Here is a 57,671-nt window from a genome sequence, read left to right on the forward strand (position 1 = left end):
GGAAAGCTGAAAGACCAACTAAAACAAGATAGAGAAACAGAGCAGGCCGCTACGATTAAGGAGCTCTGTTTCTCGGCTGTTTATCTGGCTATATCTGTTCCGGTAACGGTTATTCTGTTCAGGAAGAAAAGGTACCGTACGACGCTCCTGATAAACTTTATACTTATGATTGGCGCATATTTTTTATCCAAGTATATATATTTGTGGTTTCATTAACATACAGTTCTGCACGTGCTGTGCTTTTCTTCACGCGGAAAACTCAGTCGGAATGCCGTGACCGCATGCAATATACCGCGGAGCAATCGTTCTTATCCTTTCCTCCGAAGCTCTCATAAGCTCAAGAGACGTCGCGTGCATGGGAAGCGTAGGTTCACCGTTAAAGATAACATATGCGTCTCCGCAGTAAAGCGCATCACCTTTCAGTATTCCCATAGAACCCAGAGTATGTCCGGGAAGTTCGACTATGTCAAAGTCATATCCGTATTTACGCGGTGTCTCCGAATCATCACCGTTTATGATCACATCAGGCTGATAGCCCTTGCTCTTAACGATCGTACCGGCCCAAAAGGTTATTTTCTTTACTCTTTTAATAAAACGCTCATCAAGAGGATGCTGAGGCTGCGAAGAAAAGTTTCTTATCAAAGACACATCCTTCCGGTTAAGCCAGATCCTGGCACCGAACTGCTTTTTTAGTCTCGCCGCATTCCAGTCGTGATCGGGATGAGCATGGGTCAGGAAGATATCGGTTATGTTGAATCCGTTTTCCCTGATCCACCGGAGAAGCGGTTTATATGTGCCAGTAAAGCCGGTATCTACCAGCATGTCACCTTCCGTTCCCCGGATTATGTAATTGGAAACAGGTGCATCACCTGCAAGACCGGTCAGATATATAATGTCGCCTATCGGCTTATCCTTATAATCCTGGTATTTCATATCACTTCATCCCTGAACGCTGACGATAAATTCAATTATACGTCGGCATTATCTTCTTTCATCGAACTCCTGATCCGGCTTAAAGACTCCGGCGTTATTCCAAGATATGTTGCTATATAACGGAGCGGAACGCGCTCCGCGAGCTTCGGGTATCTTTTCCTGAATTCAACATATCTCTCGGTCGCAGTTTCTACCAGGAAACCGTTTTCCCTGTAGATCTTATATCTCATTCCGCCTTCCAGGGACGCAATCCAGAGATTCTTTAACTGTTCATCACCAAATATCAGTTCCTTCATGTCCTTTACATCAAAGAGCATGACCGTAGTATCTTCCAAAGCTTCCCAGTTTGTCTGCATCTCGTCAAAACCGACCATTCCGGAATCGATGCACCAGCTGCCCTCAGAAGCAAAATACTGTGTGATGTCATTGCCGTCTTTATCGACGTAGAAGCTCCTGATAACGCCGGTTAAGACTATCCCGGCCGTTATCGCCTTATCTCCGGTCCTTGCGATAACCTCGCTTTTTGAATAGACCTTGAATCTGGAGAAAGATATCGCCTTCTCTATGGCTTCCGCGGAAATGCCCAAACCAAACCCGTCAGAGAGTTCTTTAAGTTGTTTTATCAGATATGTCTTATCCATGTTCATTTAGCCACCACTATCCAATATATCAGCGAAATGATGTTTATGCCTCCGTGTGCGATCATGGGCGCGATAAGATGTCCTGACTTCTTATATGCCCAGATCCATATTAATCCGATTATGAACGAAAAACCGAAATTATACCAGTCGAGCATTGCGAACATCACATTGAACAGAAGCAGCGCGGTCATCTCACCCATGACTGAACCGCAGAACTTTTTGGCAAAGCCTCTGAAGAATATCTCTTTTACTATGCCGCTCACCAATCCGAGAGCAAGCACGCCCATGATGGTCAATCCCGTTGTCGGTTTCGCCGCTTTATATGCCATATCCGTCTGACATCCGTATATAAAAGTGGAAAGGACAGCAACTATTCCCGTTAATGCCAGCGCGATAACTCCTGTGAGGATATCCTTCCCAAGAGTTTTCTTTTCGAATATCTCATCCTTCAGGCTTATGCCGTTTTCCGTAAACAGCAGCACCGCACTTGGAAGCATCACCATGTTCGCAATTATGAGAATAAGATAATAAATGTACCTGTTCGCGGTCACATAACTTGCCAGATCAAAAAAGTTCATTCCGGGCATGTAATTTGTGTAAGCGATGAAGACCTCAAAGCCTGCCACAAACAGAGTAATCACCGTGGTTAATGTAAGTGCGCGCTTTGCGTTTTGTTTTGTCATATCCATGATATCACCTCCTGAATGAGAGCATACCAACAGCAAAAGGATCGCGCCTTGATGTATGTTAATTCAGCATCTTTTACCGGTGAAAAATCATACCATTACAAAATTCATATATCCGTTGATCGTGTGGATCACAAAGAACGGTACAGAAGATATGACTAAAAAACAGTTTTTCTTCCACAGACCATAAAACAGATAATATAAGGGGACAACGGCGAATTGAGTCAACACAATCAACCATCCGTATTGATACCCCATATAGTAAAATGCCCATCCGGCAAAGTTGATCAATATCATTGACGCAGTTAGAAAAAAGAACAGTTTATCCTTCGGTGCAGTTATCGAAAACACTTTGACGTCATCTCTTACGATCATCATCAGAAAGATCATGGACAGAATGCCGAATACGCCCTGAGTTATCTCAAGCCATTTGATCCCGTTCTGCACATTCATTATCGGATTTGAAGCAGGATCTATCAGCGGCATGACAATGTACGGAATCTCCTGTATTACAAAGGCGGCTATTCCGGCAAATGATATGCCCAAGTAATAACTCTTAAACAGTCTGAAGAACTTTAACATCCACGTTGCCCTTACCGATGATAGTTTAATCCGCATGCTAACCTGCAGATTTCATCCCCTATCAGGCCGTACTCAAACAGTGAACAAAATGCCCGCAATTCATGCAACAGTACAGAGCTTCCCCCTCAGGATATAACCTATCTTTTCATAACAGGCATTGGAAGCAACATAATCAGCATCCGTATACAACATCGGAAGGTATCCTGCTTCCTTTACCATAACCGTAACCTGATACACAAGATGTTCCGCATAATGCTTTCTGCGTTCTTCTTCACGTGTATAGACCAGGCCGATCGAAGCCATGTCATTTACCGGATGCCAGCTGCAGCTAGCTACTGATCTTCCGGCGGCATTTCTCCAAAAATACAACTCACCTTTCTTTACGCCTTCTTCGGCACTGAGACGGTACTGTTCCCTGCTCTCCTTATCTATTCCGACAGCATCGTGGAACATCTCGAAAAAATCGACCAGTTCATCTAAATCTTCAGCCGTACACTGATGAATTACACCGTCAGTCTCATCCGAAGGCATGACCGGATCGGGACAGTCATAAGCAAACAGGTTCGTCACTATCGACAATGTGGGGCCGTCTTCTTTCGCTCTTGCAATGAAATATTCCGCAAGTTCATACTTCACATTAAAACGGTGTTCACCGTCGAGGAAGCCGTGCTCACCGGCAAGTCTGTAGGCTCTCTCCATCTCTTCTTCCGAAGCATCATCAGGCATCCAAATCCAGACCGGATACGGCTGCCCCGTAAAGCAGACGATCATCCTCTCGTGATCTGACAGGAGCAATGTATTCTCACCGCCGATTATCCTGGACAAAACCGAGAATGTATATTTATCCCTACTAAGAAGTTCATAGTCTCTTTCATCAACGAAATTATCCATTTCCATCCTCCAGTTTTCTTATCTTTGCTGCAAACTCCGCTATCTTTTTCTCATTTTCTTCAGAAGGACGGTCCTTTGGATCGATAAGACTCATTTCCGCTGCAAGCCCTTCTGCTTTTGAAGCTTCCTTAAGTGCTGCTATGCACTTGGAAGTATCACCGCCCGCACATGTTACTATGACTGCTATCTTCTTTCCCGTCAGGTCATTGTCTTCAAGGAATGTACGCATGGGAGGTGTGAAACTGCTTGCCCACACCGGTGTGGCAAGAATGACCAGATCGTAATCTGCCGCGTCAAACTTATACGGCTCGAGTTCAGGCTTCTTCTTGAATGTTACGGCTGAACCTCCCCAGATAAATTTAATCATACCTTTGTCGGGATAGGCTTTTACCGGGACGAGTTCTATAAGATCCGCACCGGTTTCTTTGGAAACTTTTTCTGCCACGTAACGTATGTTGCCTTGAAGAGAATAATAAACTATCGCTGTTTTCATATTGCCTCCTTAACCGTTCTTAAGCATCTTCTTTGCCTTGCCGCACCACTTCAGATACGCTTCGTAAGTTTCGATCCCGAACATGACCGTCAGCAGAAAATACATATGATCCTCATTGCTCGTATCCTTTTCAAGATTACCCTTATACATCTTCAGAAGTTCAAGATCGGACCTTATCTTTGATTCAAATATCTCGATGTTATGAAGAGACATCTGTCTGTCGCCCGCGCCCCCGAAATACAGTTTGAGTAAAGTCTCATACTTCATATCATTTACCGCCTGCTCTTCATTCAGCCAGGCCTTAAGCGAATCTGTGCCATTATCGGTAATATGGTAGAAGATCTTCTCACGGGCGCCCGAATCTTCTGCTTTATATTTGCTTATCTGCCCCTCATTTTCCATCGCGCTGAGAGCCGGATAGATACTGCCGAAACTCCCTTTCCAGAAAAAGTTTATGGCGCCGTCGATATGTTTCTTGATGTCATAACCTGTCATGTCCTCGTGAGACAACAGACCTAATATCACCATATCGATCTTTCTGTCTTTTGCCATGCGGTATTCCCTCCCGAACGGATCACAAGTCTTATATCATTTTGATATATCGTTTTGATACATTATGAATCGTATTCGCAAAGATGTCAAGACCGCATTTGAAAGTTCCAAAAGGAATATCTGGCTGTGTTATTCAGCAGACTGCCGTCAATAAAGGATCTTAAGACTGTCGCCCTGCACGTTAACGCCTTCACTCCTGACGATCTTAAGTCTCTGTTCGTTTGTGAAACCTATAGTCTCGCCGTCATGCAGTATGACATCCTGGCCAATGACATACGCAGTGATATCCATCAGTAATCCCCTTATATCTCTCGGATCCTTATCACTATCCACGATCTCCAGTTCATCTTTTCCGAATCTGGTCAGACCAACAGTATAAGCACTGTACCCTTTCTGAGATCTTCCGAGACCAAACCAGATAAGGCTCAGCATCGGGAATTCATCCTGTTTTATAAGCTGAGAAACATCGACAAGGAATTCAGGCGATGCGACCACATCGTTATAGTAGACGCCGAGAGTATTATCGCAGCGGCAGACAGTGGTAAGCGCTTTTGCGAAAAGAACACCTGACTCCATAGGATCTGATGACCCCATTACCGTCAGTATCATGTGAGCGTTATGCGACTTCGTAACTTCAACGGCATCCTTCCACATATAGTTGAACTGAGCATAGTATTCAGCTTCTTTTTCAGGGACAGGTGCACCGATCAGACTTGTGGCTATAAAGATAGCGCTGTCACTGTCGCCAGGTGAATAAACGACAGTTGTCATGTCATCACCTTCTTTTGCCTCAGGTGCCTTTAACCTGATACCCCAGTCAGCTTCAAAGTCATTCTCAAACTTCCCGTGATCCCACTGTTCCTTCTTGAGAAGGACAAATGACAAAAACTTACCGGCGTTCTTTGCCCGTTCAGCCCTCTCGCTTTCTTCAGCGGCCTTGTTCTTCCAAAATTTCTTCAATGAAGCCAAAAGTTCTGCCGCATCCTGATCTGCAGTCTTGGGAACGTATTTTTCCATATGACTGAAGACACCCGCATCGCTTGCGATCGCCAAAAGCCAAGGTGACAACATGCTCTTCCTGTACTTGAAGATCATGCACCCGCAGCCTTCGTCGTCCTCAAAAGTCTTTACATATTCAATTGCCTGAGGTTCTTTGCCGAGTTCTTTCGGATGCTTGAGCCATTCTATAAGGTTACTCTTCTCAATATCTACAGATTCCATATTTCCTCCCCAAAATCACTCATCAGTTGCGCTGTAATTCCTACATAAAGCATATGATCAGATTATACCAAACCGAATCGACATTACATTCCACATTCTATGTTCATATAATCTTACCGGTGTAAAGTTCTGGCAACTTACCTACTGTAAAGAATCTGCAAGCAGTTACTGCAGGATAAGCTTTTCCTCTTCCTTTATCATTTCCATAAGCTCGCTTCTTCGCCTCAATTTATCATCGCGTTTTGGAAAATCTATTTGCAGTTTAAAGTAAAGTTCATGTGCTGAATTCTTGTTTAAACCCGAAGAGGCATTCTGCGTTATTTGCGGCTGACCCTGCTGCCTGTTACGCGGAAGCGCGTTAACTCCGTAATCGTGCTCACGCAAAGGCGCGTTCCTGTTAGCATCATAATATTCAGGATTGTTATCCTGATCGATCCGCGCTCCCAAAGTGAAAAGGTCAAGCAACAGATGTGCATTCGCAGATGCGATGCTCGAAGCATTTCTGTCAGGATTATCAATAGCGCTCTTGAACTTCACCCTTATATCATCAAGTTCCTCTATGACATCCATTTCATATGGTTCCTTCGCAGCCTCTATCGCTCTTGTCCTTTTGAAATTCGCAACATCTTCCCTATCTATTCCTTTAAAACCTGACGGATACATTCTGATAGAGGTGGGATCCAGATCAAACAACGGCAAAATGTCTTCTGCAGACCGTCCGGACAGCATCAGACTGAGGAAGCAGTACTGCACCATATGAGCCACAATATCATTGCCTGAATCCAACAGATCCGAAGCAAGTTTTTTCATCTCAGAGCGTGTGAAAAGCAGTTTTACGGAATAACCGCCGGTGCAGACTTTGTGCATCAGTGCTTCAGCATTTCCAACCCGATAACAACTCAGGATTCTAATAAGATCCGCTTCAGGATCTTTATCATTTCTGTCAAGCCGGCTCAGTTGCAAGCGGGTTTCTTTAAAACTTCCGCTCTTAAACGATTTCCTAATATTCTCCATGCTCACAGGAAGATCATCGGTTTCTTTTTCCCGCTTTCCGCCGAAAGCAAAACGCGGGAAATCGCTTTTCCCTGAATCGTTGTTTTTCTTTAACTCTTTTTCGATGATGATTATCGACTCATCGTGTTCTCCGATCATCTCCACGGATATCTTACCGACTGTAAACATAAATAAATCATCTATGGATTTGACACGTTCGTATGCGCTATTAAGCATCAGCTCTGAATCGAACTTTCCGACCGTCATATGAGGAACATATTCGTATCCGGGATCGAACGGTTTGAACTCATTTGCATACAGCAGATCATGTATGTTTTTCACCGCCTCTGCACCCACAGTCATATTGAGGAACAGATATTTTCCCGACTCTTCAGAATGTTTGGTAAACCCCTTAAGTTCAATATCGAACGGTTCAATGTCCTTGAGTCTTTCTTCAAGCACTTCGGATAATTCCTCATTGCTCATATCCGATTCGAACGGAAAGACAATAGTAATATGAGGCCTGATAAGTTCCGCCAGCGGATCGTACCATAACCTGATAGAATCGATTATCTCCATATTAGAAAACTCAGGAAATATCATTATGGTTCTGAACATAATATCCTCCCATCATCAGAGCAAAGTTAAACTTCCGATAACATCATCAATTGTTATTCTACCAAAAGAATAACCAGGAGATAAATTGCAGTTTTCCTTACATGAATCTTCTAAAACACAGCAAAACAGGAAATGTTTTCAAGTGGTTTATGAGCTATCATAAACTTGTTGCAGCTGCAAGAAATTGAGAAAGGAGGTACCCAAGTGTATAAGGACTGTATCCAGAAAATATTGGATAAGATCGAAGCAGGTCTTAAGGACGAGATCGACGCAAAGGCCCTGGCACAGGAAGCGGGATATTCAATGTTCCACTTCTACAGGATATTTCAGGATGCCGTGGGCTTCCCCGTAATGCAATATATCTTGAGAAGAAAACTTCTTAATGCGATCTACGAGATCGGAACAGGACGAAAGAAAAGCGATGTGACATACGAATATGGCTTTGAGACCTATTCGGGATTCTACAGATCCTTCGTCCGCGAGACCGGATATACACCGACGGAGTACCTTCGTAAGTTCAAGGCCAAAAAGCCTTACAGGATCAATCTCTTACAGGAGGAACACATTATGATTAATCATAAGTTGATCACGGAAGTTCTCTCTAACTGGGACATTCAGGATCAGAAAGTCTCTGATATCGTATTTCCTGAGACAGGAGAGATAAGCGACACGTCCAAGTTTGTCGGCGATGAATATGTGATCAAATATACTGCAAATCTCGGCAATACCAAGAAGGCGATCGAGATAGCCGGAGCACTCAACAACGTCGGACTGTCTGCACCAACGATCATTCCGACCAGGGACGGAAGAGAATGCGTTCAGGAAGGCGAGATTTACTTTACTCTCTATCGTAAGATCAACGGAGAAAGAGTAATGGCTGGCAAGCTATATCTTGATGATTATCAGAAGAAAGCCAGATTCACAGGTGAGATCATCGGATGGCTCGACAAAGCGCTTTCTGCGATAGATACGGCAGCAGACGAAGCTGATACCTACGATGCAGTTAAGTCATGGGCATTGCCGAAACTCTCATCGGGACTCGGTTTAGACGATACTTTCACAAACAGGTTTCTTGATGAATTCGGTAACCTATATAAGTCACTCCCCAGGCAAGTGATCCACAGAGATCCAAATCCAAGCAATATCATCGTAGCTGATGATAAATGGGGCTTTATCGACTTCGAGCTCAGCGAGAGAAACGTCAGGATCTTCGATCCCTGTTATGCTGCTACCGCCATACTGTCCGAGACTTTCGAAGACGGCAACAACGACAAGTTCATGAAATGGATAAGTATCATGAAAGAGATGATCGCAGGATATGATTCAATAGTAAAACTTACCGAAGAGGAAAAGAAGGCCGTGCCTTACATCATTCTTGCCAATCAATTCATCTCTACCGCTTACTTCGCTGATAAGGGTCGATACGAAGAACTCTATACAACAAACAGGAAAATGACGAGAAGCATCATCGATAATTTCGAAAAGATGAAGATAGAATAACAAGACTGTAGTATTGTTGCACACAACAAAAGGGGCTATCTCACTTGTTTTGAGACAGCCCCTGACAACTACATAATTATGTTGAATATTAGTCGTGGAAAAGCGCCAATATAATTATAAAAGGTTTATGCCGGTTTTTGCCATTTTATGTCTGGCTTGATTCCCTTTTTCACGCAATCATCGAGATACAGATCTATCAGATTCTGGTATGGAATGCCTGTCTCATCAGCAAGCTTTTTAAAGTAGTCTACAGTTGTTGATTTGAGATTAATAGTTACCTGACGCTTAAGCTTTCCTGCATATGGATTCTTTTTGGGATTGAGTTTTGAAATATCATAGTTATCTCTCATAATTATCCACCGCCTTGAATGTAGTAATTTGCTTCAGGTTTTGTTGCCTTTCGCGCTGAAATGATTTTGTTTTCATCCCATTCAAATAATTGATACGAGACTTTCTATACATAATTATAATGTAATTATATTTCATTATCAATTCGCAAAAGAGAATGCAAGAATTTTTAATGTTTCTACCGCAAATTTCTTATGTTTGCATACAACCGCAGGAACTTATTTATCCAGGTCTTTATATACCGGTTTAGTCAATCTGATCAGGCTTATTATCATTCCCGACAGGCCTGATATAAAGAAGATCAATGCAATCCCTGCACCATGCCCTGTTCCGAATATACCTGATAAGATGTTTTCGTTTTCCATGAACGGTTCGAAAACATTATCAGCCAATATTCCACCCAGAAACAAGCCTAGAGGGATCGTGAAGTTCTTCAGCGTATCCTGGGCAGAAGTGACTCTTCCCTGCATCTCCACCGGAACTTTTTCGCGCATTACGGTTGTAAGATTAACGTTCATGATAACTGCTGTTACATAAGTTCCGATGTTTGAAATACACCATATGACCGGTGATATGGTCAGACCATTTATTATGTTGCCCGTGAATATGAGTGCACATGTGATGAAAACAAACCGGCATTTCTTTTTCACAGGTTTCATGACAGTTGAAATTATGCTTCCGATAAGAAGCCCTGCTGAAACCGAGCTTTGAACAATGCCAAGTATCCTCTGATCGTTGCCTGTTCTGCCAAGTACGAACGGAGCCATCATTCCGTCACCTCCGAGCTTTGCGAAAAAGTTGATCACAGCGACAAAAAACGTCAGATGCAACAGTGCTTTGTGTTCTTTCAGAAAATGTATTCCATCGAGGCAGCTCCTGATAAACGGGACACTGTTTTCTTCATTCCCGACAGGCTCGGGGATCCTGATGAAGAACATCAATACCACAAAAGCAAAACCGAAACTGATAAGGTCGATTATCAGTACCGTTTTTATCCCGCCGAAAGCTATCAATACGCTTCCGAGAGCGGGTGCCAGAATGCTGACGACAGAACCGGATATTCCCTGCAATCCGCTTGCCTTCGTGTAGTATTTTTCCGGCACGAGCAGACTTGTTGCAACAAACGAAGCCGGCACCTGAAATGAATTCATCAGACTCATAAGAGTGTTGATGATATAAAGATGCCATACCGCCAGAGAAGAAACCGAATAAAGTGCGAATATGATCAAAGTCCCTAAAGCGGCAACCAGATCCGAAAGCAGCATGATCAGTTTCTTATTCTGGCGATCCGCAACTGTTCCCGCGATGAACCTGAAAAAGATCGTCGGCAGAAATATACACAGTGTTAGAAGAGTAACGCTTGAAGCAGTTCCCTTCTGTTCGTACACCCAAATGACCAGTGCATAATCAGTCATGGCTGTACCGAGTTCCGATACAATCTGTGAAAACCACAAGATCAGAAACGTCTTGAGGTCTTTAATAGTTTGAAAAGTAAACATAGCTTTGCTCCTTTATTGTTCTGAATTAGTGAACAAGTGCAAAGCCTATATCGGACGATAATCTCTATTGAATTACCGCTTCGTACAAGTATCGTCCTTTATCAGACCTTGCACGAAGCTATAGCATCTGCCGCAAGCGGTATTCCCCATCTGGTTAGTTTCATATTATCAAGTCTCCTGATAAGTCAATTCTGTATATGAGAATTATAGCATGTATCTTCAATCTACTTTATAGATGAGAGTCGGCTTAGAAGTTCTGCAACCAAACTCGGTTCCTGAAGTGGATCAAGTATTACCCCAGTCCTTCCACTCTCATTTTCTGCACAGGCAATGCAGGATCGTTCCGTCTTCCGGTCTGTATATTTTCCCCTTTTCGCAAAGGATTACTTCCATGCCTGCCTGGTCCGCGAACTGTATCAGATCATCTGATTCAAAAGCCTCCCAATAAATATCTGCATTGGCATACGGAAAGAATTTCCGGCCATCCAGGCAATTGGGATAATTCTCTTTCAGATAATTATAATCATGCGTCGAGAAACTGAGCAGACCGTCTGTCTTAAGGACCCTTTTGCATTCCGACAGATACCTGTTCTTTAACGCTTCTCCATAAAGCAGTCCGAGGGTCTGCGCCCAGATCAGCACGACATCGAAAGACTCGTTAGGGAAATCTAGATGCTCTCCGTCGTAATCAAAAAATGATATCTTATATTCTTTAGCAGCAGAGAGTTGCTTTACGCGTGTTATTACTTCTTTTGAGATGTCGATCCCGACAACTTCGAAGCCGAGATCGCATAATGCAAACGCTTCGCGACCCAAACCGCAGCCGATGTCCAATATTCTTGCGCCGGAAGGGAAGTGCCCCGCAACTGTTTTTTCCCATTCTTTTAATGCAGGATTCCAGTCCTGCATCTCATCAACGTTCTTGGTATCCTCATACCACTGTGAAACAATGTCATCCATATTTATAGCCGTTTGGAATCCTTATAAATGCGCGGATATGCTCATCCACAGGTCGCTCGATGATCACTGACCTGTTATTAACATTTCCTTCGACGGCGAGGATGGTATTCTCGCGCTTTTCGATTACTATACCGATGTGGTCGTGTTCCATGTTCTCGAAAACACGGTCATAAAGAACAATGTCTCCCGGCTCAGGAATAAAGTCCGCAACTCCTTTGTAATATCCAATCTGAGGATTGCCAAGAGCAAATTCTTCCCACGCGATGCAGCCTGCCAAATGACATGTCCTGCATTCGTTCGGACGGATCGGAATATCGAAGCCCGCTTCCGTTATGCAATAATAAACGAAAGCCGCGCACCACAGACCGTCAGCTTCTTCCAGCGTCCACTTAGGGAACAGCTGAATGATCGGACCCAGGTTAGACTCTTTGCTTTCTTCAAAACCATGGAAAGGAGTCCGCGCCTTTTCTTCGGCTATTTCTGCCAATAATAATCTTGTTGCTTTCATCATGATATTAAAAGATAATCGACAAAGGATTCCTTCTCTCCTAAGTCATCTAATACTTATGGCTATTTACCAGATTGTGACTGATATTTAAAAATCTCCGAAATGAATATATCATATCGGCTCTTTAATGGCACTAGCCTTATGCCTCTACCTGATCTAATTCAGGCTGCTTTTATCTTGATTATCTGTTCTCCTGTCTTGATGGGAATTGCTCTTGTGTCACCCAACTTCATCATCTGATATGCCGCATTTACGTCTGCGTTAATGAAGATCCCGCTGTTGCTCTTAAATAGTCCTCGTTCTATCCTTCGTGTCTTGTCATAGTAAGTTCTGGTTGGCTTTTCTCCGTCAAGATAACTCGTTCCGCTCGTGTAACTCTCGCGTACAGTTTTTACCTCTATGCCTTCAAGTCGTGCTTTGTATGTGATCATGTCCGTAAGTGTCTTATACGGTATGGATACAAAGTTCTGGTTTGTTATGTTTCCCATGTGTACTTTCTGTTTCCATCCGTGATTGGAACCTACCACTATGAGTCCGACACCTGAAGAGACGGCCAGGTTAACTATCTTCCTGCTGGCCTTGTGCATGTAGTCTTTTACCTTGCGGTTCCTTTTTGCCGTAAGTTTATTCAGCCTTTTGGTCCTGTTCTTTCCGTTATATACTTTTGCCTCCTTCTGCGTATGCGCTCTTGCCTTGTTGTAGTACTGGTTTATCGATTTCAGCGGTTTCCCGTTGATTATCACGGGCCTGTCTTCGGAATCCCACGCGGCTGCTATGAGATTGTTTACTCCCAGGTCTATTCCCATGACCTTTGTCCCTCTTGCAGTCTTTTCCTCTTTCTCATACATCAGACTGATCAGGACAGAATCCTTGAACGTCTTTATCCTTATCTGTCTGACTGAACTGTGCCTTGCACGTATGTGTATACCACTGAGGAATTTAGGCATGGTTACATTACCATTCTCATCCACCTTGAAGTTCTGACTGGTTATCACAAGAGAACCTCTTCCTGTCTTCGGGTCAAGATATCCCGGCACGTGTGGATGCTCCTTGAACTTCTTCGAATCTTTCCAGTATTCTGCTGTCGCCCTGTAGAACGACTTCCACTCTCTGCATTTCTCCTGTATGCATATCTGACTGCATGTCGCATATGGAACGTCCTTATATACTTCCGTTCCTTTCAGATACCAGCTGAGAAAATATGCATCGGCTATATATCCGTTATCGGAATCGATATAACGTAACCGCTTGCTTTCAGAGCGACCCGAGTTGTATTCCGTTATGCCGTTGTTTATCGCTCTGATGAGTTCATCTTCCCACTCTTCAAGTGCTTTACCGTTCACGATCTTCTTATGTATGCGGTAACACTGCTTTATCAGGTAGTTGACGCTGTTGGAAAGGTTCTTCACTTTATAGCAGTAACCGTCTATCTCGTGAAGAAGTTTCTTATTGTTATGTTTCTTTATCCTGTGTTCTTCCGAGAGTATCATGTTACATGCCCCTTATCTCTATGTGACGAATGAAAGCGGCGGTCTTGCCGATATATCGTTGTTATGTACTGTCAGCCTTCTGCTCATTATCTGTACGAACATCAGGCTTATGTTTTCCGTCTTGCTTCTTTTGGTGTTTGTTATCAGGTTATTCCAGATGATGTAATGCTCCAGATGTTTGGTCGATACTCCGTGAAACCTGTCGATAAAGCTTTTCAATGAACTGTGGTATGAATTGATGCGTTGGATACCGTAAGTAGTGCCATTCACAATGGTTATTCGTTTATTTGTATCTGTCTGTATCAGTCTGATAGCTTTATTTCTTGCCAAAAGCCGGTATGCTTTCTCGTTATCTGTACACAGCACTGCTGAAGGGGAGACAATACCGCTGAACACGTCTATCAGGCATTCCGTACTTACCTTACCAAGCTTAACGGGTTTTGCGAACGCGATCCCTTCAACATCAACGGAACAGGGAACACACACCTTTTCTGATGACAGACCTTTACTGTGTATGTCATTTCCTCTCTTATGTGCTTTCCTGGGCATTATGAACTGTCTGCTATTTTTATGGTTACCCTTGTAGGAAACGTTAAAGAATGTCTCATCGGCTTCAACTGTTCCGTCAAGACATACTCTGTCAGTTACTTCCTGCAGAGCATCCAGAATCTTATGCCGCCAGTAAAAGGCTGTTGTTACCGATATGGAACATTCTTCAGCAGTTTCCTTAAGCGTCTTTTTATCCGACATGCATTTCAGATACTGAGCCCAAACACTCAAGTTCTTTCTAGTACCAGAAGTAACGGAGCAGGAACTCGGTATAAATGACTTCTTGCAATCACGGCAGAGGAAACGCTGAATACCGTCTTTACGCTTACCGTTCTTAACAACATGAGAACCTTCACAATAGATGCATGTATTACCATCGGCAATACGTGTTTCGATAAGGAAATCCTGGAGGTTATCCTCGTGTACATTTACAGTATTGGAAAGAGTCGTATAGAACACGATACGGTCAGTGAAGGATAATTTCTTATATGCAGCAAAGACTTCCTTCAACTCTGACATTGTACGGGCTCCTTTCAAAAACAAACAAACGTTCTATGCATATAATAGAACTAGAACGAATGTTTGTCAACTGTGAAATTTAAAAGAGCCATATTTATTATATCATCTTCATTTTCTCGAAAAATAAAAATGCCCGCAAACGCAGTGTTTACAGGCATTTGTGGCGGAGACGGTGAGATTCGAACTCACGTGCCGGTTACCCGACAAACGCATTTCGAGTGCGCCCCGTTATGACCACTTCGATACGTCTCCAAACGCGCCTTATTGTAAATGATTCAGTCCAAATATTCAACTGAATATGGATGTAACAATGTTAAATCGCACCGAAACGTATGATTTTTCTTAATTCTTCTGCTTCTTCCTCACCGCAGAGATAAGCGACAAGAGCCAGACCGAAATCAACAGATGTGCCCATTGCCTGGCTTGTTATAACGTTGCCGTTGACAAAAACCTTACTGTCTTCGATCACATTGGCACCGTTCTTGCGGAGCTCACCCCAGCAGCCCGGGTTGCAGGTAGCATCCTTGCCGTTAAGAAGTCCGATGCCTGCGAAAACAGTGGGAGCCGCGCATATAGCTGCAATACCCTTACCCTGCTCATTAAACTTTACGAGATTCTCTTTAAGAAGCTCACAGGCATTAAGGTTATTGGTTCCCTTTACACCGCCGGGAAGGACCAGAAGGTCGTAATCATCGAAGTTTATATCACCTATCAGTTTGTCTGCCGTGATCTTTATGTTTCTTGAAGATACAATTTCAAGAGAAGGCATGATGGAAACAATATCCACCTCAACTTTTGCTCTTCTCAAAAGATCTATCGGTGTGAGCGCCTCAACTTCTTCGCTGCCGTCTGCGATGAAAACTGCTGCCTTTGCCATAATATCCCTCCGTTCTTTAAAGACCGAAAAAGCCTTTAACAAAAATCTCGATTCCGATAAGTATCAATATCACGCCTCCGATGATCGTGGCGGTGCTTACGAACTTGCCGCCGATCTTCTTGCCGAAGATCAACCCTAATAAGCATATCACAAGTGTGACGACTCCGATTATCAAAGATGCGGCAAATGCACGGAGTGCCGAATAATCAGCGATCGTAAATCCGACGGAGAGAGCATCTATGGACGTGGCTATGCCCTGAACTATAAGGGCTCCCCATGTAAGCTTCGCGGCATCTTTCTTTCCTTCTTTCTCTTTGCTTGCGCCCTGCTTTCTGTCCCGTATGCCTTCGAAGACCATCTTTCCACCTATGAAGAGTAAAAGGATCAGTGCTATCCAGGGTATGAACTTATGAAATGCGGTAAATATCTCGGCTACGGTCGTAACCAGGAGCCAGCCGATCAGAGGCATCAGGAACTGCGCAAATGCATAGACGCCGGCAACCTTGAACATCCTGCCCTTTTTCATGTCAGGCTCGATAATGCCGTTTGCCACGGAGATCGAGAAAGCATCCATTGCAAGACCTACGCCCAGGAGCAAAGAATTAACCAGGAATTGGATCATTAAGTTATCTCCTCCGTTTTCGTGAGCCCCGGACAAAATAAAAACCCAAGGCCCCTCGTAATCGCCTTGAGTCTCACACAGAAGAATAAGCCAGGTATTATACCAGTATGTTGACTTAGACAACGCTTTAACGCGTTTGCTACTCCCTCAATGAGCAAGATACTAACAATGAAGCCTCGAGTTAGTCAACACTAACATTATGGTAAAAGCCCTGTAATTCCGCGTTTCTGATTCAATATGCCGCAATATCCATACCGCATCCGGAGCACAAAGTATAACATTTGCACTATATATAATAAGTAGCACGCGCGCAAATAATGTTGTACAATAGTCAATCGCTAGTTGATCTTCAGATTACACCAGGAGGCCTATATGAACGAATACATCAAGCAGATATCCGACAGGATCAGAGAGCTCAGAGACATCCTTGACCTTACTGCAGAGGAAGTTGCAGCACAGACAGGCGTGAGCACGGAAGAGTATTTAGCATATGAGAACGGCGAGAAGGAGATCCCGATCAGCCTTCTTTACAAGGTCGCAGGCATATTCAAGGTGGATCCTACTGTCCTTATGACAGGCGATGTCCCGAGAATGGATGATTATACAGTGGTAAGAGGCGGCAACGGCGTAAAGGTCGAGCGTTATCCCGGCTATTCTTTCAGCGCACTCGCCTTCAATTATAAGCACAGACAGATGGACCCCATGATAGTTACACTGTCCAAGTCCGAGACGGCAGAGCTCGTTACACACGGCGGACAGGAGTTCAACTATGTCATTGAGGGTGCCATCAAGGTTGTTGTCGGTGACAGGGAGTTCACGCTCGAAGCCGGCGACTCCATTTACTTCAATCCCGAGAAGCCTCACGGACAGCGTGCCGTGACGGAGACTGCTAAGTTCCTCACTATCATCAATGAGTGATTTAGCAGTTCTACCCCAAGGCAAAAAAATTGAAGTAGAAAAGGAAATATATACCCATGGATTTATTAAGCAGATTTGTTAACAGAATTGAATTTGACAGTTACAAGGACTTTAAGGAGAATTTCAAGATAAATGTTCCGGAGGATTTCAACTTCGGTTTCGACGTTGTCGATGTATATGCAAATGAAGATCCCGAAAAGGAAGCGCTCATCTGGTGTGATGACGATGGCAATGAGAGACATTTCACATTCAAGGATGTAAGTGAGAAGAGCAACCGCGTAGCAAACATGTTCAAAGACCTGGGCATTAAGAAGGGCGACAGAGTCCTCATGATGCTCCGTCAGCGTCCTGAAGTATGGTTCACGATGGTAGGTCTTCACAAGCTCGGTGCGATCGTTATCCCGGCTACGTTCCAGCTTCTCTATCACGACATCGTTTACCGCTGCAATGCGGCAGACGTTAAGATGATCGTCTGCGCTGACGATCCGCAGATCATCGAACATGTCAACAAGGCGCGTCCTGACTGCAAAACGGTTCAGTACTGCAGTGTTATCGGCGAGGCCCCCGAAGGCTGGAGATCCCTGACAGACGATATCGACAACGCATCCCCTGTTTTCGAGCGTCCCACAGGTGACGAAGCCACACACGCATATGACCCTATGATGATCTACTTCTCATCTGGTACGACCGGTGAGCCTAAGATGATCCTGCACGACTACACTCTGCCTTTGGGCCACATCGTAACAGCCAAGTACTGGCAGCAGGTTTACGACGGATGCAGACACCTTACCCAGGCTGACTCCGGCTGGGCAAAATTCGCATGGGGCAAGATCTACGGCCAGTGGATCTGCGGTGCAGTTAACGTTACTTACGATACACAGAAGTTCAAGGCAGCTAGAATGCTCGAGATCATGGAAAAGCTCAAGCTCAACTCATTCTGCGGACCTTCAACGATCTACAGATATCTCATTCAGGAAGACCTCACAAAGTATGACTTCTCTTCCATCAAGCACTGCTCTATGGCAGGCGAGCCTTTGAACCCTGAAGTATTCTACAAATGGCAGAAATATACAGGTCTTGAGATCCGCGAAGGATTCGGCCAGACAGAAGGAAGCGTGCTCTTCGCTAACTTCCCATGGATCGATGTAAAGCCCGGTTCCACAGGCATGCCCACACCTATCTACGACATCCAGCTTCTTGACGACAACGGTGTACCGGTAGAAGACGGTATCGTAGGAAATATCGTTATCAAGAACGCATCCGCAAAACCTATCGGACTCTTCCGCGAATACTACAAGAACCCTGAGGCAATGGCTGAACAGTGGCCCGGCGCTGACTACAGCACAGGCGACACTGCATGGAGAGATCCTGAGGGTTACATCTGGTTCGTAGGAAGAAACGATGACGTTATCAAGTGCTCCGGTTACCGTATCGGACCTTTCGAAGTTGAGAGCGCCCTCATGACACACGACGCTGTTCTCGAGTGCGCGGTTACGGCTGTTCCTGATCCCATGAGAGGCCAGGTAGTCAAGGCTACCGTTGTCCTCACGAAGGCATATAAGGAGAAGGCTTCACCCGAACTCGTAAAAGAGCTCCAGAATCACGTTAAGAACGCCACGGCGCCTTATAAGTATCCGAGGGTCATCGAGTTCGTTGACGAGCTCCCAAAGACCACCAGCGGCAAAATAATGCGTACCGCGATAAGAAAGGCTGACGAGGCTAAGTACAGGGAAGCTCAGGAAGCTGCAGCCAAAGCTCAGGGTTAAAGGAAATCCTCCATAACCTGATTTGCAAGATCACGTCCGCTCCGGGTCAACCGGAGCGTTCTTTTTCCGCGCTCCAAAAGACCTTTTGCGATATTGCTCTCCACAGCCTGAGAGAAAACATCTTCGAACTCGACGCCGAATCTCCTTTTGAATTCATCCAAACGGATGCCCTCAGATGTCCTGAGCCTTAAGAAAGGTACCTCTTTCATCTTGTCCTCTTCCGTGAGCATCTCCTCGACATAGAGCGACTTGAAGTCAGTCCTCTTCCCTTCCAGGAATTCTTTATAGTCCTGCGTCGAAAGAAGTTTCATCTCATCTGTATAAGCTCTCACATCATCCCTGTGACCGTATCTCATGTCGCCGAGATATCCGTGCGCTCCGGCACCTATTGCGAAATACTCGCACGAATCCCAGTAAGAGGAATTATGTATGCTCTTATATCCGGGAAGACAGCTGTTTGATATCTCGTACACTTCAAACCCGAGGCTCTGAAGATATCTTCTGGTCTCATAGTACATCTCGCGTTCTGTATCGGGAGGCACAAGATCTTCCAGGGAATTCCTGTATCTGTCGTAGAACTGAGTGCCTTCCTCAAGGCTCAGCGAATATGTGCTGATGTGTTTTACTCCAAGTTCGTAAAATCTCTGAAGGTCCTTTTTTATCCCGTCCACGGTCTGTCCCGGAACACCGGTTATCAGATCAGCCGAGACATTGGTAAATCCGGCCTCGCGGATCATGAAGAGAGCATCGATCGCACCCTGTGAATCATGAAGCCGTCCTAAAGTCTTGAGGACCTCATCATCGAGCGACTGCACGCCCAAAGATATACGGTTAAAACCCGCTTCGCGGTAATCGGAAAGCTTATCCGGAGCAAGCGATGACGGGTTTGCTTCTATCGTCATCTCGCTGTCAGGAGATAGATCAAAGACCTCTCTTATCGTCCTCAGGAGCGAAGCAACATATCTGCTGTTCGGAAGAGAAGGCGTACCGCCTCCGAAATAGACAGTATCCCTGCCGTACCTGTCAGTACCGGGATTGGTTCCGGCATCCGTACCGGCAGCAGACCTGAGAAGTCTTACTTCCTTTTCGGCAGCTCTATAGAATCCTTCACAAAGTGATGAATCCGTTATCGAATAGAAATCACAGTACGGGCATTTACGCGCGCAAAACGGATTATGAACGTAGATATGTCTTGCCATCAGAAATCACGCCTGCGGTAGATCGGCACCGGGTTTTTCAGAGCAGTGATCAGCGCCATCCTGAACGTGTTGAAGCTCGGAGAGATATTCTTTTGCGGGAGCATGTATTTCGAGATGTTCTCGGCCCACAACGCCTTGTAATGGCCTATAGCGGGATAACCGATCTCGATGAGTTCTTCCGCGTTCTCGCTAATCACCCTGCAGAGGACTTCCCAGGTTCCGCAAACGGAATCCTGCACATAAGAATCGAGAATATCCTTCCTGCTGTCAGGATATGCATCGTAGACCGCGGACTTGTCGCCGAGCATCCAGGCTTCTATCTCCTCCGTGCTGAGACCGACTACGCTCCTGATGTCGGGTGCGAACTTCGAGGCGCAGGAATATATCTCCTGCCTTATGGTCTGCGGATCGTGGTCATCTGAATCCATGGCGATTATCAGGATAACATCCTTGCCGCCGTAAACTTTGTTGTAAGCGCGGAGTTTTGCGGGAAGAAGATCAAGCAGCGAACTTGCGAACTTCGGCGGAGCAGCCGTCATGTCTTTTGGCAGGCTCCCGCAGCCCCTGTGCGGATGGACGTTTACTTCAACATCCACACCTTCATTTTCCGCTATCCTCTCCGCCAGGCGCTGTACTACAACAGCTCCTGATTTATCTTCTGAAAGTATCTCGATCAGCATCAATATCTTCCCTTAATGTTCAGTCTTCAGGTCTCGTATCAAGATGTCCGCCGTACCAGATCGCGCCCATTCCGACGCCCTGATGGAACATCTCCATGACAAGCGGATCTTCTCCCGCGCAGCGTATCTTTACGTCACCGTCATCCTTTTCGAAAGACCTCTCGAAGATCCATATCTCCTTCGGAGAAAGAGTCTCAATGATGTACGGATTGTGCGTCGAAAAGACTATCTGGCAATAGTGGTTTCTCATCGTGTAATCGCGCATCTCATCACTTAAGACATCGACCATGTCGTGGTAGAGATCCTTATCAGGAGTCTCTATGAATATCGTCGAACGGGGATTCCTGTCACGCAGCAGGAGCAGATATAAGAAGAGCTTGTCCGGACTCTCCTTAAGAGCCAGCGGAAGATTCTTCTTTTTCTTCATCGCCGGGATCTTATCCTTTATCTCTGTCACTATGCGTTCGTATTCAGACTCATCGCTCATCTTTAAGTATTCGAGCACGTTTCCGACATTCGAGCCGGTGCTGTTAAGATGCTTATGTCCGCCCGGAGCACCGCCCTCGTAGAAATAAGAGCTCTGCTCTTCGGATGAGAACGCACAGAAGAACCACGCCGAGATCTCTTTATAGAGCAATACAAAATCCCTGAATCCGGTTATCTTTCCGTACAGGCTTAAAGCCGTCAGGTGCTCGTCCTCCACTCCGATCTCAGATTTGTCCGGTCCGTCCTCGAGATTTATTATCGAGCCGTTCCCGCCCTTCATGTCGAGTATCGTGAGAGCCTTCCTGCCGCCTTCAGCATCTGCTGCGAGGATGACCTTCTCCTCGTCGATAATAGGGCTCATGTATTTGCTCGTAACGATCCCCAGTTCATACTGGAGGAACTTCGGACCGCCGTTCTTTTTGTCCTCGAGTTTGAAGAAAACGCGGAACACCGAAGGCCTGGAAATATCAGGCGTCATGTTCGCAAAGCCCGGCCTGCCGTAACTTATGGAAGCGACCGCACACCCTTGCGTAATGCAGTCCTTTAGGAATGCCATGCATCCCATGAAAGAAGTCTTGCCGGTATTGTTGCGGCCGATAAGCGCATTCAATCCGCGAAGGCTGTCAGGCTTTTTGACGGACGCATCATCCGTCAAAAAATCATCTATAAGGATACCCGCTCTGTCCCTGTCGAAAACGTCAAAGTTCTCTATCTCGATTCCCAGGATCATGAAGGTCACCTCCCGTTTCTTTTAATCAATACTATCACTATCCGGGTCACTTTGTAAAAAAATAAAAGCTGCCTCAAAAGCGAAGTCATCCGCGTTTTGAGACAGCCATATCAGACTTTCAAAAAGTATCGTTCAGGAGATTACTCGCCCTCTTCGAGCGTGCTGTTGATCTCTGTGAGGTTTGTCTGGATCTTGGCCATGTTATCAGCGAGCGTCTCGTTAACGTTCTCAAGGAGAGACTTAACGTAGATGTGGGCATTCCTTCTGAGTTCCTCTGCCTGAGCTTCAGCGTTAGCGATGATCTGGGCAGCTTCTTCCCTTGCGCCTCTCGTGATCTCGTGATCGTTGACCTTCATGGCATACATGCGGTTAGCGTCATCGATGATCTTCTTATTCTTCTCTCTTGCCGTACTGATGATATCCTGGGCTCTTGCAACGATATCGTTTGACTGCGCGACTGCTGCAGGAAGATTGTTCTTAAGGATCTGAAGTGAATTAATGGTCTCTGTTCTCTCGATAGAGCACTTGTCTGAGAAAGGAACACTTGACGCGTCCTTGACCATATCGATCAGATAGTCGATATGCTTAATAGCGTCGTAACGCTGTCCACCCTGATTGAAATTGCTGTTATCCATTATTATGTCCTTCCTTTCAAAAGTTTTTCCTTAACTTTATCAATTATCTCGGCCGGCACCATCTTTGAGATGTCTCCGCCGTATGAACCGACTTCCTTGACCATCGATGAACTGATGAGCGACAGATCGTCCCTGCATGGCAGGAGCACCGCATCGTAACCTGCGAAAAGAAGACGGTTGGCAAGCGCGTGCTCTGACTCGTATCTGAAATCAGACTCGGACCTGATACCCCTTACGGAAGCGCAGCAGCCGAGCTGCTGATACAGGTCTACGAGAAGTCCGCCCCATGCCATGACCTCGACATTTTTCAGATCATCGTTCTTCAATGAGAGTTTTATGAGTTCGACTCTCTCTTCGGGGGAGAACAACGGTGTCTTCGCAGCATTCTCCATGACAGCGATTACGAGCTTGTCACAGAGCTTTGATGCCCTTCTCGCAATGTCTCTGTGTCCTCTTGTAAAGGGATCGAACGTCCCCGGGAAGAGCATTACCTTCAATCCATTATCCTCCGATATTCTTGTCCTTAAAAAATGTTATCACTGTAATCCCGTAACTACAAGAACGAACACGTTTCAGGCCGTTAAGTTCTTCGGGGATCTCACAGTCTTTATCGTGCTCTACTATGAGCATGCCGTCTTCCTTGAGCATTCCAAAGTCACTGATGATCTTTGTTGCTTCCTCAAGCCTTAACGGCACATCTTTGTATGGCGGATCCATGAATATGATATCAAACCGCTCACCGCCCTGTCCCATGAGTTCAAGCGCCTGTGCAACACTCTTCTTGTGAAGTCTTATCTCGTCCGAATCGTCCATCCTGATCTTGCTCAGGTTTTTCGCGATGACAGAAGCAGCCTGTCCGCTTCTTTCGACAAGGACGACGCGTTTCGCGCCGCGGCTCAGGGCTTCTATGCCGATCTGACCTGAACCCGCAAAAAGATCCAGAAATTCAGAATCAGGAACATAAGCCTGGATAATGGAAAACAACGCCTCCTTGACCTTATCGGTCGTGGGCCTCGTCTTATCTCCTTCAGGCGCCTGCAATACTGCGCCCCTGAATCTTCCGGTCACTACTCTCGGCATCAGATCTGCTCCATCTTCCTGGCGAATCTCAGCTCGAACATCTTCTTAATCGCATCATTCAGACGTTCGGCTTCCTCTCCGCCTTCTTCTATGACTTTATTTACCGCATCACAGGCCTCGCCGGCGATGTTCATATCAGTATACAGGTTTGCGGCCCTTAATGTCGGGATGCCGTGCTGCCTTGTGCCGTAAAAATCTCCGGGACCTCTTAATTCAAGGTCCTTCTCGGCCAAAGCGAATCCGTCGCTCGATTCGCACATCATCTTCATGCGCTGGAGCGCAAGTTCGGATTTGGACTCGGATACGAGAAGACAATAGGACTTCTTATCGCCTCTGCCGATCCTTCCCCTGAGCTGGTGAAGCGTTGATAATCCGAATCTGTCAGCATCCATTATGATCATGACGTTCGCATTCGGATTGTCGACGCCTACCTCTATTACAGTGGTGGATATCAGTATCTTTATATCGCCCGCGATAAACCTCTCCATCGTCTCGAGCTTATCCTTTTCCTTCATGGAACCGTATAACACGGCGCTTGAATATCTGGAAAGATTGCTCATCGAATCGATGATCTTCTTCATGTCCATGACACTCGTCACGGTATCGTCACCGTCCAAAGGTGCGCCTACAAAGTTATCCGCGCCCGATTCAGTCTCGTCCTCATCGATCTTGGCACAGACTATATAAACCTGCTCTCCGGCTGAAAGCTTTACGCTCAGGATCTCCTCTATCGCCTTGCTCTTTTTTGAGTTGACAAACCATGTGGTTATCTCCTGACGTCCGGACGGTTTTTGTTTTATCACCGAAGTGGCCATATCGCCGTAGATGACCATCGCAAGAGTCCTCGGTATGGGTGTGGCGGTCATTATCAGGTTGTGAACGCTCTTTACCGTTCCGTCCTTCACCGTATCCTTAAACAACAGTTTTTCCCTCTGCTTAACGCCGAAACGGTGCTGCTCATCAGCTATGACAAGAGCCAGATCGCTGAATCTGATGTCATCCGTAAGGAGAGCATGCGTTCCTATTATTACGCGTGCCGAACCGTCTGATATCTTTTCCTTTATCTCATTTTTCTCTGAAGGCTTCGTCTTGCCGAGCAGGAGCACCGGCTCCATGCCGCTGCCCTTCATCAGGTTCGAAATGGTCTTATAGTGCTGCGAAGCCAGAACTGATGTCGGCGCAAGGAGCACTGCCTGTTTTCCCATCAGTGCGGTTATTATCATGGAAAGGGCCGCGACCATTGTCTTGCCCGAACCTACGTCACCCTGGATAAGTCTGTTCATCGGAGTCGTGGACATGAGATCGGTCTCGACATCGCGGAAAGCCGCAGCCTGATCCGCCGTGAGAGCAAAACCCATATTTCCCTTTATCTGGCGCCATTTCATTGCAGACTCGCGGTCGATGCCTTCAGGACCTGAAGGTATTACCTGCTCGGCGATCTCCCTGACGCCGTGTCCGGAACTGTACAGTTTCATTCCGATGCCTAAAAGGATCAGCTCTTCATATGCCAGCTGTTCCCTGGCTCTTTTCGCCTCCTCCAATGAGGCGGGGAAATGCGCCATCTCATATACTTCCAGAGGAGATACAAAGCCCTTCTTCTCAGCTATCGAAGCGGGTATGACCGAAAGCAGTTCGTTGCCGCAGAGCTTCAGCGCGGTCCTTACCCACTTGGAAATGTTATTTGAAGTAATGCCGGCAGTAAGATGATAAACAGGTCTTACCAGCGCATCGTCGGCGATCTTCTCAGCCTTCTCGATATAGGGATTTACCATCTGCATCTGCCCGTTAAAGAGCGTGACATTGCCGTGGACAAAACACTCATCACCCAAAGTAAACTTTCCGGCAAGATAGGACGAATTAAAGAATGTGAGCTTTATCCTCCCGGTGCCGTCGTTAACGAAAAAACTCAGCGGCTTTTTCCTGCTCGTGACATTGACCGTCGGATTGGTCGAGATGGTACCCCTGAAAGACAGGTCGTATCCGGCATCTTCACCGGCACGCGCATCCATGTCGAAGGATCCGATGGTGCCCAGCTCAGACCAATCGTCGTAGCGCCACGGAATAAACGCGATCAGGTCATAGATCGTGTATATGTCGAGTTTGGCAAGCCTCTCTTCGGCTGCCGGACCGATACCGTAGAGATCGGTCACGGGATTGGACAGATGGATCGTCGGCATATTATGTCAGATCCTCCTCTTACAGAAAGACGACAGCGGACATTCACCGCATTTCGGCGCTCTTGCCGTGCAGTACTTTCTGCCGAGATCGACCGACAGATGACCTATACTGATCCACTGTTCTTCAGGAAATGCCTTCATTATGTCCTTCTCGACCTTAGCAGGGTCCTCACTGTCTGTTATTCCTGTTCTCTTCATCACGCGCTTGCAGTGCGTGTCGACAACAACGGCAGGTGTACCGTAGACCTCTCCGATGATAAGATTCGCTATCTTCTTTCCGATGCCCGGCACTTCCATAAGAGCATCAACATCATTTGGAATGACGCCGCCCCATTCGTCCGTCATCTTCTTCGCGAAAGCCATTACCGACTTTGTCTTTGAAGCCGTAAGACCGCAGGGCTTTATTATCTCTGCAATCACTTCAGGCTCCTGGGATGCGATGGACTCCATATCGGGAAACCTGTCGAAAAGCTGTCTTGCAGTTATATTAACCCTTTTGTCGGTGCATTGTGCGGACAATATTCCTCTGATGGCTAAGTTTTGGGGACAATCTGTCTCCAAAGAGCATGAACTGTCGGGAAACTCCGTTGACAGAGCATCGTATATCTGCTTGGCCAGCTTGATGTTCTTTATATCCTTTGCTGCCAAAACTTACTGCTCCTGATTCTCGGGCGGATAAGGGAAAGAGAATACAAATTTGGCTCCGCCAAGTTCTCTTCCTTCATCGCATATGATCGTCTGCCCGTGTCCTGCGAGGATCTGCTTGCAGATGTAAAGACCAAGTCCGAATCCTTCGGCTTTTCTCGAAGGATCTGCCTGATAGAAGCTCTCAAAGATCCTCTGGCGTTTAGATTCCTCAACGCCTGCACCCGAGTCTTCGACGGAAATGAAGACTTTCCTCTGCTTCGGATTCGTTTCGGTGGTTATCTTGATCTCGCCGTTCATGGGTGTGAACTTTATGGCATTCGTAATGATGTTGATTATTACCCTGCACAGCTGCTGTGCTTCGCCGTATACGGTAATGCCCGGGCCGGGATCCAATGATTTGATGACTCTTATCTGCTTGTCAGTAAGCTGTGCCTCGAGATTGTCGACTATATCGTTGATCATGTCATTGATATTGAACTCTTCCATCATGTCAGGATCAGGATGTGACAGAGAAGATGCTTCCGTCATCTGAGTAACGAGAGTCCTGATCCTGTCAGTCTGCTGCTTAATAAGCTCGAGATAGTGATCCTGCTTTTCCGCGGGGATAGTTCCGTCGAGCATCGCGGTTACAAAACCGTTGATCGATGTGAGAGGGGTTCTTATATCATGCGCGATCGATGAGATGAACATCTCTCTGTCGTGCTCCTGGTTTTCGAGAGATTCGATCATCCTGTTAACCGTGATCGCCATCTCCGTAAACTCGGAAGAAACCGAGAGAGAAGTGAAATCATTCTGCTGTGAATATTTGGGGTTGACCCTGACCGAATAGTCGCCTTCAGCAACCTTTGCAATGGCCTGTGAGATGTCCTTAACCGGCATGAGGCTGAAGTAAACGAATACGACATAGAGGATTATCGCGATGACCATTGCGACCATGGCAGGAATGAAGATTATGTTGATATACTCCTGCTTTGTTTCTTCGGTTCCCTCACTGTTGCTCACGATGCAGAAGTAAGGTGTGCCGGTTATCTTGACGCAACTGACCGAAACTACTCTTCCGGTATTGTTCGAACCTGTCTTTGCTATACCCTGTTTGTCTGCCTCGGATATGAGTTCCAGGATGTTCTTCTGCGCTATGTAGACAGGAGCATCCTCCGTCGTCAGGATGTTGTCGAAAACGTCATATACAAAAGAATTACGGCTGTATATCCTGCCGTTGACATCGGTGATATAGATAGCACCGTTCGAACTGTATGTCTGCGAATTGACAAACTTGTCGATGATACGGGAATTCTTGAAATTATCCGTACCATCGTCATTCGTCGTATATTCAAACGGGATGCTCTGAAGAGAGATTATGGAAGTAACATCTGACGAGAGATCTTCGGCAGCCGATTCCGTACCCTTGCCCACTTGGGCTATGAGGTTGTTGTACATATTCTCATATGAAAGGAACAGCAAGACTGCGAAAACGATCAGCGTTGCCAATACAAGAAATGATATGAGAAATACAGCAAAGCCCGCCGATACTTGCTTACCTTCAGTTCTCGGCGCCATAAATTACTTACCTCGTCTCGAATTTATAACCCTTGCTCCAGACGGTCTTAATGCTCCAATTCTGCTCCCTGTCGGGATTCTCGATCTTCTCTCTGATACGCTTGATATGGACATCGACCGTACGGGATTCTCCGTAGAAATCGTAGCCCCAAACGTTCTCTAAGAGCTGCTCTCTCGTAAACACCCTGTTGGGATTGGATGCGAGGAAGAACAGGAGTTCGAGTTCCTTCGGCGGCATATAGATCTCGTTGCCGTCAACGCAGACAACGTAGCGGATCTTATCGACTGAGAATCCGGGATATGTGATAACATCGGGAGAACCTTCCTTCGCATCGGAAGATGCGGGAGCTGCGTCACGCTTGTCCGTACGTCTTAAGACAGCCTTGACTCTGGCGAGAACCTCCTTAGGTTCAAACGGCTTCGGGATATAGTCATCAGCACCGAGCTCGAGACCTACGATCTTATCGAGCGTATCAGTCCTTGCCGTCAGCATGATGATTGGAGTGTCAGAAGTCTTTCTGATCTCTCTGCAGATATCGTTGCCGTCCATGCCCGGGAGCATGAGGTCCAAAATAACGATATCAGGTACGAAAGCATGGAATGTGGCAACGGCCTTGTCGCCCTGCATGCATGTGGATACCTGGTATCCCTCTTTCTCGAAATAGAGTTTAAGTACTTCAATGATGCCCGGATCGTCGTCTACGAGCAAAACCTTGTTAGCTGCCATAAGATCACCCCTGCCTCACAACTTCTTAGGTTCTTACCTTTTTGTAACAATGTTACAAAGCCTTATTCTTCGGGGGGAGCACCGCTCCCGACGTCGAAATTGTTTATCTCGGCAGTATAAGAATCCAGATCTGTGAAATTCTTATATACCGATGCGAAGCGGACATAGGACACGCGGTCTATATCCATGAGCTTCGACATGATAAACTCGCCGATCTCCGACGAGGATATCTCTTTGTTGAACCTGCCCTCTACGATATGTGTAATGTCGGAACAGATATTCTCTTTGACCTGTTGGGACACTCCGCGTTTCTGGCAGGCGACGTCCAAACTCCTTAAGATCTTATCAGGATCATAGGGCTGCTTGGACCCGTCCTTCTTTATGACCATCGGCTTTAAGCCTTCGATCTTTTCTATGGTCGAGAATCTGGCGCCGCAAACGAGGCAGACACGTCTCCTTCTGACGACAAATCCGTCGTCACTCGGTCTTGAATCAAGAACCTTATCGTTGTTCTCGCCGCATTTGGGACAGACCACTGACCTACTCCCTTAAATTACTGTCCGTCCTTACCGAACATGAACCAGGGCTTAGCGGACTTCTGTGCCTTCTCATCGGGCTGAGGAGCTACATTAGCCTGAGGTCTTCCGCCCATCTGTACAGGCTGCTGCTGAACAGGAATCTGCTGCTGGGGGATCTGCTGTACGGGAGCCTGCTGAACGGGCTGCTGTACAGGAACCTGCTGAGGTTGAACGGGAGCTACGGGAGCGGGTGCAGGTGCGGGCTGATTAACTGAATCATCACCGAATCTGAAACCGGGCTGTGCTCTCTGTACCGGTACAGGCTGAGCTGCAGGCTCGGGCTGTCTCGGTGTGTAGTCTGTTCTCGGCTGAGGAGCTACAGGCTGTCTGGATGTAATAAGAGTAGGATTCTCTCTGGAGAGAACTGATGTGCTTGCTCTGTGACCTGCAGAAGCATTTACCGTGCCTTCGAAGCCTGAAGCGATAACAGTGATCATGAGCTCATCCTCAAGTGAATCATCAACAACTGCACCGACGATGATCTCTGCCTCGGGTGCTGCAGCCTGACGAACGATGGATGAAGCTGCATCGATCTCGGAAAGACGCATTCCGCGTCCGCCTGTGAAGTTAAGAATAACACCTGTTGCTCCGTCGATAGTCGTATCGAGGAGAGGTGAATTGATAGCCTGCTTGATGGCAACCTGTGCCCTGTCTTCGCCTGAAGCACGGCCGATACCCATGTGGCAGATGCCTGCATCCTTCATGACACGTGTAACGTCTGCAAGGTCGAGGTTGATGAGTCCGGGGATAGCTACGAGGTCTGAGATACCTGCAACACCGAACTTCAATACCTGGTCTGCCATATTGAATGCTTCTTCGAAGCTCGTATTATCGTCGACAACGTCGAGGAGCTTATCATTGGAAACGATGATGAGGGAATCTACAGACTTCTGAAGTTCTCTTACACCGCGCTCCGCATTGGCTGCTCTCTTTGCACCCTCAAAAGTAAACGGGCTGGTAACTACTGCAACGGTGAGGATACCGAGATCCCTAGCGATCTGAGCAACAACAGGAGCTGCACCTGTTCCCGTTCCGCCGCCCATGCCGGCTGTGATAAAGAGCATATCAGTATTTGCGATAGCCTCTGCGATCTCGTCTCTGGATTCTTCTGCAGCCTTCTCGCCTACGCTCGGATCTGCTCCGCATCCCAAACCTCTTGTAACCTTCTCACCGATCTGTATCTTGATCTCTGCCTTGTTGCGTGCAAGAGCCTGATTGTCAGTATTGATTGCGATGAACGTGACGCCCTGGACACCACTCTCGACCATGCGGTTTACGGCATTGCTTCCGCCGCCGCCTACGCCGATTACCTTAATGCTTGCAACATTAGATTCGTCCATTGAATAGCTGTGCTTGCTCTCAGACATCCTTTTGTTCCTCCGTACCTTTAAACTTTTGTGGTCCAAATCAAAAATAAAATTATATTTCTTGATTAAAAATCTTATTAACCATTCAAAATTTTAACCTAAACACAAGTTTCAATCAATACAAACTGCGTGAAATACTGTGTGAATGTAAAGAAACTTTCACATTTATAATAGCACTAAATATTTGAAATCAAGTTTTTTATCAGTATTCGTCGAAAATATACTCATCACCCGTCATGTCGAGCGATCCGTCGGCCGTAAGCTTGTCGAGCGAATTGGAGTTGCTCGCATAAAGGAGCCATGCCATGTGGTCACCGATGTTGTCCGTGCCGTTGAGCTTTATCTGTATGAGGTTGCCCGATGGCAGGTACACCGTGAGGAAGATATAGCCGCTCGGCAGTATCCTTACTTCAGAAGTGTTCTCGAACATTGAATAGTCACCGCCGACGCTTGCGTTATCAGCCGCAAGTATGGCGCCGAGCACGATGATCGCCTTCTTGTAATCGTTCATGTTCGATATCTTTACGGGTTTTCCGAGCTCGGCATATTTGACGTTGAGGCCGCAGATGACTGGCCTGACAGTTCTTTTCGCATCGAAAGAGGAAAGTTCCAATACGATGCCGTCCTCATCCAGGGCAGCATAACCGTCAGGAGTCCTGATATAGCAGACCTTTCTTCTCTCTTTGATCCTGATATCCACGGTGGAAGGCAGTTTAACGGATATCCTGATATCCTCGATATAAGGGTTTTCCTGCTTAACGCGCTCTTCTGTCTTGCCATAGTTGAGCCTTAAGATGTCGAAGATATTGCCGCTTACGCCGCTCATGAGATGAGAATCGTATTCAAGGCCGACTTCCTTAAGCACTTCCTGGTCTGTCAAAACGACATTGCCTTCAACATGCGCATTTCTCACCCTGAAAGCAGGAAGGAATACGACCAGAAGGATCATGATAATAACGGCAACCGCCAGGCATGCAGCGATAACGCCTTTGCGGTTCTGACGGATGAAATCCAACAGACTGCCGTCATCGGATGGAGCAGCCTGTTTGACCGGGCGTTCTCTCCTGACCGTGCGCGGAGTCCTGTTTACGGCGTTATCACGATTCCTTACCGGAGATTCCTTTTCTTTGCCTGACTCTTCATCTTCTTCACCGGAATCTTCGCCAATATTCTCTTCGGAGTCTTCTTCGGGTGCATCCTCACCTTCATCAGTGTCTCCGTCAGATTCTACCTCTTCTGACTTTTCTTCCGTATCTCCGGATTCCTCTTCAGCTAATAATTCAAACGGGTTTTCATCCTCATCCCGTTCTGTGTTTTCATTATCGCCGGATGCCGTTTTTGCAGAATCTTCAGCGGATGCCCCGTTATCTCCGTTCAGGGCACCTTCGTCAGACTTGCCGTCTTCGCCGAATAATCTGTCTAATTCACTGTCATCCATAGCTAATATTCTATCAGTTTAACTCTCATTCCCAAGGGCTGACTTTATGGCATCTGTTATACGCTTTCCCGTATCCCTGATCGCAAGGCTGCTGCCTGCTTTTCTGATCTGTTCCTGCTTTGCCGGATCGTTCAAAAGACCTATGAGGACCGGTTCGAGCTTGCCGGCTTTTACGTCATCGTCGCTTACGACTATTCCGGCACCTTTCTGAGCAAGTGAATTTGCGTTATATGTCTGGTGATCGTGAGCCGCATAAGGATAAGGGACCATAATCGCACACGCACCCGTTGCCGTGATCTCGGCACAAGTTACAGCGCCGGCACGGAGTATGGAACAGTCGGCAGCAGACATGTAAAGGTCAGGCCTGTCGATGTATTCCCTTATCTCGAGATTCGGAACTGCAAGGATCTCCGGAGTTATCTCGACAGAGTTATGTTTGCCGACCGAGATGAAGAAGCAGATGTCTTTGTATTCAGGCTTCCGCGCCATGTCAAAGATGAAGTTCGTTAGCGTTGCGGAACCCAGAGATCCGCCCATCGTGAACACAAATTTCTGATCGGGAGCTATACCAAGTTCATTCCTTGAAGATTCTTTTGTTCTGCCGAACATCATATTCCTCACGGGATTGCCGGTATAGACCACTTTTTTTGCTTTTGAAAAGATCGCTTCCTGACCGGGAAAGCCCGTCATTACGAGAGCCGCACCTTTGGACAGGAACTTGTTGGCCCTGCCGGGAAAAGCATTTGCTTCATGGATCATAACCGGGACATGAAGTTTTTTCGCCGCGGACAGAAGAGGTCCGCTGACATAACCGCCTGTGCTGATGACGCACTCGGGCTTGAAATCATTTATCAGGGAAATGCACTGCTTCTTGCCGCGCTCGAGCGCGAGATAAGAACTTATCATCTTCGGGGACGGCTTCGAAGGCATCGGGAGCGCCTCAACATCGCGGAATTCATAACCTGCCTTGGGAACCAGTTCTCCTTCAAGTCCTATCTTCCTGCCTGTAAAGATGATCCTGCATGTATCGCCGTTTGCTTCGGCATCTTCTTTAAGGAGTTCGGCAATTGCAAGAGCCGGATTGATATGGCCCGAGGTGCCTCCTCCCGTGATCATGTATCTTCTTTCCATCCGGTCAGGCCTCCGTTCTAATCTCTTTCACAGAGGATGCCGGATTCTTCTTTTCGGGACGGACGGTTCCGCTCCTGGATACGGAGAGAATAAGACCGTATGCGATCAGGAGACATACCTGCGCGGTACCGCCGTAACTGATAAACGGCAGCGTAACGCCCGTAGCCGGGATGACCTGAAGTTCAACCGAAATGTTGAGCAGAACTTCGACAAATATCAGCGCGGTACACCCCGTCGCGACAGTCCGCGAGAACACGTCTTTGGCGCGCCAGCACACCTTTAAACACATGAAGAACATCACCAGATACATCAGCACCAGAACAACTCCTCCGACAAAGCCGGTCTCCTCAATATAGATAGAGAAGATATAGTCGTTCTGTGCCTCGGAAACGTAATTATATTTTGCTCTGGAATTACCCAGACCGACACCCCACATTCCACCTGAACCAAGAGCATTAAGGGCGTTATCTACCTGACGGGTATCGTCTTTTGTAAGCTCCTCATCTTCAGTTTCACCGTCGGAATTGTAGATCGAGATACGCTTGAAAACGTGCGCATAGTTCTTCATGAATCTGTCCTTCTTTGCCTGAGGCATTAAAGCCCAAGCAATTCCTCCGACGGCGCCTCCGACAATGGCAACTATAAGTCCTCCAACGATCCAGTCTTTGAGAGGGATCTCGGATACGATCGCACACATGGCCACAACCGCAGCAACGATGATGAAGCAGGATACGTGCGGCTGAAGAACTATGACAAGGTCGACAAGGATGCAAAGAACTATCGGGATAATGAATTCGACCATCGCATCAATGAGGATCCTTCCGGCTTTACTCTTCGGGCGCTTGACTCTGCCCTCGCTCTTAAGCTGCGCGATCATCGCACGGTAACCCGCAAAAGCAACGATCAGCGCTACCTTGATGATCTCGGAACTCTGGAGCTGGATGGGGCCGATGTTGATCCAGCGGCTCGCACCGTGCTCACGTCCTACGCCGAACAGGATGGTCGCAAGCGCAAGACCGAGACTGAGCACATAAGCCGATATTGCTATCCATTTCTGCTTAAAGAAATCGATCGGGATGAATGCCACAATGAACATTACGACCAGACCGCCTATGGTGAACCTGAGCTGTCTTGTGAGGAACCACGATGAATCCTGGAACTGTCCGTATGCATCAGGTCCGGACACCGAGTAGAGTATTATCAGACCAAAGACGATCATGACAAAGATCATGAGGATCATCGGAATGTCCGCTGTCTTTACAGCCTTCTCGATCTTAGCCGAAGTAAGTCCTTCCTTTTCCGAAGGCGGTTCGATCAGGCTGTTGATATCGGTTACCACAGCCTTTTCCGGCTCGGGCGAATGGATGCTTCCGTCCGGCTTTTTATCCGGTATTATCGAATGTCTCTTCTTATCAGCCATCTGTCAGGCATTTCCCTTCTCGATAAAATACTTTGCTACCGTCTCAAAACCGAAGCTGTGCGAAGCTTTGAAGAGCAGCGCGTCTCCGTCTCTTACATATTCATCAAGACGTCTTCTCACGTCTTCGGTATCTTTACATTTTACTATTTCGAGCTCCATATCGACCATGTGGGCTCCTCTTATGAATTCATCAGTGTTGTCGCCTGTAATGAACACTCTGTCGAAGTCATATCCTGCGCATGACCTTCCGGTGAGTTCATGAAGACCAGATGCGAACTTGCCGAGCTCGAGCATGCCGCCCAAAGCCAGTATCTTACGGCGTCCTGCGGCCTTTTTCGAGAAATTCAGGAACGCATCCTCCATCGATTCCGGAGAGGCGTTATAAGCATCGTTCATGACAAGATATCTGGATGTCTCGAAAGTCGCGCCCTTGCCGTCGATCGCACTCCTGTTCAGTATTGCTTCAGCTATCTTTTTCTGATTATCGTGTTCTTTGGTGATACCGGTCATGTATGCGCAGAAGACCGCGAACAGCGCATTTCTTACAGCATTGTCTCCGAACATTCCGACTCTGAGCGGAACGGAGAATTCGGATCTCTTATCCATCCTTTTTAGAACGGCCTTAAAGGAAGTTCCGTTCTCATCTTCTGTTATATCAGTTGCCGAGATGATTATCGGACAAGGAAGATCATCTCCTTCTCCGGTCTTTATGCCCGCGATAAAGTTGTTGATCGGAAGCACTTTGACGCAGTGGTCGAAAAGCATCCTGTCATCAGCATTGACGGCGATTATGCCTCCGTCAGTAAGACCGTCGCATATCTCCATCCTGGCGTTCATTATCGCATCCTTGCTTCCGAGGATGCCTATATGCGAATAACCGACACTCGTGATTATCGCAATGTCGGGTCTTGCTATCTCTGAAAGATAAGATATCAGGCCTTTTCCTTTCATGCCCATCTCGACCACGATGACATCGCAGTCTTCAGGCGCCGAAAGAATGGTCTTCGACATGCCTATCTCATTACTGTCTTCCGTATTCGAATGAACTTTGAGTGCAGTTGAAAGGACTTCGGCGATCATGGTCCTGGCCCATGTCTTTCCGATGGAACCCGTTACGGCGATCACCTTGCATCCGAGCTTGAACCTGTAGTGGCTAGCAAGGAGACAGAGTGCGCGTGCCGTATCTTCAACGACAATGGCGACCGCACCTTCGGGTATCTTTTTCGCATCGTCAGTCATTACGGCGCAGGCCCCGAGCCGCACGGCTTCTTCAAGGAAACCGTTACCGTCGTAATTGTCGCCCTGGAGCGCGATAAAAAGCTCACCGGGTCTTATGGTCCTGGTATCCGTCGATACACCGAAGACTTCGATCGCCGTGGCAAAGACTATCGAATCCGTGTTCGATACGAATCTGCCGCCGACGGCTTTCTTTGCTTCCTCGAGAGTGAACATCATCCTTCCCTGCCCTCTCGTTCCGCTACAGCTTCTCTCGCCTGCTGGCAATCGTCAAAATGTATAGTTCTCTTGTTCTCGAATTCCTGATAATCCTCATGGCCTTTTCCGGCGATGAGAACGGTATCTCCCGCACGCGCCATGTTTACGGCGAGCTTGATCGCGCTCGTCCTGTCAGGCTCGACTTCATATTCACCGTCCGTTTTGGATATGCCGGTGACGATGTTAGCGATGATGTCCTCAGGCTTCTCGTTTCTCGGATTGTCAGACGTGATTATCGTGTGATCCGAAAGTCTTCCGGATACTTCGCCCATCTCGAAACGCCTTGTTACCGAACGGTTTCCGCCGCATCCGAAAACGGTGATTATCCTGCCCTCGGTATATTCCCTGAGCGTATCCAGGACACTTTCCAAAGCTGCCGCATTATGGGCATAATCGACCAGGATGTTTACGCCGAAATCATTCTCGACAGGCTGCATCCTGCCCGGAACGCTGATGGTTGCGAGAGCTTCCCTGACAGCATCTATGCCGATGCCTTCCTTATATGCGGTGCAGATCGCGCAGAGCGCGTTGTATACATTGAACTTGCCGGGGAGAGCAACAAAGATATCTCCTTTGTAGTATACGGAATCGAGCTCGAATACAGTGCCGGTAACATGGCCTCTGCGTTCAGGCCTTAAGTTCTTTGCGGTAAAATCCGCACCATTATCTATTGCGTATGTAATAAGTTCAACTTTACCTTTGCAATATTCAATGACTCTGTCAGCAACGCTGCAGTCAAGATTCAATATGCCTGTATCGCAGTTGTCGAATATCCTGAGCTTGCATGAGATATAGTCTTCCATGTCGGGATGTTCGTTCGTGCCGATGTGGTCTTCGTAAAGATTGGTAAATGCGGCGGTACGGTATCTGATGCCTCTTACACGGTCGAGTTTCAGACCCTGTGAAGATACTTCCATAACAAGGCTTGAACTGCCGGCATTTACAAGCGCGCCCATCATCTCATAGAGATCTTTTGATTCGGGAGTGGTGTGCTCGGAATGGATCTTTTCTCCCGCGATGATGTTGCAGACCGTTCCGATAAGTCCGGTGTTTCTTCCGCTGCGTTCAAGGATCTCCCTCAACATAAAAGCGGTAGTGGTCTTTCCTTTTGTACCTGTGATACCGTAAACGGACAGGATATTCTCGGGATGTCCGTAAAAATTTGCGCTTATGTCCGACAGATGCTTATGCGTGTCTTCTATCTCAACGACCGTGAGGCCGTATCTTTCAGCCAGAAGGATCAGTTCATCATCTGAAAAACCTTCCCTTCCGCTGTCAACTATAATGGCAGATGCACCCTTCTCTGCGGCCTTTTCAGCGTATGCGTGGCCGTCAACGGTAAATCCCCTGACGCAAACGAAGATCGATCCCGGAACCGCCTTGCGGGAATCGTATTCAACAGAGACTGTCTCTTTTTCGAGATCGCCTGTTATCAGTCTGTATTCGATATCTTTAAGAACGTTCAGAAGCTGCATCTTCATCTTCCTTTCCCGTATTGATACCCTCTTAGTTTTCGGGCGTTCCTATATTAAATCAAAAAGTTAAGGTTTCTGTTGTGGCAAAAAGGATGAAATTAACCTGACAGCCCATGCTATGTTTGTGCGTCAGACCACTAATCATCCTCATCGTGACGGTTGTCGGCAGGAAGCGCATCCGTCCTTCCGTCCTCATCGGATGAACTGCCGACGTTGACTGAGGTTGTTTCCTGAGCCTGATTTATCTCACTGGTATCTCTCGAAAGCGTGACGGTAATGATGTCACCTGCATAGACCTGCGATCCTGCAGCGATATTCTGCGAGACGCAGACGCCGGTGATGTCGCTCTTATCCATATCGATATAACAGTTGAGGTTGAGCTTGGTGCAGGCTTCCAGGCACTCTACGGCAGTCATGCCCGTCATGTTCGGAACCCTCGTGGTAAGCCACTGTTCCTTTGTGACTCCGTACGGATAGAGCACGACGACACCGCCCTTGTACAGTTTGTAATTGTAATCCGGATGTGTGGTGGCAATTACCGTATCAGGGGTCATGTCCAGCGTTCCGTAGAGAGTTGAAAGTCCGTAGTACGTGATCGTGGAAGAAGCCTGAGCAGCGGTCTTTCCCTCTACTTCCTGTACCCATTCTCTTTTGAGGAGCTGGTCGTATTCGTCTTTGTTGAATCTTCTCTCAACGCCCATATAAGACAGTGTGCCTTCAACGATCTTTGCAGCCGTGGAAGCGGCAGATGAAGATCCGACAGAATAGTCTCTCGGCTTGTTGATGACGACGAGGACAGCGATCTTCGGATCGTATGCGGGAGCATAACAGGAGAACGAGAGAACGTGCGCGCCCTTGAGTTTGCCGACGTCAATCGTTGATGTCGATGTCTTACCGGCCACAGCATAACCTGCAACTTTACCGGCAGAACCTGTACCGTCGGATACAACGCCTTCCATCAGAGTCCTTACTCTCTTGCATGTATCTTCGGAGAATACCGTGCGTACTACCTCAGGTTCGATCTCATCAATGATGTTGCCGTCCGGATCGGTAATGTATTTTACGATGTGTGGAACGAGCAGGTCTCCGCCGTTGATGATCGCGCAATACGAAGTAATGAGCTGGATAGGTGTGACCGTCGATGACTCTCCGTATGCGAGAACGGCCATATCGACCGTGGTCGGTTCGCTGTGGAAGATGCCTTTTCCTTCTGCCGGGAGGTCTATCCCCGTGTGGTCATAGAAACCGAGCATGCGCACATATGAATAATACTTGTTAAGGCCGATCCTGTAAGCAAGCTGTGTAAATACCGGGTTGCAGGAATTCTGGAATGCCTTCTCCAGAGTCTCCGTGCCGTGATTGTATCCTTTCTTTTGCGCCCAGCAGGAGATCGTATGCTTTGACGAGATGGCGATAGGCTCATCGCTGAAAAGTTCGTCTTCCCTTGCGAGGTTCTCTTCAAAAGCCATGCATGTCGTAAGCGACTTGAATGTTGAACCGGGCTCGTATGTATCGGATACGCATCTGTTACGCCATGCGTTAGCCATGACGTATTGGACCTGATCCTCAGAACTCATCAGGTTCCAGTCTTCTTCGCTCGTACCGTAAGGCATTGCGTACGGATAGTTAAGATCGTAGTTCGGAAGCGATACCATCGCATAAACGGCGCCCGTATAAGGATTCATTACGATGGCGCAGACACCGTCGATGGGATCGTATTTCTCATATGCTTCCTTAGCGGCCTGCTCGGCTATTCTCTGGATACTGATATCGATGTTGGTGACTATGTTGTTGCCATCCGATACAGGGATCGACGTTGCGTCGGAATACGGAAGAACGCCTCCTGTGATCTCGTCCGTTTCCGAGTATCTGTAGCCGTCTTCACCTGAGAGGACCTCGTTATAATATGCTTCAAGTCCGTAGATGCCCTTAAGGCTCTCACCGTCGTTCTTTGCATATCCGATGACCTGTGAAGCAAGGTTTCCGTAATTGTAGTATCTCTGGGGAACTGCCACGAAGCCGAAGCCCTTGATCTTGTTATCTTTCAGGTACTTCTCGAACTCGGCTTTCTTCTCGGCAGGGACATTCTTGATAATGTCGCATCCTTCGACATTATTTCTCTTGTCGGTCTTATCCTCAGGATCTTCAGGGATTATCGAATCGAGTTTTGCATAATCGACACCGAGATAAGATACGACCGCCTGCATTATCTGGACCCTGTCCATATCAGGTGCAGAGACAAGCTTCGGAGAGCAGATTACTGTAAAGTCGTAAGTATTTGAAGCGAGCGGAGCTCCGTTGGAATCGTATATCATTCCCCTGTCCGCACTGTATGTCATGAGTGTCCACTGCTCATCAGCGGCAGCTCTTGCATATTTATCGTAATCTACGACAGTTGTCTGATAGAGAGTGTAGACAAGATATCCCGAGTAGCCGACGACCGCTGCAGTTACAACCGAGATCCAGAACTTAGGAAAGAAATCATGCCTGAAGTGGCGTCTTTGCTTCTTCGGCTTGGGCGCTTCTTCAGTGACTTCCTGTGAGCCCGTTACCGGCTCTTTTTCGTTATTTACCGGGATGAGCCGCATAGTAATCAGCCAGAGCGTCCTTGGAATCATTGAAAGCATCGTCATTGATTCCGTCGGTGTTGTATGTCATTCTCGTACGGAGTGAATCCGTATTAGGAATGGGAAGATTGATTACCTGATTCTGGTTAGGATCCTGCATTCCGAGAGCCAGCGCCTGGGCACGGATTACGTCCATGTCCGCAATACCGTTCGCATTCTCTTCAGCATTTACGATCTCTCTTTTTGCTGTATTGATCTGATCCTTGAGATTGGAATTGTCTCTTGCGAGCTCGGAAAGTTCGGTCTGCGGATAGAGGAGCAGCATTACAAAGAATCCGATGAGGATTACGAGGCCGATCGAAAGGATGGTCTCGAAAAGTCTTCTGCCCGTAAGTCTTCTGGACTTTTTCTTGTTCTCGCGTCTGGTCTTGGCATCTTCGTGATCACGTGCATAACTTACCGTTCTTGCACGGACATCCTCATAAGATATAACGTCTCCGTTTCCGCCTTCATGAGACGCGCCGGAATTTCCGTTGCCGCCGATATTGCCGTTTCCGCCGGAGTTGCCGTTGCCGCCAAAGTTTCCGCTTCCGCCGGAACTGCCGTTTTCTCCGGAATGGTTGTTCATGCCGGACATGCCATTGCCTTCGGCATTATCGCTTCCTTCGGAACCGTTACCGTTGTGCTTAAGGGTTATATCCGTCTTTTTTGCAGACAGAACCTCAAGGAGCATCTCATCTTCAACGCCCACTTCAAAGCTTTTAGCTTTTCTTTCCGGATTTCTGACTGCCATCTTTATATTCTCAACCTCTGACCTGAATGTTAGTTGTACTGTTCGTTATCGTTCCTCTCAAATACCCTTAGTTTCGAACTTCTCGATCTGGGATTTATCTCAATCTCCTCTTCCGTTGGCTCGATGGGTTTCTTTGTAATAACCGTTCCGAGTGACTTCTTGCCGCAAACGCATACGGGGAAATCACGGGGACAGGTGCAGGGACTCTCAGCGCTCCTGAATGCTTCCTTTACGATCCTGTCCTCAAGCGAGTGGAACGAGATCACGGCGAACCTTCCGCCGGGTTTAAGCTTTCTTATTCCGTCCTGGAGCAGAGATTCAAGTCCGCTCAGTTCATGGTTTACTTCTATTCTTATCGCCTGGAAGCATCTCTTGGCCGGATGCTGATCCTCACCACTGCCGTGACCGGGCATATATTCCTTTATAGCTGCCGCAAGTTCCGTTGTCCTTGAGAACGGCTTCGTTCTGCGTCTCTCGCAGATACCGTCGGCGATCCTGCCTGCGTGGCGCTCCTCGCCGTACTCTCTGAAGATCCTCTCGAGATCATCTCTCGAATACTTGTTTACGACTTCAGCAGCCGTAAGCCATTCATTAGGGTCCATTCTCATGTCCAAAGGACCGTTCTTCATGTATGAGAAGCCTCTTTCAGCCGTATCAAGCTGATATGAGGAAACGCCGAGGTCAGCCATGATGCCGTCGACCTTGCCGATCTTAAGGCTTCTAATGATGTCATCGATATCCCTGTAATCGGACTTTACGGGCATCCAGTTAATACCCTCAAACGCTTCTCTTCTTTCCATGCATGCCGCAAGAGCCGCATCGTCCTTGTCTATCGAGACAAGGATGCCCTGACCTCTCATCCTTCTCGCGATCTCGGCGCTGTGGCTTCCGCCGCCTGCAGTGCAGTCGACATAGATGCCGCCGGGTCTGACGTTAAGTGCGTCGACCGTCGGATAAAGAAGTACGGGAATGTGATCAAAATCAGAGACCTTTAACATAGCACATCGTCTCCAGTCCTACTATATTGCTCAAGTCGTGATCCTCGTGGTCATAGAATACCTTTGTGCAGATATCGAGCTTGTAACCGATATCGAAAACACATATCTCGTCACCGGGTTTTGCCCCGATGTTTTCCCAAAGTTCGCTGTTAACCGAAACTCTGCCCTGTGCATCAACATTGATCTCTCTGGCTTCACCGATGATCGTTCTCATAACTTTGTTGAATCCCGGAACAGCGGTGTTCCTGTCGGGGTTCATGAACGACGGCAAGATCTCCTTTTCATAGTGCTCCTGGGAGTAGACGCAGAGATAGCCGCTGTCGATGCTGTTGGTAACTACAACAACACTTCCAAGCTTATCTTTGAGCTTTGCGGGAATGAAAAATCTTCCCTTAGCGTCTATTTTCTTTACGTCTCTTGCCATTTTGAGTCTCAGTTAGCTTGATTTTGCGGGGTTTTAAGCTACAATAGGTCAATCAGACCATTTTGCTCCACTTTTGTGAGAGTTTCCTCCCCTTTTCACCACACAACTGTATTCTATTCGTAACTATCTTTTAATGCAAGAGGATATTTGTAATTTTGGTGAAATTTGTTAAATATTTTTTCTTATGCCCTTTACATTGGGCAGAAATCCGTCAACAGCGGGCACTTTCGGCAATTGTTATTGCTGGAATGATATAGCATAAACCGTGGTTTTGCAAGCCGGACCGAATGTTACAAAGCCCGTAATTTAGCGGGGGTGCAAAGTGGAGGAAAAATTCCGTCTCCGGCCCTAAAAGCGAAAAATGGATGAAATCTGTTCCTTTTTCACACCGCACAGGGAGCGGATAAACATACTGAACAGCCGCAGTAATATGCGGTTTATATCTCTCTGAAATCCGGATAGGACGGAATGGCACCGTGTTTCTGGACGCTGACGGAACAATACCGGTTCGCAAAGTCCAGACAATCCTTTATGACATCTGGAGAACAGCTGCCGAGGCCGTCACGCTCTATGCCGTGTGCCCTGAGGCTCCACAGGAACGAGCCGATAAAAGCATCTCCTGCACCGGTTGTGTCGACAGCCTTAACTGCAGGAACCGCAGAATCGACCGTGCCGCACATGTTTACAGCGCATGCGCCGTCCTTGCCTTTTGTAAGTATGATGAGCTTAACGTTGCCACAGCCCAGGACCGAAAACGCTTCATCAGGATCTGATGTTCCGGCTATGAACTCAAGTTCCTCATCTGATATCTTGAGAATGTCGCATTCGGGCAGGAACTCCCAGATCACTTTCTTTAATTCATCTTTATCTTCCCAGAGCATGAACCTGAGATTGGGATCGAAACTTACGATCGCGCCGTTTCTCCTCGCTATCGTTATCGCGGTTTTGTGAGCGTCCCTCATCGGGAAGTCTCCCAGTGAAACGCTGCAGAAATGCAGGGCATAACAGCCGTCCAGCATCTCGCCCGTTACCTCGGAAGGGGCAAAGAGCATATCCGCAGAAGGATTTCTGTAGAATGAATAAGTGCTCTTCCCGTCAGCCGTCTGACTGACGAACGCGAGTGCCGTATTTGCTTCAGATGTATAACTTATATATGAAGTATCTACTCCCGCCTCATTCAGAGTCCTGGTTATCAAATCACCGAAAGGATCGTTCCCGAGTTTGGTTATCATGCGGGACTTGCCGCCGAGCTTTGAATAAGCCGCGCTGACATTTGCGGGTGCACCGCCCACAGCGGGAGAAAAGGCGCCGACTTCGTGGAATTCGCAGCCTTTTCTGTCAGGAATGAAATCGATAAGCGCTTCGCCTATGGCAACGAGCGTATCGTTCAGCCTCAACGCACATACCGAAGCTGACGCGCCTACTACCGCGATCCTTACCTGCCTGTATTCAGGATAGAATCTGGTGCTCATGACATACTGCCCGTCATTGATGTATATCTCGAGAGAAGACACATCCGCGATGATCTTCAGCGTTTCGAGATCTGAGATCTTTATCCTGCGCCAGGTCCTGCCGTAACCTTCACCGTTGGAAAAACTTAAAGTAAGTACACCCTGCTCTTTATTCCATCTTATCTCCGCTCCTGAAACGGATACACACATATCTGAAGAACATACGTCAACGTCGGCTTCAAAAGGAAGTCCCGTCCAAGCTTCACCTTCAACCGCTTTGGCCTTTCCCTTTATTCTTTCCAATTCCCTTAACGGTCTCTGGATAAGCCTGCCATCCGGTCCCGCCGATATCTCACGAGGCAGAGTCAGGCAATGCTGCCAGCCGTAAGGCACAGTCGGATTGGCATACGAATCATCGCCTATGCCCATCCATCCGATAAGAAGCCTTCTTCCGTCAGGTGCGGTGAAAGTCTGTGGAGCATAGAAATCGAAGCCATAGTCGAACTCTTCAAAATCGCGGAGTTCATTTTCGTCAACAATGAAATAACCGCTCTGGAAAATATTCTGAAATCTGTATTCACCCTGCTCGATCCCCTGAGGGCAAACGGCAAGATATTTCTTTTCTCCGATCTCAAAAACATCGGGGCATTCCCACATGTATCCCATACCGGGAGCCGTTAAGCATCCTTTATATTCGAGTGAATAAACATCTGTGCCTTCGTAGAAAAGAACACAGCCTTTGTCATCTGTCGTCCTCGCGCCGAGCACCATCTTATAAACGCCGTTTTCGAAAGTGACCTTAGGGTCTCTTACATGACACGAACAGAAAGACGGATAATCGCTGTTCGTTAAGATGACCTTCTTTGATGACATTTTCGAGCCGTCTTCGGAAACCGCAAATATGACATTGGCTCCACGCCCTTCAAGAACGTAATCGTATCCGCCTTCTTCCATCACGTTTCCCGTATAGAAATATTCGGCATGATCGGCAAAAGCAACCGCAGATCCGGAGAATACCCCGTCCCTGTCTTCCGGAATGCCGGCAGAAAAGACAATCCCGTCATATTTCCATGAAAGAAGATCTGAACTTATATAGTGTCCCCAGCAGCGGGTGCTCGAACCATCAGGAGTGCCGGGCGAATACTGGAAATAGACATGATACAAGCCGTCAAAAAAGCAGAGTCCGTTAGGATCGTTCATCCAGCCTTCCGGCGGTTCAATATGAAGATTCTGTCTCCATCTGCCCTTCATTGAAAACCCCGCTATGATTTACGCGACATCGATATGTTCAGGATTACTCCGAACGCGAGATAATTGATCAGCATGGCGGTACCGCCAAGGCTTATGAAAGGAAGCGGAATACCCGTGATCGGCAGAAGTCCGACTGACATACCCATATTCTCAATGTAATGGAACGCAAAATAACTTGTAAGACCGGTAAGCATATAGGATGCCGATTTGGAAGGGACCTTTGAGGCCACGAAAAGACATCTGCAAAGGAAGAAGAACGCGAGGATTATTACCGTGGTCGTTCCTATAAATCCCATGTGTTCGGATATCGCCGCAAAGATAAAGTCACTCTCCTTAACGGGAACCGACGTCAGGATACCCGTGTGGTTGCCGGTAAGACCGCCTGAAGCGATTGCGTGCTGCGACTGCAGGAGATTGTATTCGGCTCTCGGATCGGAACCCTGGAAGACAAGCGATAGGATCCTGTCCTTCTGATAAGCTTCCAGATAGAAATACCATACTGCAGGAAGCACTACAACAACGATGGTAGAAAACGCGAGCAGGAAATACCTGTACCTTACTCCCCAGGCGAACATCATGCATACGAACGTAAATACGATGACCATCGCTGTACCGAAGTCAGGCTGGGTAAGTATGAGCAGCATCGGCGGAGCATAAACGGCCGCCATGATGCCATAACCTTTGAGGAGAGATACCTCTTTGTTGTGCATCATTTCGAAGATGTCCGAAGCCACCATGATGAGTCCTATCTTGGCGAGCTCGGAAGGCTGGAAGTTTCCGATAACCGGAAGATTGAGCCAGGAGTCCGCGCCCCAGGTGCCGGCAAGCGAATAGCCGTCAATAGGAACCAGGATCAGGAGGAAGAGTGATACAGCGTATATAAGTCTTCCGATGATCTTAAGGAAATGCTCGTCCAAAAGGCTTATGATCAGCGCGCAGATGATGCCGCCGACAGTAGCCGCTATCTGTCTGTAGTAGTTGCCCGGATAAGCCGCATAACCTTTGGACAGAACTTTTTGAAGGACATAAAGGCCGATTATCGTCATTGCCAGCACGGGCACAACAAGATAATAGTCGACGGTCTTAAGACCGTCTTTCCCGCGAAGTCTTACAACGCCGGAACCAGCCTTATCCATTATTATTTCTTACCTTCTCCTGTCAGAGCGCCTTCATAGAGTTTTGCGGGAAAGCCTTTCTTCTCGATCTTCTTAGTTCTTGCAACAGCAATATAGATGAGGCCTGCAACAACGAAAACAAGAGAAAGGAGCTGTGAGATCCTGATGCCGGTTCCCGTGATGTACAGGGAGTCGGTCCTCAATCCTTCGAGGAAGAATCTTGCGGTTCCGTAAAGGATGAAATAAACGCACGATGTCTCGAAAGGAATCTTGGAATGCTTTCTCACATAAAGGAGTATAAAGAAAATAATGAGATCGCAGATCGATTCATAAAGGAATGTCGGATGTACCGGCATTGTGGGAACCAGAGTCAGACAGTTCATTCTGAGGAACTGCTCGACAGAAGGACTCGTCATGCCCCACGGCAGATTGGTTGTGGTGCCGAATGCTTCCTGGTTGAAAAAATTACCCCATCTTCCAATGGCCTGACCCAAAGGCAGATATACTACGCAGTAATCGGCAAGCTCCCTGAAAGGGATCTTCCTTATATAGCACATGACAAAGCCGCCGATGAATACGAGGATGACTCCGCCGTAAATGGCAAGTCCGCCGGATCTCGTATCGAAGATCAGTTTCCAGTCCTGCTTGTAGTAATCCCAGTTGCACGCAACATAGTAAGCTCTTGCGCCGATGATGGCACAGGGGATTATCATGAGGATCGTATCGTATACGAGTCCCTCGGGGAAGTTCAGTTTCTTTGACTGCTTTACGGCGAGAAAGACGCTCACGATAAGAGCCAGCGCGATCAGGATGCCGTACCAATATACGGGGATATTGCCGATCCTGAATGCGACCGGATTTATCTCCACGTTTATCCCCAGACCGGGGAATTTAACCTCTTCCATGTTTATCATGTTTCCTTATCCTCCTGCCCTAGCCGTACAGGCCCGGGTAAATCCCTGATATATTACCACAAAAAGAAGTTTATAACTTTCAAAAGTTGTTTTCGAGGGAAACTGAAGGATTACCCGAAATATGCCTGAAAATCCGTATTCCCGGAAACGGGGTCCGGCAGACCGTCTTTAATGGCGTTCTATAAAAGCCCTTGGCTCTTCAGATATTCAAGAGCCTGGACCTTATTTATCTCAACTGCCCTGATAAGATCGTCCTTGGAAGTCATCTTCTCTTCAGGTCTTAAGAAATGCAGCATCTCGACGGTAAGGTTTGCTCCGTAGATATCCTCATCAAAGTCAAAGATATAAGTCTCGGCGACATCGTTCACCGCATCTTCGAGCGTCGGTCTTCTTCCGACGTTCGTGACTCCGTAGAGGACTCTCTGGCCGAGAAGTATGCGCGTTACATAGACGCCTCTTCTCACCACATATTTATCTTCAGGAATGTTCAGATTTGCCGTCGGAAAGCCCATTGTCCTTCCGAGCATCTTTCCCTGCACGCAGCGTCCGGAATATGAATACGCCCTTCCGCCGCAGAGTTTCAAAGCAAGATCCACATCACCCTCTCCCAGAGCGCTCCGGAGCCAGGTCGTGGATATCTTCTTCCCCGTGTCTTCGAGCATGCGGTCTCCGACCACTATGACGCGGACATTATTTGCTTTTCCGAACTCTTTTATCATGGCGACATCGCCGCCGGCGCCTTTGCCGAATCTGTAATCCTCACCCATGACGAGGGTATCGGCTACGGCACGGTTTAAAATGATATCGGTAAGATACTTTTCGGGTTCCATATCCTTAACCGCATCAAAGTCCAGTACGAGCAGTTCTTCCGCACCCGTTCCGCCTATCAGCTTAAGTCTCTCTTCCGCTGTATATAAAGGCTTATCACCGGATTTACAGAGATTTCTGAATGTCTGGACAGTTGATGTAAGACCGTCCCTTTCGGCGGTGGAAACAGCTTTTTTGATGATGTCCTGATGACCCTGATGGAGTCCGTCAAAAAGGCCGAGCGCGATTACGCGGCCCTTTGTCCCAAGCGGGAGGTCATCGATACCGTATGTGCTGCAGACTTTAATCATGAGCGTAGAGCCTTTCTATCCTCATAGTAAGAGCGCCGTTTTCCATTGACGGGAAAACAACGGCAATAAGCCGGCCTTCGCTTGTCGCCCTGTAATAGACGCGTTCTTCCGAAGCATCAACTGCCAAAGGAAACGCGATCTTCCTGCCGAACTTTATATCCCTTGTTTGCTTTGCATCGAGCTTTATCTCCGGCAGGAAACTCAATGTCTCAGAAGCATCCCTTACAAACGAGAAGTCATCTTCCATGACCATCTTTTCGAGTTCTTCCGGAGTATAGGCATCCTTTACGCTGAACTGTCCGTTGACCGTTCGCCTGAGAGATTCGGCATATGCGCCGAAACCCGTGATGTCGCCTAAGTCCGAACAGATGGTCCTGATATACGTTCCCTTGGAGCACATGCAGTCAAAGTCCACCGCTATGCCCTTTTCAGGTATTTCGATATTCCTGATATCAAGTGCATATATGGTTACCGGCACAGGCTTAAGATCCGGCACCTCCCCTTTTCTGGCAAGTTCATATGCTTTCTTTCCGTCGATCTTCTTCGCGGAATATGCGGGAGGGAGCTGTTCCCTTGTCGCCTGCACTTTGGAAAAAGCCTGACGGATCTTTTCGTAACCGCCAGCGGAAAGCTCTGCGATCTCTTCTTCGGAAGGATAATCTTCTGATATAAACTCACCCGTCTTGTCCATCGTATCGGTTCTTGCACCGAAGATGCATCTGCATGAATAGCCTTTGTCGAATCCTTCACAGAATCTGAGATACTTAAGTCCCTTTCCGACAAAGACCGGCAAAAGTCCGGTGGCAAAAGGATCGAGCGTACCGAGATGCCCGACTTTTCTGGTTCCGAGGAGTTTCCCGACAAAACGGTCAGTCTTGAAGGATGTCCATCCTTCAGGCTTATCTACAAGAATGAATCCGTCCGGGATCATATAAACTCTCTTACCTTTTCAACGATATCTTCAGCAAGCTCATAGATATTGACATTTCTTACGGTGAAGCCTGCCGCTCTGACATGTCCGCCGCCGCCGAATCCTTCGGCAAACTTCGAACAGTCGAAATAATCCTGCGATCTGATATTGCCTCTTATCTCGCCGTTCTCGAGTTCTCTCAGAACGATCGCGAGTTCCACTCCGTCTATGTCGCGCATTGCGGAAACGACGTCATCGATGCCGTCGGGTCCGGCATTATATTCGACAAACTGCGAATAAGGCACAACGGTAAGAGCAAACTTGTCACCGTAATAGAACCTGACTTCAGATCTGGCTTTTGCCGACAGCAGGAATTTCTGTTTTGTCTTCCTGTCGAAAAGGTTGTAGCAGACTTCAGAGATGTCTCCTCCGAGTTCGATCAGAAGGCCCGCAGTCTCCAGCGTCTCGGGGCGGGTATTCTTAAAGGTGAATCTTCCTGTATCAGTTACTATACCCGCCAAAACCGCTTTTGCGGCATTCGGCGCAAGGATATCCTTTATCTCTTTCCCCGTCATTGCGGCTATCTGCTCGGCAACATAAAATACCATCTCACTTGCCGAGGATGCATCGGGATCGATCCACATATTGTCAGACCTTGCCGTTACCGAAGCGTGGTGGTCTATGACGATCCTGTTCTCTATCGAATCAAAGATCTCTCCGCATATCCCCATCCTTGAAGGCTCGGAAATGTCCGTTGCAATTGCGGCTCCGACCTTTTTACCGGCTATGGTGCCTGATGAGGAGTATTCATCCGAGAGGTCGGATTCCGCTGCCGGATGGAAAAAGAAATCATCTATTCCCAGGAACTTCATGTTCTCGGGAAGTGCCTCGGGCATGGCAACATATGCATCCGCTCCGAGACTTCTGATCATGGAGCAGATACCCGACGCCGATCCCACGCAGTCTCCGTCCACACTTCTGTGAAGGAAAATAAGGATCATCTCGTTGGCTGCTCTTGCTTTCTCTATAACGCTTAAGATATTTCCGGCGCTTCTTGCGCTCCCTTCTTTATAGCGTTCTCTCATTAATGGATCTCCATTCTGTTCAGTTCAGTAAAAAGGAATGGCAAAGAAGCCTTATGCTTCTTCGCCACCTTCCTCTTTATTGCCGTTTTTTTCTTCTCTCGCAAGTCTTCTTGCTTCGTCTTCCTTGATCGTCTTATCGATCAAAGCTTCCATCCTGAGCGCGTTGTTAAGGGTGTTATCAAGTTTGAAGCTGAGTTCCGGAGCGATCCTCAAGTTGATCTGCTGCACGGTCTCATAACGGATAAATCCCTTAGCGTGCTCTATGGCTTCCATGGCTTCCTTCTGTGTCTTCTCGTCACCGTAGACAGAGATGAAGACCGTGGCGTGAGATAAGTCCCTGCTCATCTTCACGGATGTAACAGACGTAAGCAAAGGAACCCGCGGATCCTTCAGCTTGGTCGAGATAATTGTGGAGATGATCTTCTGGATCTCATCTCCGACTATCTCAGGTCTTCTGTTTTTCATATCAGTCCCTCTTAACTTCGATGTTGCCGAATGCTTCGATAACATCGCCGATCTTAATGTCGTTGTACTTCTCGACCGTAAGACCGCACTCGTGTCCGGACAGTACTTCCTTTACGGAATCCTTCTCGTGCTGCAGTGAGCCGAGAACGCCGGTATAAACAACGACGTCGTCTCTGATGACTCTGACGCTTGAAGCTCTCTGGATCTTACCGTCAGTGACATAGCAGCCTCCGATGGTTCCGATACCGCTAACCTTGAAGAGCTGTCTGACTTCCGCATGACCCCAGATGACCTCTTCGATCTTCGGAGCGAGCATACCCTTCATTGCGTTCTCGACATCTTCGATCGCGTTGTAGATGACGCTGTAGAGTCTGATGTCAACGCCTGTCTCTTTTGCCTTATCAACGATCATCTGTGAAGGTCTTACATTGAAGCCGATGATGATGGCATTCGATACGTCAGCAAGAACGACGTCAGATTCGTTGATGGCGCCGACAGCACCGTGTATGACGTTGATCTTGACCTCATCGTTGGAGAGCTTCTCAAGGGACTGCTGAACTGCTTCGACAGAACCCTGAACGTCTGCTTTGATGATGATATTGAGATCCTTGACATCGCCTGCGGCCATCTGTGCGGCAAGTGTGTCGAGGCTCATCTTGGATGATCTGTGGAGCTTCTCTTCTCTCTGCTTGATCTTACGCTTTTCAACGAGCTGTCTTGCTGTCTTATCGTCAGATACGGCATAGAGGATCTCGCCTGCCTCAGGCACTTCGGGAAGACCCAGGATCTCGACAGGGATGGAAGGCCCTGCCTTCTTGATGGGAGCGCCCTTGTCGTCGTACATGGCTCTTACGTTACCGAGGATAGGACCGCATACGATCGTATCGCCCTGTCTCAGAGTACCGCGCTGTACGAGAACGGATGCTACAGGGCCTCTGTTCTTATCGAGTTTTGCCTCGATGACGGCGCCCTTCGCCTGGCTCTTAGGATCCGCCTTGAGTTCCATGACGTCTGCTGTGAGCAATACGTTTTCGAGCAGGTCATCGATACCTGTTCCCTGCTTTGCGGAGATGGGAACCATGATCGTCTGACCGCCCCACTCTTCACATACGAGACCGTACTGTGTAAGTTCCTGCTTAACTCTCTCAGGATTTGCACCCGGCTTATCGATCTTGTTGATCGCAACGATGATCTCCGTGTTGGCTGCCTTGGCGTGGTTGATAGCCTCGATCGTCTGAGGCATTACGCCGTCGTCTGCAGCTACAACGAGGATCGCGATATCCGTGAACTGGGCACCTCTGGCTCTCATCGTCGTGAACGCTTCGTGACCGGGGGTATCGAGGAATGTGATCTGGCGGCCCTTGAGTCGTACGGTGTAAGCACCGATCTTCTGCGTGATTCCGCCTGCCTCGCCCTCAGTAACGTTAGCTGATCTGATCTTGTCGAGGAGTGATGTCTTACCGTGGTCAACGTGACCCATGACTACAACTACCGGCGGCCTGGGTTCGAGGTTCTCCGGATTGTCTGCATCATCGAAAAGGATATCCTCTTCAGTCTTCTCCTCAAGGAGTTCTGCATTGATGCCGAAGCTGTCTGCGACAAGGCATGCGGTATCGAAATCGAGTTCCTGGTTAATGGTAGCCATTACGCCGAGCTTCATCAGAGCCATGATGATATCAGAGCTCTTCTTGCCGATACCTTCGGCAAATTCCTTGACCGTGATGAAAGCGGGGATCTTGATCTCGGTGATGACCTGCTCGATCACAGCCTGCTGCTCGGACTGCTTCTTTTTCTTCTTCTTGAAAGAGAAATCGTCATAATCACCGTCGCTGTTGACGCGTCCCGTGAACTGGGATGTGCGTGACTGCTTTCTCTTGTCGACATTGGCGTTCTTCTCGCCGTCTCTTCTGTCTGTATTGCTGTGCTTCTTGTCGAAAGCGCTCTTCTCGGCATAGGAAGATCTGCTCTTCTTTGCATCTTCGATCGGAGCTTCAGCTCTCGGCTTGGGTGCTCTCTTGAACTGGGGACGTGAACCGTCCTCATCCTTATCCTTGTCAAAGCCTGCGCCCGGCTTCTGGAATCCGCCGCCTCTGTTGCCGCCAAATCCCGAACCGCCGCTTCTTACAGGACTCTTCTTGTCCTTGCCGGCATAAGTGATGACAGTTGAACTCCTGATCGTCTCGCCTCTGGCGGGAACATCGGGAAGCGAGATTACAGCGGAAGAAAGTCTGGGTTTTGTCACAGGCTTAACTTCGGGCTTCTTCTCTTCCTTAACAGGTTCTGTCTTTTCCTCAGGCTTCTTCTCTTCCTTTGCGGGCTCGGCCTTTTCCTCGGGCTTCTTTTCTTCCTTTACGGGTTCTTCAGCCTTCTTCTCTTCCTTTTCCTCAGCCTTCGGAGTCTTTACTGCGGGAGCAGCCTTCTTCGCGGGCTTCTTCTCCTCTTTATCCTCAGCTTTGGTTTCCTCGGTCTTAGGCTCTTCTTCCTTCTTCTCAGAAGACTTCTTTGCCGTGGTCTTCTTGGCTGCAGGCTCTGTCTTGGCAGCAGTCTCAGTCTTAGCTGCGGCAGTCTTCTTTGCAGGCTTCTTTTCCTCTGCAGGCTTCTCTTCAGCCTTTTCAGCAGCTGCTTCCTTCTTCGGAGCAGCCTTCTTGGCAGGCTTGACCTCTGCTTCCGGAGCAGGAGCCGGTGCCGGAGTCTCTACCTTTGCTTCAGCAACGGCAGGGGCTTCGGGAGCCTCTTCAGTCTTTTTCTTATGTACGCGTCCGAGCCTCATCTTCTTGCTGCCGGATACGCCTCCGACAGTCAGACCGCTCTTTTTATTTTCATTGTCTTCACTCATCAAGTATCTTCCTCCTCGTTGATATTCTCGAGTATGGCGGAAATGCCTTCCGCAAAGTTCTTGTCAGTAATTGCCGCAACTGTTCTGTTTGGCTTTCCCAGGGCGTCTCCCAGTTCTTCCGATCTTGCAAAACTGTAGCAGGGGATCTCATCTCCGTCTGTTATGTTCTTTAAGATCCTGTTCAAAGAGTTTGCCGAAATGTCTTTTGTGATGATCAGGAGCTTAACGTTGCCTGAGCGTATCGCTCCGGTCACGGCGTCGCTTCCCGATACCACTTTGCCTGCGCGTGATGCAAGCCCGATCATTCCGAGTGCTCTTTCCTTCTCTGTCATCCGTTTTCAGCTATGCTCCCCAAAAGAGTCTGCGCCAGTTCACCGATCTCTTCATCAGTCAGAGGCTTCTTAAGTCCTTTCGAAAGCCTGGCTGCCTTCTTAAGCTCAGCCGTTATGCATGCCTCGTTACGGCAAAGATACGCGCCCCTTCCGGCAAGCTTGCCGGTGGGATCGTATGCGACTTCGCCTTCCGGAGTCACGACGATACGCAAGAGATCGTTCTTATCTCTTACCGTCCTGCAGGATACACAACTTCTTTGCGGCTTCTTCTTCATAACATCAATCTTACTTACTGATCTTCTTTGCCTGTCTCATCATCAACGACCTTAAAGTCATCGATAAGTGCCTTGGAAGCTTCAACGCTCTCGTCAGACTCTTTCTTGATGTCGATCTTGAATCCTGTGAGTCTTGCTGCGAGACGGACGTTCTGACCGCTCTTGCCGATAGCGAGGGAGAACTGCTGGTCAGGTACGATTACCTTTGCATATCTCTCGACTTCACCGTTCTCGTTTGTGGTGATCTCGGTATCAACTCTCGAGACCTTTGCAGGCTGCAGAGCTTCACTGATGAAGAGTGCGGGATCTTCCTTCCAGTCAACGATGTCGATCTTCTCTTCAGCGAGCTCGTTCATGATCTGCTGAACTCTCTGGCCTCTCTGGCCAACGCAGGAACCCTTTGCATCGATATCCGGATCCTTGGAGTAAACGGCGATCTTTGTTCTGGAGCCTGCTTCTCTTGCAACGGATCTGATGATGACATCGCCTGCCTTGATCTCGGGAACCTCGAGCTCAAAGAGTTTTGTAACGAGTCTTGCGTCTGTTCTCGAAAGAACAACGGAAGGTCTGCCGTTAGCTTCCTCAACGCCCATTACGAGGAACTTCATGATCCTGTCCTGATCGTAATGCTCGTTGCGGTTATTTCTGATCTGACCGTCATGCTTAACAACGGCTTCTGCACGTCCGATATTTACATAAACATTTCTTGCGTCTCTGCGTACGATGGTTCCGGAAGTGATCTCGCCGATCTTGCCGGAGAACTCCTGCTCGATCTTTGCGCTTTCAGCGTCTCTGAGCTTCTGGTTGATCGCATTCTTTGCTGCGCTGGCAGCAAGACGTCCCAAGTCCTCAACGTCGATCGCAAGCTCGATCTCGTCTCCTACTTCAACGTCCTCATCCTGTTCCTTAGCTGCCTCAAGGGAGATCTCGTTTGCCTCGTCGACTACTTCCTCGACTACTTCAACGAGCTTATAGAGATAGATCTCGCCGGTCTCTCTGTCGATCTCGGCATTAACGGACTTGATGACTTCCTTGTTGTCATTGTCACGGAACTCACGTCTGTAAGCTGCAACGAGTCCGCTCTCGATGGCCTGGAACACTTCCTCTTCATCGATATCTCTTTCTTCAGCGAGGAGCTTTACAAGACTTACTATTGTATCCTTGGGTTCCTCTTCATTCTTCTTTCTCGGCATTTTATATTTCCTCCTAAACTTAAAAATCTATATGACGTACGGCCTTGGCGATATCCTCAAGACTGAGCGTTACCTCGCTGCCGTTATCAAACACGAATGTTGCCTTTCCGTCTTCCGCACCCTTGATCTCCGCGGTAAAGGTCTTCTTACCTTCCAGAGGCTGATAAAGGGAGATATCAACCTTCTCACCGCTGTAACGGTTATAGTCCCTCTCTGTCTCCAGGGGTCTTGTAAGACCGGGAGAAGAGACTTCAAAAAAGTCCGGATCTATTGAGGCTGCCTCATCGATCACCGGGTCTACCGCACGGCTGACTGTCTCACAGTCGTCGATCCCGATACCGCCCTTTTTGTCTATATAGAGCGTCAGGACCATACCGCGAGCTTCTTTGACATAGGAACAATCGACAAGATCAAAACCCAATCTGGCCACTACAGGTTCCGCAAGCTCAAACGCTTCCTGTGCCACCTTTGATCTCTTTGCCAAAATAATCTCCTCTTAAAACAAAAAACGGACACGCAAAACGCTGTCCGTTCGTAAAAAACTCTTTTATGAACTCGGTTATTTTATCATAAGGAAAAGAATAGTGCAAACCGAAAAATGTTCCTAATTTTTTACACTTTTATATTCTCTTAATCGTGCAAATAAAGTAAAATAAGTTTATCCAAATATCCAATGGAAATATAATCCCCAAAGGAGAAAACATTTTATGATCAAACTTATTGCAGGACCTAAGGGTACGGGAAAGACAGCTAAACTTGTCGATGACATCAATGCAGTTGCAGCTACAGACAGCAACGTCGTATGTCTTGAGAGAGGAAACAGATTAGACCAGCTTCTTAAGCCCACAGTACGTCTTGTAAATATGAAAGAATACCCCATTGAAGGTTTTGACCAGGTTCTCGCATTCATCTGCGGCATCTGCTCCAAAGATTACGACTTGACACACATCTATGTGGACGCTATCTGCAAAGTTGCAAACAACTACGATCCCGAAGGTCTCGGCGCTTTCCTTTTGAAGCTCGACGAATTCCTGAAGGACACACCTGTTGAAGCAACCATCCTTTACAGCGGCGACATCAACAGCCTTCCTGAGGAAGCAAGAAAGTTCGCATAAGCCGGAGTTAATACGTAAACCAGCCCGGGCCATATTTGGGTCCGGGCTTTTAAATAACAAATCAGGAGGAACATTCACATGGGTTTTATGAAGGAATTCAAAGAATTCGCACTCAAGGGCAGCGTAGTTGACATGGCGATCGGTGTCATCATCGGTGCAGCGTTCAAGGACATCGTCACATCGTTCACCGACAATTTCATCACTCCGCTCATCGCTTCAATCGGCGGAACTGACATCGCAGGTTCCATCAGGCTTCCCTGGGTCGATTATACAGGCCTGACACTGGAAGAGATCCAGAGCCTCTCGCTCAACTATGGCGCATTTATCTCTGCCATCATCAACTTCCTCATCATGGCAATAATCCTCTTCGTCATGCTCAAGGGCATCAATGCACTCAAGAGCGGTGTCGGCAAGATCGGCAAGAAGGGCAAGAAGGAAGAGCCCGCACCTGCACCGGAGCCTTCTGATGAAGTCAAGCTCCTTACTGAGATCAAGGATCTCCTTAAGGCACAGAAGAAGTAATCTTCACTTAGAGCTTTACAGTAATAACACAAGGACCGTCTCAAATTGATCGAGGCGGTCCTTCTTTTGTGTTTGTGTATATCCGGAAAACCGGTCTTTACTTCATCTTCACCAGTTCATACTCGCGGGAGCCGATGCCGATCTTTTCGGCGTGCTCAAGTGTTTCTGCCCATGAGACGTTCGGATTGCTGTTGTGCCAGTGGTCACCGTGATCGTGGAAATGCGCACTTGCAATGTTGTCGCCGAGCTGGCTGTTTCTTATCGGTTCAGCCTTTGAGCACAAGTCAACGCAAGCCTGATCCAGAGCGACGGGATCAAA

Annotated in this window: 57 protein-coding genes and 1 tRNA gene (2 of these 58 only partly in view); 6 read left to right on the top strand and 52 right to left on the bottom strand. The window is 47.7% G+C overall.

What is annotated here, in order from left to right; translation table 11 throughout:
- Window positions 1-216, top strand: the 3' portion of a protein-coding gene (locus BO18_RS16075; protein ID WP_034447958.1) for a hypothetical protein. 357 nt of this gene lie to the left of the window's left edge; only the last 216 of its 573 coding nucleotides appear in the window; the start codon falls outside the window, past its left edge; it ends in the stop codon at window positions 214-216.
- Between the two features lie 30 nt (window positions 217-246).
- Here the strand turns inward: BO18_RS16075 and BO18_RS16080 are convergent, their stop codons facing one another.
- The 9 genes from BO18_RS16080 to BO18_RS32945 all read right to left on the bottom strand — a co-directional run bounded on the left by BO18_RS16080 (window position 247) and on the right by BO18_RS32945 (window position 7,610).
- Window positions 247-933: an MBL fold metallo-hydrolase gene (locus tag BO18_RS16080; RefSeq protein ID WP_034447961.1), complete on the bottom strand. Its 687-nt coding sequence runs from the start codon at window positions 931-933 to the stop codon at window positions 247-249.
- Window positions 934-968: 35 nt separating this feature from the next.
- The gene (locus tag BO18_RS16085; RefSeq protein WP_185752479.1) at window positions 969-1,574 is read right to left on the bottom strand and encodes a Crp/Fnr family transcriptional regulator; all 606 of its coding nucleotides are present in this window, start codon (window positions 1,572-1,574) and stop codon (window positions 969-971) included.
- Window positions 1,575-1,576: 2 nt separating this feature from the next.
- The gene (locus tag BO18_RS16090) at window positions 1,577-2,263 is read right to left on the bottom strand and encodes a CPBP family intramembrane glutamic endopeptidase (protein WP_034447964.1); all 687 of its coding nucleotides are present in this window, start codon (window positions 2,261-2,263) and stop codon (window positions 1,577-1,579) included.
- An 87-nt stretch (window positions 2,264-2,350) separates the two neighbouring features.
- Complete coding sequence (locus BO18_RS16095) at window positions 2,351-2,878, bottom strand: hypothetical protein (protein WP_242856584.1); 528 nt, start codon at window positions 2,876-2,878, stop codon at window positions 2,351-2,353.
- A 63-nt stretch (window positions 2,879-2,941) separates the two neighbouring features.
- Entirely contained in the window at window positions 2,942-3,733 is a 792-nt protein-coding gene (locus BO18_RS16100; protein WP_034447966.1) for a GNAT family N-acetyltransferase, read from the bottom strand.
- Complete coding sequence (locus tag BO18_RS16105; protein ID WP_034447968.1) at window positions 3,726-4,226, bottom strand: flavodoxin family protein; 501 nt, start codon at window positions 4,224-4,226, stop codon at window positions 3,726-3,728. The genes BO18_RS16100 and BO18_RS16105 overlap by 8 nt, the downstream gene beginning before the upstream one ends.
- Window positions 4,227-4,235: 9 nt before the next feature.
- The gene (locus BO18_RS16110; protein WP_034447970.1) at window positions 4,236-4,778 is read right to left on the bottom strand and encodes a PadR family transcriptional regulator; all 543 of its coding nucleotides are present in this window, start codon (window positions 4,776-4,778) and stop codon (window positions 4,236-4,238) included.
- A gap of 147 nt (window positions 4,779-4,925) precedes the next feature.
- Window positions 4,926-5,999 (bottom strand): DUF4261 domain-containing protein, encoded by a 1,074-nt coding sequence (locus BO18_RS16115; protein WP_081861095.1) that lies wholly within the window; start codon window positions 5,997-5,999, stop codon window positions 4,926-4,928.
- A gap of 165 nt (window positions 6,000-6,164) precedes the next feature.
- A complete protein-coding gene (locus BO18_RS32945) occupies window positions 6,165-7,610 on the bottom strand; it encodes a 2'-5' RNA ligase family protein (RefSeq protein ID WP_051688836.1) in 1,446 nt (481 codons plus the stop codon).
- A gap of 204 nt (window positions 7,611-7,814) precedes the next feature.
- On the opposite strand from BO18_RS32945, the gene BO18_RS16125 reads away from it, so the two are divergent.
- Window positions 7,815-9,110 carry a helix-turn-helix domain-containing protein gene (locus tag BO18_RS16125; RefSeq protein WP_034447972.1) on the top strand — a complete coding sequence of 432 codons (1,296 nt, stop codon included), beginning with the start codon at window positions 7,815-7,817 and terminating at the stop codon, window positions 9,108-9,110.
- Between the two features lie 125 nt (window positions 9,111-9,235).
- Here the strand turns inward: BO18_RS16125 and BO18_RS16130 are convergent, their stop codons facing one another.
- The 9 genes from BO18_RS16130 to BO18_RS16170 form a co-directional block, all read right to left on the bottom strand.
- Complete coding sequence (locus BO18_RS16130; RefSeq protein WP_034447974.1) at window positions 9,236-9,460, bottom strand: antitoxin; 225 nt, start codon at window positions 9,458-9,460, stop codon at window positions 9,236-9,238.
- A 216-nt stretch (window positions 9,461-9,676) separates the two neighbouring features.
- On the bottom strand, window positions 9,677-10,957 hold the full coding sequence (locus BO18_RS16135; protein ID WP_034447976.1) for an MFS transporter: 1,281 nt from the start codon (window positions 10,955-10,957) through the stop codon (window positions 9,677-9,679).
- A gap of 312 nt (window positions 10,958-11,269) precedes the next feature.
- Window positions 11,270-11,917, bottom strand: a complete 648-nt coding sequence (locus tag BO18_RS16140) for a class I SAM-dependent methyltransferase (RefSeq protein WP_034447978.1) — start codon at window positions 11,915-11,917, stop codon at window positions 11,270-11,272.
- Window positions 11,910-12,404, bottom strand: coding sequence for a CHAP domain-containing protein (locus tag BO18_RS16145; RefSeq protein WP_185752480.1), 495 nt, complete (start codon window positions 12,402-12,404; stop codon window positions 11,910-11,912). Before BO18_RS16145 ends, BO18_RS16140 begins: the two co-directional genes overlap by 8 nt.
- 182 nt (window positions 12,405-12,586) lie before the next feature.
- Window positions 12,587-13,915 carry an RNA-guided endonuclease InsQ/TnpB family protein gene (locus BO18_RS16150; RefSeq protein WP_051688837.1) on the bottom strand — a complete coding sequence of 443 codons (1,329 nt, stop codon included), beginning with the start codon at window positions 13,913-13,915 and terminating at the stop codon, window positions 12,587-12,589.
- An 18-nt stretch (window positions 13,916-13,933) separates the two neighbouring features.
- A complete protein-coding gene (locus tag BO18_RS16155; RefSeq protein WP_034447982.1) occupies window positions 13,934-14,983 on the bottom strand; it encodes an IS1595 family transposase in 1,050 nt (349 codons plus the stop codon).
- A 161-nt stretch (window positions 14,984-15,144) separates the two neighbouring features.
- Window positions 15,145-15,235, bottom strand: a tRNA-Ser gene (locus BO18_RS16160).
- Window positions 15,236-15,296: 61 nt separating this feature from the next.
- Window positions 15,297-15,860: a DJ-1 family glyoxalase III gene (locus BO18_RS16165; protein WP_034447985.1), complete on the bottom strand. Its 564-nt coding sequence runs from the start codon at window positions 15,858-15,860 to the stop codon at window positions 15,297-15,299.
- Window positions 15,861-15,876: 16 nt separating this feature from the next.
- Entirely contained in the window at window positions 15,877-16,482 is a 606-nt protein-coding gene (locus tag BO18_RS16170) for a manganese efflux pump MntP (protein WP_034447987.1), read from the bottom strand.
- A 372-nt stretch (window positions 16,483-16,854) separates the two neighbouring features.
- Between BO18_RS16170 and BO18_RS16175 the strand changes: the two genes are divergently transcribed.
- Both BO18_RS16175 and BO18_RS16180 read left to right on the top strand, forming a co-directional pair.
- Complete coding sequence (locus BO18_RS16175; RefSeq protein WP_034447988.1) at window positions 16,855-17,400, top strand: helix-turn-helix domain-containing protein; 546 nt, start codon at window positions 16,855-16,857, stop codon at window positions 17,398-17,400.
- Window positions 17,401-17,456: 56 nt separating this feature from the next.
- Window positions 17,457-19,166, top strand: a complete 1,710-nt coding sequence (locus BO18_RS16180; protein WP_034447990.1) for an AMP-binding protein — start codon at window positions 17,457-17,459, stop codon at window positions 19,164-19,166.
- Here the strand turns inward: BO18_RS16180 and hemW are convergent.
- From hemW to rimP, 33 genes are all read right to left on the bottom strand, one after another.
- Window positions 19,163-20,365 carry a radical SAM family heme chaperone HemW gene (gene hemW / locus BO18_RS16185; RefSeq protein ID WP_034447993.1) on the bottom strand — a complete coding sequence of 401 codons (1,203 nt, stop codon included), beginning with the start codon at window positions 20,363-20,365 and terminating at the stop codon, window positions 19,163-19,165. The two genes, BO18_RS16180 and hemW, sit on opposite strands and share 4 nt — an antisense overlap.
- Window positions 20,365-21,045, bottom strand: coding sequence for a hypothetical protein (locus BO18_RS16190; protein WP_034447994.1), 681 nt, complete (start codon window positions 21,043-21,045; stop codon window positions 20,365-20,367). The genes hemW and BO18_RS16190 overlap by 1 nt, the downstream gene beginning before the upstream one ends.
- A gap of 19 nt (window positions 21,046-21,064) precedes the next feature.
- Window positions 21,065-22,261 (bottom strand): AAA family ATPase, encoded by a 1,197-nt coding sequence (locus BO18_RS16195; protein ID WP_034447996.1) that lies wholly within the window; start codon window positions 22,259-22,261, stop codon window positions 21,065-21,067.
- Window positions 22,262-22,401: 140 nt separating this feature from the next.
- Complete coding sequence (locus tag BO18_RS16200; protein WP_034447999.1) at window positions 22,402-22,896, bottom strand: hypothetical protein; 495 nt, start codon at window positions 22,894-22,896, stop codon at window positions 22,402-22,404.
- A gap of 2 nt (window positions 22,897-22,898) precedes the next feature.
- Window positions 22,899-23,384, bottom strand: a complete 486-nt coding sequence (gene coaD / locus BO18_RS16205) for a pantetheine-phosphate adenylyltransferase (protein ID WP_242856587.1) — start codon at window positions 23,382-23,384, stop codon at window positions 22,899-22,901.
- A 13-nt stretch (window positions 23,385-23,397) separates the two neighbouring features.
- On the bottom strand, window positions 23,398-23,976 hold the full coding sequence (gene rsmD, locus BO18_RS16210) for a 16S rRNA (guanine(966)-N(2))-methyltransferase RsmD (protein ID WP_034448002.1): 579 nt from the start codon (window positions 23,974-23,976) through the stop codon (window positions 23,398-23,400).
- Entirely contained in the window at window positions 23,976-26,153 is a 2,178-nt protein-coding gene (locus BO18_RS16215; RefSeq protein ID WP_034448003.1) for an ATP-dependent DNA helicase RecG, read from the bottom strand. The genes rsmD and BO18_RS16215 overlap by 1 nt, the downstream gene beginning before the upstream one ends.
- Before the next feature lie 6 nt (window positions 26,154-26,159).
- Complete coding sequence (locus tag BO18_RS16220; RefSeq protein ID WP_051688838.1) at window positions 26,160-26,801, bottom strand: endonuclease III domain-containing protein; 642 nt, start codon at window positions 26,799-26,801, stop codon at window positions 26,160-26,162.
- A 3-nt stretch (window positions 26,802-26,804) separates the two neighbouring features.
- Window positions 26,805-28,358 (bottom strand): sensor histidine kinase, encoded by a 1,554-nt coding sequence (locus tag BO18_RS16225; RefSeq protein WP_034448005.1) that lies wholly within the window; start codon window positions 28,356-28,358, stop codon window positions 26,805-26,807.
- A 7-nt stretch (window positions 28,359-28,365) separates the two neighbouring features.
- Window positions 28,366-29,085 carry a response regulator transcription factor gene (locus BO18_RS16230; RefSeq protein ID WP_034448007.1) on the bottom strand — a complete coding sequence of 240 codons (720 nt, stop codon included), beginning with the start codon at window positions 29,083-29,085 and terminating at the stop codon, window positions 28,366-28,368.
- 62 nt (window positions 29,086-29,147) lie between these two features.
- On the bottom strand, window positions 29,148-29,621 hold the full coding sequence (gene nrdR / locus BO18_RS16235; RefSeq protein WP_034448010.1) for a transcriptional regulator NrdR: 474 nt from the start codon (window positions 29,619-29,621) through the stop codon (window positions 29,148-29,150).
- 17 nt (window positions 29,622-29,638) lie between these two features.
- On the bottom strand, window positions 29,639-31,030 hold the full coding sequence (gene ftsZ, locus BO18_RS16240; RefSeq protein WP_051688839.1) for a cell division protein FtsZ: 1,392 nt from the start codon (window positions 31,028-31,030) through the stop codon (window positions 29,639-29,641).
- Window positions 31,031-31,232: 202 nt separating this feature from the next.
- On the bottom strand, window positions 31,233-32,468 hold the full coding sequence (locus BO18_RS16245; protein ID WP_034448012.1) for an FtsQ-type POTRA domain-containing protein: 1,236 nt from the start codon (window positions 32,466-32,468) through the stop codon (window positions 31,233-31,235).
- A gap of 18 nt (window positions 32,469-32,486) precedes the next feature.
- Window positions 32,487-33,599, bottom strand: coding sequence for an undecaprenyldiphospho-muramoylpentapeptide beta-N-acetylglucosaminyltransferase (murG, locus tag BO18_RS16250; RefSeq protein WP_034448015.1), 1,113 nt, complete (start codon window positions 33,597-33,599; stop codon window positions 32,487-32,489).
- A gap of 4 nt (window positions 33,600-33,603) precedes the next feature.
- Complete coding sequence (locus BO18_RS16255) at window positions 33,604-35,019, bottom strand: FtsW/RodA/SpoVE family cell cycle protein (RefSeq protein WP_034448017.1); 1,416 nt, start codon at window positions 35,017-35,019, stop codon at window positions 33,604-33,606.
- Between the two features lie 3 nt (window positions 35,020-35,022).
- A complete protein-coding gene (locus BO18_RS16260; RefSeq protein WP_034448019.1) occupies window positions 35,023-36,474 on the bottom strand; it encodes a UDP-N-acetylmuramoyl-tripeptide--D-alanyl-D-alanine ligase in 1,452 nt (483 codons plus the stop codon).
- A complete protein-coding gene (locus tag BO18_RS16265) occupies window positions 36,471-37,994 on the bottom strand; it encodes a UDP-N-acetylmuramoyl-L-alanyl-D-glutamate--2,6-diaminopimelate ligase (protein ID WP_081861096.1) in 1,524 nt (507 codons plus the stop codon). Before BO18_RS16265 ends, BO18_RS16260 begins: the two co-directional genes overlap by 4 nt.
- A 131-nt stretch (window positions 37,995-38,125) precedes the next feature.
- Window positions 38,126-40,615, bottom strand: a complete 2,490-nt coding sequence (locus tag BO18_RS32950) for a penicillin-binding transpeptidase domain-containing protein (RefSeq protein ID WP_185752481.1) — start codon at window positions 40,613-40,615, stop codon at window positions 38,126-38,128.
- Entirely contained in the window at window positions 40,554-41,348 is a 795-nt protein-coding gene (locus BO18_RS32955; protein WP_051688841.1) for a hypothetical protein, read from the bottom strand. Before BO18_RS32955 ends, BO18_RS32950 begins: the two co-directional genes overlap by 62 nt.
- A 29-nt stretch (window positions 41,349-41,377) precedes the next feature.
- Window positions 41,378-42,346 (bottom strand): 16S rRNA (cytosine(1402)-N(4))-methyltransferase RsmH, encoded by a 969-nt coding sequence (gene rsmH, locus BO18_RS16280; protein ID WP_034448024.1) that lies wholly within the window; start codon window positions 42,344-42,346, stop codon window positions 41,378-41,380.
- On the bottom strand, window positions 42,330-42,770 hold the full coding sequence (locus BO18_RS16285; RefSeq protein WP_051688842.1) for a division/cell wall cluster transcriptional repressor MraZ: 441 nt from the start codon (window positions 42,768-42,770) through the stop codon (window positions 42,330-42,332). The genes rsmH and BO18_RS16285 overlap by 17 nt, the downstream gene beginning before the upstream one ends.
- A gap of 437 nt (window positions 42,771-43,207) precedes the next feature.
- Entirely contained in the window at window positions 43,208-45,472 is a 2,265-nt protein-coding gene (locus tag BO18_RS36295; RefSeq protein WP_051688843.1) for a PfkB family carbohydrate kinase, read from the bottom strand.
- A gap of 11 nt (window positions 45,473-45,483) precedes the next feature.
- Window positions 45,484-46,608, bottom strand: coding sequence for an FtsW/RodA/SpoVE family cell cycle protein (locus BO18_RS16295; RefSeq protein WP_034448026.1), 1,125 nt, complete (start codon window positions 46,606-46,608; stop codon window positions 45,484-45,486).
- Window positions 46,609-46,610: 2 nt separating this feature from the next.
- Complete coding sequence (gene lgt, locus BO18_RS16300; RefSeq protein WP_051688844.1) at window positions 46,611-47,501, bottom strand: prolipoprotein diacylglyceryl transferase; 891 nt, start codon at window positions 47,499-47,501, stop codon at window positions 46,611-46,613.
- A gap of 179 nt (window positions 47,502-47,680) precedes the next feature.
- Window positions 47,681-48,619, bottom strand: a complete 939-nt coding sequence (gene ribF / locus BO18_RS16305; RefSeq protein ID WP_034448028.1) for a riboflavin biosynthesis protein RibF — start codon at window positions 48,617-48,619, stop codon at window positions 47,681-47,683.
- Window positions 48,612-49,550, bottom strand: coding sequence for a tRNA pseudouridine(55) synthase TruB (gene truB, locus BO18_RS16310; protein WP_051688845.1), 939 nt, complete (start codon window positions 49,548-49,550; stop codon window positions 48,612-48,614). Before truB ends, ribF begins: the two co-directional genes overlap by 8 nt.
- On the bottom strand, window positions 49,547-50,614 hold the full coding sequence (locus tag BO18_RS16315; protein WP_034448030.1) for a DHH family phosphoesterase: 1,068 nt from the start codon (window positions 50,612-50,614) through the stop codon (window positions 49,547-49,549). The genes truB and BO18_RS16315 overlap by 4 nt, the downstream gene beginning before the upstream one ends.
- Before the next feature lie 51 nt (window positions 50,615-50,665).
- A complete protein-coding gene (rbfA, locus tag BO18_RS16320; protein WP_034448032.1) occupies window positions 50,666-51,079 on the bottom strand; it encodes a 30S ribosome-binding factor RbfA in 414 nt (137 codons plus the stop codon).
- Between the two features lies 1 nt (window position 51,080).
- Window positions 51,081-53,915: a translation initiation factor IF-2 gene (infB, locus tag BO18_RS16325; protein ID WP_051688846.1), complete on the bottom strand. Its 2,835-nt coding sequence runs from the start codon at window positions 53,913-53,915 to the stop codon at window positions 51,081-51,083.
- Window positions 53,915-54,247, bottom strand: coding sequence for a L7Ae/L30e/S12e/Gadd45 family ribosomal protein (locus tag BO18_RS16335; protein ID WP_034448035.1), 333 nt, complete (start codon window positions 54,245-54,247; stop codon window positions 53,915-53,917). Before BO18_RS16335 ends, infB begins: the two co-directional genes overlap by 1 nt.
- Complete coding sequence (rnpM, locus tag BO18_RS16340) at window positions 54,244-54,522, bottom strand: RNase P modulator RnpM (RefSeq protein ID WP_034448037.1); 279 nt, start codon at window positions 54,520-54,522, stop codon at window positions 54,244-54,246. The genes BO18_RS16335 and rnpM overlap by 4 nt, the downstream gene beginning before the upstream one ends.
- A 14-nt stretch (window positions 54,523-54,536) precedes the next feature.
- Window positions 54,537-55,715 carry a transcription termination factor NusA gene (gene nusA / locus BO18_RS16345; RefSeq protein ID WP_034448039.1) on the bottom strand — a complete coding sequence of 393 codons (1,179 nt, stop codon included), beginning with the start codon at window positions 55,713-55,715 and terminating at the stop codon, window positions 54,537-54,539.
- A 19-nt stretch (window positions 55,716-55,734) separates the two neighbouring features.
- Window positions 55,735-56,199, bottom strand: a complete 465-nt coding sequence (rimP, locus tag BO18_RS16350; protein ID WP_051688847.1) for a ribosome maturation factor RimP — start codon at window positions 56,197-56,199, stop codon at window positions 55,735-55,737.
- A gap of 223 nt (window positions 56,200-56,422) precedes the next feature.
- On the opposite strand from rimP, the gene BO18_RS16355 reads away from it, so the two are divergent.
- Window positions 56,423-56,830: a hypothetical protein gene (locus BO18_RS16355; protein WP_034448041.1), complete on the top strand. Its 408-nt coding sequence runs from the start codon at window positions 56,423-56,425 to the stop codon at window positions 56,828-56,830.
- A 78-nt stretch (window positions 56,831-56,908) separates the two neighbouring features.
- On the top strand, window positions 56,909-57,352 hold the full coding sequence (mscL, locus tag BO18_RS16360) for a large conductance mechanosensitive channel protein MscL (RefSeq protein ID WP_034448043.1): 444 nt from the start codon (window positions 56,909-56,911) through the stop codon (window positions 57,350-57,352).
- 97 nt (window positions 57,353-57,449) lie between these two features.
- Here mscL and BO18_RS16365 read toward each other — a convergent pair whose 3' ends face one another.
- Window positions 57,450-57,671, bottom strand: the 3' end of a protein-coding gene (locus tag BO18_RS16365; RefSeq protein WP_034448045.1) for a DUF362 domain-containing protein. It continues 903 nt past the right edge of the window; 222 of the gene's 1,125 nt are visible here — the last part of the coding sequence; its start codon lies off the right edge, out of view; its stop codon occupies window positions 57,450-57,452.

The sequence above is a fragment of the Butyrivibrio sp. AE2032 genome (genome assembly GCF_000702965.1).

Bases quoted from the DNA above. Each gene is read 5' to 3' on its own strand.
- BO18_RS16080 (WP_034447961.1), bottom strand. From the start codon at position 933: ATGAAATACCAGGATTATAAGGATAAGCCGATAGGCGACATTATATAT.
- BO18_RS16085 (WP_185752479.1), bottom strand. From the start codon at position 1,574: ATGGATAAGACATATCTGATAAAACAACTTAAAGAACTCTCTGACGGG.
- BO18_RS16090 (WP_034447964.1), bottom strand. From the start codon at position 2,263: ATGGATATGACAAAACAAAACGCAAAGCGCGCACTTACATTAACCACG.
- BO18_RS16095 (WP_242856584.1), bottom strand. From the start codon at position 2,878: ATGCGGATTAAACTATCATCGGTAAGGGCAACGTGGATGTTAAAGTTC.
- BO18_RS16100 (WP_034447966.1), bottom strand. From the start codon at position 3,733: ATGGATAATTTCGTTGATGAAAGAGACTATGAACTTCTTAGTAGGGAT.
- BO18_RS16105 (WP_034447968.1), bottom strand. From the start codon at position 4,226: ATGAAAACAGCGATAGTTTATTATTCTCTTCAAGGCAACATACGTTAC.
- BO18_RS16110 (WP_034447970.1), bottom strand. From the start codon at position 4,778: ATGGCAAAAGACAGAAAGATCGATATGGTGATATTAGGTCTGTTGTCT.
- BO18_RS16115 (WP_081861095.1), bottom strand. From the start codon at position 5,999: ATGGAATCTGTAGATATTGAGAAGAGTAACCTTATAGAATGGCTCAAG.
- BO18_RS32945 (WP_051688836.1), bottom strand. From the start codon at position 7,610: ATGTTCAGAACCATAATGATATTTCCTGAGTTTTCTAATATGGAGATA.
- BO18_RS16130 (WP_034447974.1), bottom strand. From the start codon at position 9,460: ATGAGAGATAACTATGATATTTCAAAACTCAATCCCAAAAAGAATCCA.
- BO18_RS16135 (WP_034447976.1), bottom strand. From the start codon at position 10,957: ATGTTTACTTTTCAAACTATTAAAGACCTCAAGACGTTTCTGATCTTG.
- BO18_RS16140 (WP_034447978.1), bottom strand. From the start codon at position 11,917: ATGGATGACATTGTTTCACAGTGGTATGAGGATACCAAGAACGTTGAT.
- BO18_RS16150 (WP_051688837.1), bottom strand. From the start codon at position 13,915: ATGATACTCTCGGAAGAACACAGGATAAAGAAACATAACAATAAGAAA.
- BO18_RS16155 (WP_034447982.1), bottom strand. From the start codon at position 14,983: ATGTCAGAGTTGAAGGAAGTCTTTGCTGCATATAAGAAATTATCCTTC.
- BO18_RS16165 (WP_034447985.1), bottom strand. From the start codon at position 15,860: ATGGCAAAGGCAGCAGTTTTCATCGCAGACGGCAGCGAAGAAGTTGAG.
- BO18_RS16170 (WP_034447987.1), bottom strand. From the start codon at position 16,482: ATGATCCAATTCCTGGTTAATTCTTTGCTCCTGGGCGTAGGTCTTGCA.
- BO18_RS16175 (WP_034447988.1), top strand. From the start codon at position 16,855: ATGAACGAATACATCAAGCAGATATCCGACAGGATCAGAGAGCTCAGA.
- BO18_RS16180 (WP_034447990.1), top strand. From the start codon at position 17,457: ATGGATTTATTAAGCAGATTTGTTAACAGAATTGAATTTGACAGTTAC.
- hemW (WP_034447993.1), bottom strand. From the start codon at position 20,365: ATGGCAAGACATATCTACGTTCATAATCCGTTTTGCGCGCGTAAATGC.
- BO18_RS16190 (WP_034447994.1), bottom strand. From the start codon at position 21,045: ATGCTGATCGAGATACTTTCAGAAGATAAATCAGGAGCTGTTGTAGTA.
- BO18_RS16195 (WP_034447996.1), bottom strand. From the start codon at position 22,261: ATGATCCTGGGAATCGAGATAGAGAACTTTGACGTTTTCGACAGGGAC.
- BO18_RS16200 (WP_034447999.1), bottom strand. From the start codon at position 22,896: ATGGATAACAGCAATTTCAATCAGGGTGGACAGCGTTACGACGCTATT.
- coaD (WP_242856587.1), bottom strand. From the start codon at position 23,384: ATGCTCTTCCCGGGGACGTTCGATCCCTTTACAAGAGGACACAGAGAC.
- rsmD (WP_034448002.1), bottom strand. From the start codon at position 23,976: ATGCCGAGAGTAGTGACCGGAAGATTCAGGGGCGCAGTATTGCAGGCG.
- BO18_RS16215 (WP_034448003.1), bottom strand. From the start codon at position 26,153: ATGCCGACGATCCATCTGTCCAATCCCGTGACCGATCTCTACGGTATC.
- BO18_RS16225 (WP_034448005.1), bottom strand. From the start codon at position 28,358: ATGGCGCCGAGAACTGAAGGTAAGCAAGTATCGGCGGGCTTTGCTGTA.
- BO18_RS16230 (WP_034448007.1), bottom strand. From the start codon at position 29,085: ATGGCAGCTAACAAGGTTTTGCTCGTAGACGACGATCCGGGCATCATT.
- ftsZ (WP_051688839.1), bottom strand. From the start codon at position 31,030: ATGTCTGAGAGCAAGCACAGCTATTCAATGGACGAATCTAATGTTGCA.
- BO18_RS16245 (WP_034448012.1), bottom strand. From the start codon at position 32,468: ATGGATGACAGTGAATTAGACAGATTATTCGGCGAAGACGGCAAGTCT.
- murG (WP_034448015.1), bottom strand. From the start codon at position 33,599: ATGGAAAGAAGATACATGATCACGGGAGGAGGCACCTCGGGCCATATC.
- BO18_RS16255 (WP_034448017.1), bottom strand. From the start codon at position 35,019: ATGGCTGATAAGAAGAGACATTCGATAATACCGGATAAAAAGCCGGAC.
- BO18_RS16260 (WP_034448019.1), bottom strand. From the start codon at position 36,474: ATGATGTTCACTCTCGAGGAAGCAAAGAAAGCCGTCGGCGGCAGATTC.
- BO18_RS16265 (WP_081861096.1), bottom strand. From the start codon at position 37,994: ATGAAGATGCAGCTTCTGAACGTTCTTAAAGATATCGAATACAGACTG.
- BO18_RS32950 (WP_185752481.1), bottom strand. From the start codon at position 40,615: ATGCTTTCAATGATTCCAAGGACGCTCTGGCTGATTACTATGCGGCTC.
- BO18_RS32955 (WP_051688841.1), bottom strand. From the start codon at position 41,348: ATGGCAGTCAGAAATCCGGAAAGAAAAGCTAAAAGCTTTGAAGTGGGC.
- rsmH (WP_034448024.1), bottom strand. From the start codon at position 42,346: ATGTTAAAGGTCTCTGATTTTGATCACATTCCCGTACTTCTTTATCCG.
- BO18_RS16285 (WP_051688842.1), bottom strand. From the start codon at position 42,770: ATGGCAAGAGACGTAAAGAAAATAGACGCTAAGGGAAGATTTTTCATT.
- BO18_RS36295 (WP_051688843.1), bottom strand. From the start codon at position 45,472: ATGAAGGGCAGATGGAGACAGAATCTTCATATTGAACCGCCGGAAGGC.
- BO18_RS16295 (WP_034448026.1), bottom strand. From the start codon at position 46,608: ATGGATAAGGCTGGTTCCGGCGTTGTAAGACTTCGCGGGAAAGACGGT.
- lgt (WP_051688844.1), bottom strand. From the start codon at position 47,501: ATGATAAACATGGAAGAGGTTAAATTCCCCGGTCTGGGGATAAACGTG.
- ribF (WP_034448028.1), bottom strand. From the start codon at position 48,619: ATGATTAAAGTCTGCAGCACATACGGTATCGATGACCTCCCGCTTGGG.
- truB (WP_051688845.1), bottom strand. From the start codon at position 49,550: ATGATCCCGGACGGATTCATTCTTGTAGATAAGCCTGAAGGATGGACA.
- BO18_RS16315 (WP_034448030.1), bottom strand. From the start codon at position 50,614: ATGAGAGAACGCTATAAAGAAGGGAGCGCAAGAAGCGCCGGAAATATC.
- rbfA (WP_034448032.1), bottom strand. From the start codon at position 51,079: ATGAAAAACAGAAGACCTGAGATAGTCGGAGATGAGATCCAGAAGATC.
- infB (WP_051688846.1), bottom strand. From the start codon at position 53,915: ATGAGTGAAGACAATGAAAATAAAAAGAGCGGTCTGACTGTCGGAGGC.
- BO18_RS16335 (WP_034448035.1), bottom strand. From the start codon at position 54,247: ATGACAGAGAAGGAAAGAGCACTCGGAATGATCGGGCTTGCATCACGC.
- rnpM (WP_034448037.1), bottom strand. From the start codon at position 54,522: ATGAAGAAGAAGCCGCAAAGAAGTTGTGTATCCTGCAGGACGGTAAGA.
- nusA (WP_034448039.1), bottom strand. From the start codon at position 55,715: ATGCCGAGAAAGAAGAATGAAGAGGAACCCAAGGATACAATAGTAAGT.
- BO18_RS16355 (WP_034448041.1), top strand. From the start codon at position 56,423: ATGATCAAACTTATTGCAGGACCTAAGGGTACGGGAAAGACAGCTAAA.
- mscL (WP_034448043.1), top strand. From the start codon at position 56,909: ATGGGTTTTATGAAGGAATTCAAAGAATTCGCACTCAAGGGCAGCGTA.